We start from the raw sequence: 57671 nt of genomic DNA, 5'->3' as shown, positions 1-57671 counted from the left end.
CCGAAGACAAGATGGCGACTGAGGAGATCGAAAAAATGCTCAGGCTCGTGGGTGAAAATCCCGACGAGCTTTTGCTGAAATCCGATCATAATGCAGTCACTGCGCGACGAATGCTTCAGCGATTAATGGACGAGGAGCGAGGCGGCGATCCCGAAGCTGCGCTGCCGGCAAAGCCCAGTCCCGCCGACAGCTGATGGCTATTTTAAACCACGTTCGCTTGGGTTAAGCATGCGCCGACGATGAGATTGACGGGATGATGACACTTGGCAAAACAATCGACGGCAACATCGGCGCGTCGCGGCCATAAAGTAAATCTCGAGCGTCGCGCTGAAATCGCTGCGGAAAAACGCAGGAGAACTCGTGCAAGCATATTGGTAGCCGCGTTCAATCTCATCGGAAGAGAAGACGGAAAATATTATCGGGTCGAAGATTTCTGTAATGCTGCCTCGGTAGCACGTGGAACATTCTATAATTATTTTAACAGCATCGCGGACCTGTATTCCATCCTTGCTGACGAATTGAGCGCGGACTTCAATGACGCGGTCCACGAGGTGATCGATCAACCGCTTTCGGCGGCCACGCGGACGGCACTCGCAATCCGCTATCATATCAAGGCAGCGATGGATAATCCCAGCTGGGGCTGGGCCATCGTCCATACGAGCCTCGGTAGCGAGGTCCTGGGGCCTGTCGTGTCGATGCAGGCGAAGCAAACCATCGTTGAGGGGATAGCCGCAGGCGAATTCTCGATACGCGACGCGGAGCTTGGCAAGGCACTTCTGCTTGGGGCCGCACTTGGAAACACGCTCGACGTCCTCCATGGGCGTGCGACACCCGATTGTCCGGAAAGGCTGGCGCAAAGCATTTTGCTGGCGCTCGGCGTTTCCAGTGAAGATGCCGCCGCCATCGTCGGTCAGCCGCTACCGGAACTGAGGCCGCGCAATGATAGTGCGAGTGCCAGCCCAGTTAATTTTTGGGCAGTGCTGCCAGCCAGCAAGAGCGACTAATTCGCGTCGCCCTCCCCTCACAGCATTGTGTGCGTTGACGTAGACCGTCAGGACAGCTAGCAGTCAAAACGACATAAGGTCATTATGACTTAAAGGCTATCGGGCGGAAGCGGCGGGGCGATTTCCCATGCCGCGGATCGCTTCATCCGCGAGTCAGTGACGGTAGCAACTTTCAGGAGGTGGATATGGCGACTCTAGCGCAGACTATCGTCGGCAACGCGGCGGCAGAGGTCTACTTTGCATGCGTTCCTCATGTGCCGTTTATCAAGATTCAGGAAAAAAACCTTATTCCGGAATTCTGGCAGGCATATGATCAGCGTATCGAGGAATTTCGGGATTTTGATCCTGAACTGGTCATCCTGATTGGCTCGGATCACTATGATGGCCTCCACCTGAAGCTCATGCCATCCGTCCTGATCGGCATGGCGGCCGAGGCACTGAATGACACCGGCGGCTATCCAGGCAAAATCAACGTGGCAAGCGACACAGCGCTCGCGTGCGCCGAGTATCTCGTCAATCATGATTTCGACATCGCGACATCATACGCGATGACGGTCGACCATGGTTTCAGCAATTCTCTTTACAATTTCGTCGGCTCACTTGACGCAATACCTGTGCTCCCCATCCACATCAACGCGCTGTGCCATCCGCGTCCGACAATGCGTCGTTGCCGCCAATTGGGTGAAGCTATCGGAACATTTGCGCATACGCTCGGCAAACGCGTGGCCATCATCGGTTCTGGCGGCCTGAGCCACGAAACGAAAACCATTTTCCCCCAATTTGACGCCGCCCCGAATGATGAAGTGCGCGACTTTATCGTGCACGGCGGGACGAGAGGTGCGATCACAATGGAAAGCTGGCTTTCGAATATTCACGAAGGCATGCTGCACATTAAAGGGCCCATTGCTGACGGCAGCCTCAAAACGGACAAGATCAATCCGGCATGGGACCAGGCTTTCATGCGTGCTGTGGTCGCCGACGATTTGACCCCCCTGGATGATTGGACGGACGAGAGCATCATCTCTCAAGCGGGATGCGGAGCCGGCGAGATCAGGCAGTGGGTCGTGGCGGCCGCCGCTGCTCGCCAACTCGGCATGGTTTCGGCCTCTATCGACTATTATGAAGCAGACACCCCCATTGGCGTAGGCGCCGGCATTATTCACGGCCGGAGCGCCTGACGAGATGGAGACGCTGTCCGCTTCGGGTAAGCATGGGGAGGAGCGCGCTGATCGGCATGATCTGCCCCCACCGAGTGGACCGATTGGTTTGTTAGTGCATTAAGCTCATCGCCGCCATATCCGGACGGAGGTGGAGCGAAGCGGAACCGGAGGCCGATATGGCGGTGTCGCCGTTTCTGGTGCCGGTGGCCGATAGCCAAGACTGCTGTGCGGGCGGACGGTGTTGTAATGCCGCCGCCAGGCTTCGATCAGCACCCTGGCCTCGGCGAGGCTGTAGAAGATTTCACCATTGAGCAGTTCGTCGCGCAGCGACCCATTGAAGCTTTCATTATAGCCATTCTCCCATGGCGATCCCGGCGCGATGTAGAGCGTCTTCACGCCGATCTGCCGCAGCCATTGCTGGACGGCATTGGCGATAAATTCGGCGCCATTATCTGACCGTATATGTGCAGGCGGGCCGCGCGAGATGAACAGGTCCGCCAAGGCCGCCAGCACATCCTCATGTTTGAGCTGTCGCGCAACGATAAGCGCCAGACATTCCCTGCTGGCCTCGTCGATGATCGTCAGGATGCGGAACTTGCGGCCGTCATGCGTGCGCCCCTCGACGAAGTCATAGGCCCACACATGCCCAGGATACTCAGGCCGCAGGCGGATGCATGATCCGTCGTTGAGCCATAGACGCCCGCGTTTGGGCTGGCGCTGCGGCACCTTGAGCCCTTCGCGCCGCCATATCCGCTCGACCCGTTTATGGTTCACCGTCCACCCCGCATGGCACAGCAACGCCGTGACCCGGCGGTAGCCGTAACGACCATATTGCTTTGCCAAGGCGATGATGTCCTCCGTCAGCGCCTGTTCGTCATCCGCCCCACGCGGCACTTTACGCTGTGTCGATCGATGCTGCCCTAGAACCCGGCATATCCGTCGCTCGGATAGCCGGACTGGCAGATCCCGTCGTATATGATCGATGCAGCGCCGTCGCCGCGCGGGGCTCAGAAGTTTCCCCGTGCAGCTTCCTGCAATATCAGCTTGTCCAGCGTCAGGTCCGAGATCGCCCGGCGCAGCCGTTGGTTTTCCTTCTCCAGATCCTTCATCCGCCGTGCCTGGTCGGTCTTCAGCCCGCCATATTCCTTGCGCCAGCGATAATAGGTCTGCTCACTGACCCCGATCCGACGGCAGGCTTCGGCGGTCGAAGCCCCCTGCGCCAGCACGATCTCAATTTCACGCAGCTTGCCGATGATCTCTTCCGGCTTGTGCTTCTTGCTCGGCATTCAATGTCCCTTTCGCGGTCCAGACTATCATAGTCTCTGGGCCACTCAGCGGGGGGCAGATCAGGCACTCCTTCAGGTTGGCAGGGACGGTCACATTCCGCGAAACGGATGCGTCCGGGAACTACCATTATAGCAACGCACTGATCTGGGGTGAGAATGCGGAACATGCCCTTCTTCGCGCCATTGGAGCAGCGCATCTTATCGAGCGATTGCCCAGGCGTGCTGTTGCAGCGGAGTTCCACCGCCCGCTGAAGGCCGGCGATCGCTATGAGGTCGATCTGACGATTGAACGGATCGGCAGGAGTTCGATAAGCTACAGATGGCGCGTTTTGCAAGCCGGCGACCTGATGGCCAATGGCTCCGCAACGGTCGTTCACGTTGACCATGGTGGCAAGTCTTCACCTATTCCCGACGACATCCGTGCACGAGTAATGCAGATGATCGTGTCATCCGGCAGCTAAAGCCGGACAAAATCCGCGTTCAGGGCCGCGGCGACCAATCGATCAGTCGATAGCCGTCACTTGGGGCCGGCATCGTCGACTGACCGGGGACCAAAGGCTTGCCATGCCGGCAACTGACTAGCCCACTTCGCCGTCATATCATTGAAATGTCGATGCGTCGGCGCCCATCCTGATCCCGCATGCACGCTCGATGCCTTCACCCCACGCGCGCGTCATCAATATCGGCTGGGTTTAGCTTTGGAACATCAGCGTTTTCGTTCCCAAGGCGCAACGGAAACGATTGCAGACTGAAGAATACTATATCCTCCTGATCCATCGTGATTTTCTTTGACCTCTCCGCCTTATCATCAGGTCGTCTCGGCGGGGTTGATCGCATCTGCTCCTAAACTCTTGAAAGTCGCCTGAAATTGAACGACAGTCGGGATGACTAAACGTCATGCCGAAATTTTCCGAGCAATGGTTGGTCGAATTAGGGAGAGGCGACAATGGCTGGATATGGAAAACTGTCACGATCCGATGGCGGGATCGCCCTGCTGCCCGATCATGCACCCGCCGGCTCGCATATCTAGATGGTGGCCAGGGATCTTCTCGATGATCGTGCCGTTTTGCTGGCCGACGCTCACCGGCTTGTTACTCTGGTGCAGCGATTTTGGCTGGCGGCAGACGATCTGGACGCGGAAGCTGGTGCGGCCCTGTTCTTGCAGGATGGCACATTCTCCATAGCCGGCCAAGAATTTGCCGGGCACGAAGCCATACTCTCCTTTCTCAAGGAACGTCGGGTGCGGGCAGCCGATGCCAACCGTTCGACGATCCACCACGCCAGCTATCCGGTCATCGCCATCACTGGCGCGGCACGGGCGGAATTGAAATTCGCGGTTCTGGTTTTTTCGGGCAGCGGACCGCTTCCCTTACCGGCCTCGGCACCCTCGTCCATTGGCCGTTGCCTTGCAGAATGTCGCTGCGATCCTGACGGCAACTGGTGGCTGCACACTCTCCAGATTGACCCCTTCATGGAGGTTCCGCCGCCCTTAGCGAGCGAACCTGCAGACGGGGTGGCGCAATGACGTCTGGTTCTGACGACCTTCCGCTTCTCCTGTTTCACGGCTGCGGCGGCACGCCGGCTGCCACGTTCGAACGCACAGGATGGCCACAAACATTTTCCACACGCCGCGTGGATTTGATTAACTTGCCGGGGCATGGCCCGGGGTCGCATTCCCACAGCCCGTCGGCCTATGCCGACCTTGCAGGGAGCGTCGCGACAAGGCTCCCGGATGTTTTCGATGCAGTCGGCTTCTCCCTGGGAAGCAAGGTGCTGCTAGATTTGGCCATACGCTTCCCGGGACGGATCAGACGGTTGGTTCTGGGCGGCGTGGGAGACAATGTCTTCGCGCGCGAAAGCGTGGCGGACGCGGCAGCCGATGCGCTGGAAGGCAGATATTCGGGTGATGTACCGGCTCCTGTAAGCAAATTCATCAGCACCTTTGACGTCAAGTCGAACGATCGATCGGCGGTCGCCGCTGTTCTTCGCCGTCCGCCCAACCCGTTGTTCAAGCCGGACGATTTCAAGAACATCATCGCATCGGTGCTTCTTGTAAATGGGACCGAAGATCCAATCGCCAGTAATGCCGAACAACTCGTGTCCAGCCTGCGGCCTGCCCAGGTCATTTGGCTGAAAGGGGTCGGACATTTTGATCTGCCCGCCACGCCAGGGTTCCGTGAAGCGGCGGCCGAATTTCTGCAAGCTCAAGTGCCACAGGATGATCAGGAGAAAATAGCGTGAAACTGGCGACGTTTGTAGCAAACGGAAACAAAATATTGGGTGTGCAAGCCGCCAATGGTCGCCTGCTTGATATTCGTTCTGTGTTCCCATCAGCCCCCCGCGATATGGCTTCCCTTATCGAGGCTGGTCCGGAAGTTCTCACTATGGTGCAGAACAAGATTGCAAAAGCGGAGGGCACCTACGCACCCGAAGACGTATCCTGGCTCCCCCCGATCGACCGCCCAAGCAAGATGGCCTTCCTCGCACTTAACAACCGCTCATTGGATGCAGTCAAAATAAGGGCGCCAACCGATCACCCCGCCTTCTTCCTCAAACCGTTTACTGCCCTGACCGGTCACGGCTCCGCAGTGAGACTGCGTCAGACCGACGGGTTGACCCATCCCGAACCCGAACTTGGTGTCGTCATTGGCAGCAAGATCAGTCGCGCTACGCCAAGCGAAGCACTTGATGCGATTTTCGGCTACTCAATCATCAACGACGTCACCTCTGTCGGGATGAGGGAAGAGGATTCGTTCAGCTTCCGCTTTTTCAAGCCGGATGCGGCAACCGGTGCGAACGAACCCGCAGTGGGCTTCACGACATATCCGGGCAGATACAAAGCGAGCGACACCTTCGCCCCTATGGGACCTTTTATTGTGACGCGCGACGAGGTGCCCAATCCTGCCGACCTCACCATCCGCTGCTGGATGGATGATCGGCTGATCGCGTCTGACCATACGGGAAATTACACCTGGAGTGTCGGCGACGCGCTTTCGCACATCTCCCAGACGATGACTCTCCTGCCAGGCGATGTCGTATCGATGGGTACTGCTGTGGGCGGCGACAATGATGATCCCGATGCGCCGGACATACCGGGCGTCACCCGCGCCAACATGCTCAACTTCAATGGTTCCATTCATATTGAAATTGAACGCTTGGGCCGGCTGTCGGTGAAGGTTGCGATGCAATAATCGCATCTTGATACGTTTTTGAACCAATGACGAAAGACCACCCTCATGTCTCGCTTAATGATCACGGTCGCACCGACTGGCGGAATGGCACAGAAGAGCCAAAACCCAAATTTACCCACACAGCCTGAGGAAATAGCAGAGTCGGTTTTTCTTTCTTACAAAGAGGGTGCATCCATCGCGGCACTCCACGCGCGACGTCCAGACGATCAAGCAACCTGCAATGCTGAAATATATTCGAATATAAACCGGCGTATTCGCGAGAAATGCGATATCGTCATCAATAATTCGACTGGTGGTGGTTCAAGCGGCGACATGCTGATCGAGCGACCCGACGGGCTTTTCGAGTCGAGTTTTGAAGAACGCCTCAAGGGATGTGACGCTGGCGCAGAGATGGCGACATTCGATGGCATGACGTTCTGCGACGTGCACGGCGGCAGAGAAATCGTGGTCATCACGCCACCAAATCGCTGTGAACAGTTGGTCAAGCGGATGATCGAGCGCGGCATCAAGCCGGAGTGGGAAGTGTTCGCTCCAAACCACATTCTTCAGGATGTCACGCGCTTGATCCAAAAAGGGTACGACAAGCCGCCCTATTATATCAACATGGTGCTGGGTGCAGATCGCGGATTCCAAGGCGCGATGCCGTACAGCCACGACATTCTGGCTGCGATGATTGCGGCGCTTCCCCCGCAGTCCATCTTTTGCGTGTCGGCAATCGGATCCGCCCAGCTTCCCGCAACGACCCAGGCGATGCTTCTGGGCGGCCATGTCCGCGTCGGGCTTGAGGACAATAATTACTACGCGAAAGGCGAGCTTGCCACGAATGAGCAACTGGTCGCGCGCACCCGTCGTATCGCAACCGAGCTTGGCTTTGAGATCGCAAGCCCGGGCGAAGCCCGCGAGCTACTGGGGTTGAAAACCAATTGAGCGAACGGCGCGGCCTTGACCTGCATCATATCTGGAGAGTGACATGACTTTTCTACGCAATGCTTGGTATCCGGCCGGGTGGAGCGACGAAATTGCGGAGAAGCCGCTTGGCAGAAGCCTGCTGAACGAGCCGGTGCTGCTGTTCCGCGCAGAAGACGGCGAGCCGGTGGCGATGTCCGATCGCTGCCCGCATCGCTTTGCACCGCTGCATCTTGGGCGCGTGTGCGGCAGTGCGATCGAATGCGGGTATCACGGTCTTGTTTTTGATCGCAACGGCCATTGCATCGCAAATCCGCATGGTGATCGTAGCGTGCCAAAGGTTCAGCTAAAGACTTACCCAGTGGTCGATCGCGGCGGCGTGCTCTGGATCTGGATGGGCGACCCATCGCGGGCATCGGTGGACGACATCATCGACACAGAGTTCATGGTGAGTCCCGACTTCAAGCCGGTTGCCGGCTATCTGCTGGTCGATGCCAATTACCGCCTCATCATCGACAATCTGATGGATCTGACCCACGCATCGTACATCCACAGGGGTGGGCTGTCGTCTGAAGAATATGGTGGCGACAACCTCCACCATCGCTTTCATCAGAATGGCATATCCGTTCATTCGGATTATGATTTTCGGAACGTCCCTCCGTCGCCGCAACTCAAGCCCTTTTTCCCGCGCGACCGCACGGACGTGCGCGCCTATATGCACCTCACTGCACCGTCGTCCTTATATCTCGATTTTAGGATGAGCGAGGTCAACGGCGATCCTGAGCAAGGCGTTCGGCTGCCAAGCCTTCATCTGCTCTGTCCTGCGACGGACAACAGCACTCACTATTTCTATGCGATTGCCCGCAATGTCGCGCTGGATGACCCGGACGCGGACGAGGCAATTCGGCAGACGACGCGCCAAGCCTTCATGGAAGAGGACGAGCCGATGATCCGGGCCTGCAGCTCGATGATGGGAGGCGCCGACTTGCTGGAAATGAAGCCCGTAATCTTGAAGACCGACGTGGCCGCCGTGCGCGCCCGGATGCTGCTCGACAAGCTCATTCGCGCCGAAAACAACATGATCGAAGCAGCTTAAATAACGACCAGCACCTCGCATCCGGACATTCGAAGCCGGCGAGGCATTTTTTGGGGAGAGGAATATTATGATCTATCGCCATGCTGTCCTTGGCAATTTGGTCGCGACTTTGCTTTCGACCACAGCCTGGGCCCAAATACCCGCCGGCAGCCTTCCCCAATCGCAGGGAACCGTCGGCGGGCAAAACCAGCCCTCGTCTATTCCAGACAATGCTCCCGTACCATCCGGTTCCGTTTCCCCCCAAGCCCCTGGCACTGCGCCGGAAAGTCAGGGCCTTGAGGATATTGTCGTGACGGCGCAAAAGCGTTCCGAAAGCCTTCAGGACGTTCCGATCGCCATTAGCGCCGTTACCGCGACGCAACTGTCAAACACCGGCATCAATAACGTCAGTGATATCAAGCTGGTAGTGCCGGCCCTCAACGTTACAAACAGTGCTGGCAGCGTTTCGTTCAGTCTTCGGGGGATCGGCAGTAATGGCATCGGGCCTGGTGTCGAAAACCCGATCGCCTTGTATATTGACGGGGTTTATTATGCATCACCTGCGGCTTCGTTGCTGGCATTGAATAACGTCGCGCAGATCGAAGTCTTGAAGGGTCCGCAAGGTACTCTGTTCGGTCGAAACGCGACGGGCGGACTGCTGCAGATAACCACGCGGGAACCGAGCGAGGTTGCAACCGGCAGCGCCAACGTCAGCTATGGAAACTACGATATCTTCAATGGCGACGCGTATATCAGCGGCCCGATAACAGACACGCTTTTTGCAGATTTCGCAGTAACCGGCACTCACCAGGGTGATGGCTATGGGCGCAACCTGGCGACCGGTGGGGACGTACTCAAGATTGACCGCGACATTGCTCTGCGCTCCAAAATGGTTTTTGCGCCTCGGGACGGAACGAAGTTCACCCTGATCGGCGACTACGCCACTCACCGTGACTCCTTCATCACCAATGTCGTGCGGGGCGGAACAGTGTCGGGTTATTTCCCTGCGGCTGGCCCCGTTCCCGATCTTGGGTATGACGCCTTCAACGATACCGCCCCTGTTACCACGACCAAGGGCGGCGGGGTCAGCCTGCGATATGATCAGGAAATAAACGACCTTAATTTTATGAGCCTGACAGCCTATCGCAAGTCGAAACAGTCGACCTTATTCGATTATGACGGGACGCAGCAGCCGCTTGAATATATTTCGCAAACCCAGGGGGATCATCAGTTCAGCCAGGAATTGCAATTATCCTCCAGGCAGCGTGGCAGATTCACTTGGCTCGTCGGCGCTTATTATTTCAAGGGCGTCTCAGCATACGATCCATTCATACTGACAGCCAATGACCAGGGGGTGCGCGTCACGATCAACAACTCAGTCAGTGCTGAGTCATTCGCCGGCTATGCCCAGGGAACCTACGAAATCTTTGATGATACGAACCTCACTTTGGGTGGTCGGTACACGACCGAGAAGCGCTCGGCATATGATGGACTGACCGACGTCTTCGTCCTGCCTTTAAATTTGGCGCTACCGACGACCGAAGCGCCGGACGCCTCGAAGAGATTTAATAAATTCACCTATCGGGCCAGCCTCGATCATCGGTTCAGCCCCGAGGTTCTGGCCTATCTGTCATACAACAGGGGTTTCAAAAGTGGCGGATTCAATGCGCCCTTGCCGGGGTCGGCCGCGTACCGTCCGGAAACGTTGGATGCTTTCGAAGGCGGGCTGAAACTGGACATTGTGGATCGTCGTGTCCGACTGAATGTCGCTGGCTTTTATTACCGGTATACCGACATTCAGATTCAGCAACTTCTTGCCGGTGCAATCACGATTCTAAACGCGGGTAAGGCGCGGGACTATGGAATAGATGCTGACGTTACCGTCAAGGCAACGGATTCGTTGCGATTGAACGGCGGCTTTAACCTCATCAGCGCGAAGTTCACGAGTTTTCCGAACTGCCTTCGGTCGACGCCAGCGGGCGGGACGCCGAGCGTCGTCGGTTCCTGCGCAGGCAATCAGCTTCCCCTGGCGGCAACGTTCACGATGAATGCAGGCGCGTCGTACAATCGGGATCTGGGATTTGCCATATTCGATGGCGCTATCAATCTCTATCATTCGAGCGGCTTTTACACGGAGTCCGACAATATCACGCGCCAGCGCGCCTATGACATTCTAAACGGCACGCTGAAGTTGACGTTGCCGAACAAAATATCGTTCGGCGTATTCGGCAAAAACCTTCTCAATAAGCGCGTCCTCAACTTCGCATCGACGCTCCCCAATGGGTCTCACTTCGTGAACTATCAGGCGCCGCGAACATATGGCGCAACAGTGGGATTTTCATTTTAAAAACACCAAGAATCGGACTACCTGCGCTCTGAAGGCTAGAGGCCAACTTGAAACGCGAGCAATCCGGCAAACCTTCCTTATTTGAAATTCTCTTTTTGCTTGACCCTCTCCGCCGGTTGGCTGTTGCGATATCCAGTCGCTCAGGTGATCGGCGGAGAGCCATTATCAATCGGCACTGATACCGGTTGGCAAGCGTTCCATCGGTCAGACATGACAAGCGCGCAGAACCGGGGTGGCTCTGCGCGCTTCAGGTCATACTCGGGAAGAAACCGGATCAGCGCGCGGCGAACTGCCGCCCCCGGCTGGATACGGCCCAGCGCTGCGGCGTGGCGCCGGGCGCGGTTTCGCGCACGAAGCACTGACCGCGCTGCGAGCGTATCATGCGGCACGCGGTCATCGCGTCGTCGCGATTGGCAAAGCCGCTCACCGCCAACCGATGATAAAGGCGTCCGCCCACCTTCGCCTGGCTGGTGAGAACGGGAAAGGCGCTGAGCGCGCTGTTGCGTCCGGCCATCGCCGTCCATTTCTCCCGCGCGATCGCGGCGCTGTCATAGGCGCCGAGTTGCACGACCCAATTGCTGGCGTTCGATACCGGCTTAATGAAAGCGGCCTTCTGCACGCGCGGGGCCGGCTGCCGGGCGACGGCTTGCTGTGCCGCAACGACGGTCTTGGCTTTCGCCGGCGCAGTAGTGCGATCCTCCACGATGAAGTCACGCGCGGCCACGCGCTTGATCGGGGCAGCGGCCACTATTGGCTTGGGAACAGGCTGGGTTTCAGGCGCAGCATCGGCAAAGGCGACCGGCGCGACCTCCGGTACCGGCTGAACGACAGCTTCCGGCGCGGCGGCGGCCAGGGCAACGGGATCGGCGGCGGGCCCGGCTGGAGCGACAGGGGCGAGCGCCAACATTGCGGGCTGCCCGGCATCCGCCTGATCCATCGTCACGCCCATCAGCGCGGCGACGCGCTGCGGTGCGAGCGCGGGTGCGGCCAGCTGCGCCCATTCCGTCACGCGCTTGTTGGCGTCTGCGGGGTCAAGGTCCATGTCCACCACCAGTCGGGCATCTTTCCAGCGGCCGGCCAGGGCATAGGCATAGGCCAGGTTCTGCCGCGTGCGCGCGGTCGCCGAAGGATCGTGGATTGCCTGCGACAGGATGCGCACGCCACCGTCCGCGTCCCCCGCCATCGCCATGGCAAGGCCATAGTCAGACGCCGGGATCGTGTCCGCATGCCCAGCCAGCAGGCTGCGCGCGGCATCCGCGCGGCCCTGCGCCACCTGCACCAGCGCCAGACTGACGATCGTGCGAGCGTCGCTGCTGCCCAGAGCCAGAGCGTCAGACAAAGCCGTTTCCGCCGACGCGAAACGCCCGGCCAGAACATAGGCGCGGCCCAGCAATTGACGATAATCGCCATTTTGCGGCGCCAGCTGCACAGCAGCCTCGGCCGCTTTCACCGCATTGCCGGCGTCGCGATCATCCAGCGCCCTGGTCGCTTTCGCGGCCAGCTTGGCCGCATCGCCCTTGGGTTGAGAGATCGACACCCGGGGGTGGAATGCCGCCCCCGTGCAACCGACCATGGTGGTGGCGACGATCAGCGAGGATATCGCCGCCTTTCCGAACGTCGTGCGCTTCATCATCTTATCCACCCTTCGTCATCATGCGCCGCGCGTGCGGCAACTGTTCGGCCAGCCGGTCGATTTCCGGCAGGGTCATCAGAAATTCGTCGAGCGCCTGCGTCAGCATCTGCTGCGCGGACCGTCCGGTCACGGCGCTGGCGAGGCGGAGTTTGAGGTGCCGGTCCGCGTCGAGCCGCAGCGTGAAGGCGGCCTTTCGTCCCTGCGCCACGGCGCGGACCGGGTCCGCGCGCTTGGCCGTTTTCTTGCCCACCGGCCTTACCGCCTCAGGCGCGGCATTGATCCGTTCGGCCAGTTCCTCGCGTTCGGTGACGACCGGCGGCACTGGCGCATCCAGCGTCGCCCCCATCGGAGTGAGGCCGATCGCGATCGGCTGCTCCACGGGCTGGGGCGCGGGTTCGACATCGAACCCCATGTCGTTCCACCCCAGGTCATCCTGCTGCAACGCATTCGCCTGACCATGGCCAAAGCCGAGCATCGGACGGCGCATCGCCGGCTGCGCCGCGCCCTTGCGGGCAAGCAGGCCGGAGGTCAGCGACGCGAGGGGTTTGGGTTCGCCCATATGCCTGTGCCTTCCTTACTGGGTCACGCGACGGCCAAAGCCGCCGCCGGCCGGGCGCGCGGCAACGGTGCCGACGCTGCCATGGGGCACCGAAAAGACCGTGCGCCGAAAATTCTTTTCCAGCCGGTCGGACACATAGGCCCACAGCGTTTCCACCTCTCCGGCGGACCGCCCGCGCGGGTCCACCTCCATGACCGTGCGCCCGTCGATCATCGACGCGGCAAAATCGGTGCGATGATGCAGCGTCACCGGCGCAACCGTACCATGTTGTGACAGGGCGACGGCCGCTTCGGACGTGATCCGCGCCTTGGGCGTGGCGGCATTGACGACAAAGATCAGCGGTTTGCCCGCCCGCTCGCACAGGTCAACCGTCGCGCCCACGGCGCGCAGGTCATGCGGGCTGGGTCGGGTCGGCACGACAATCAGCTCGGCGACGGAAATGACGCTCTGGATCGCCATGGTGATGGCAGGCGGCGTGTCGATGACGGCCAGCTTGAAGCCCTGCTGGCGCAAGATTTCGAGGTCCGCGGCAAGGCGCGCGACCGTGGTCTGGGCAAAGGCGGGAAATTCGGCCTCGCGCTCGTTCCACCAATCGGCAAGCGATCCCTGTGGATCGATGTCGATCAGGACGACCGGGCCGGCGCCCGCACGCTGGGCCTGCACCGCCAGATGCCCGGACAGCGTCGTCTTGCCAGAACCGCCTTTCTGCGATGCCAAAGCCAGAATCCGCACGCACTTCCCCCGAAGAAATTCCCGTTCCGGATGGAAATGCCACGATCGCATCTAAGATTTGGTTAACCGCGCAAAGCCAGTCTGAATGGGCGCTCGCTTGTGCTAACAGCCTCTTAACCTCGTTCGGGCTACAAGCGCCCGACAGTGAATGGGCAGGGATTATGACACGGATGCACATCATGAGGCACGGGATCGGGACCATCGCGCTGGCGGCGATGCTGGGCACTAGCGCGCCGGCGCTGGCCGATGTGAAGGCTGGCGTCGATGCGTGGCAGCAAGGCGACTATACGCGCGCGATCAACGAATGGCGGCCGCTGGCGGAGGCTGGCGATCCCGATGCGCAGTTCAACCTGGGTCAGGCCTATAAGCTTGGGCGGGGCGTTCAGGCTGACCTCAAGGTAGCGCTCGACTGGTATCGCAAAGCGGCGGCGCAGGGCCATTTGCGCGCCGAAGACAATATGGGCCTGCTGATGTTCCAGCAGGGGGACCGCATCAATGCCCTGCCCTATCTGCAACGCGCCGCGATGCGGGGCGAACCGCGCGCGCAATATATTGTCGGCACTGCGCTGTTCAACGGTGACCTGATCGCAAAGGATTGGGTGCGCGCCTATGCGTTGATGAGCCGTGCGTCGGCGTCCGGCCTGACGCAGGCGACGACCAGCCTGACGCAGATGGACAAATATATTCCAGAGGATCAGCGCAGGCAGGGCCTGGCCATGGCGGTCAGCATCGAAAAGGGTAAAGGCGACGTGATGGCAAGCGCGCCTGCAGCGCCGACCCGCCCCGCGCCTTCAGCCGTGCGCGCGGCAGAGATTCCGGCGTCGACGCCTGCCCCTGTCGCCAAGGCAAAACCCGTTCAACAGGCGGCTGCCACGCCGCAGCCCAAGGCTGAGCCGAAACCGCAGCCCAAGGCTGAGCTGAAACCGCAGCCCCGCCCCGCCCCTGCGCCGGCCGCGGCGGGAGACTGGCGCGTCCAACTTGGCGCGTTCGGCCAAGAGGGCAGCGCGCGGGCGCTATGGGGTCGGCTGACGGCCAAGGTTGGCGGCCTGTCCGCCTATCAACCCTATCTGGTCCGCGTCGGCAATGTGACGCGGCTCCAGGCCGGGCCGATCGCCAGCAGCAGCGACGCGGAAAAACTGTGTGGCCGGATCAAGGCTGCGGGTTCGGATTGTTTCGCGACGAAGAAGTAACCTCGCGTCCCGCCGCTTGCTCCAGCATCCAGTCCCGAAACTGCGCGACGGGGGGCCGGGACAAGGCCTCGGGCGGGTAGACCAGATAATAGGCCTGCTCGCTCGACAGCGGGCGGGCGAAGGGGATGACCAACGTTCCCGCTTCCAGTTCCGGGCGGATCAGGAAGCTCGGGATCAGCGCAACCCCGGCCCCGGCCGCCGATGCCTGCGCCAGCATCAGAAAATGCTCGAATGTCGGACCGGGCGACATAGTAGCAGCATCGACGCCAGCCGCCGCCAGCCATCGGGGCCACGCATCTTTGCGGGACGTCTGACTGAGCAAAGGCACTTTGAGCAGGTCGGCGGGCGTCCGTAGCGGATGATCGGCAAGCCAGCCCGGCCCGCACACGGGAACCGCCTCTTCGCGAAACAGCAGGTCCATCTTCACCCCCGGCCAGTCCGTCACGACGCCGAAATGGACAGCTGCATCGAAATCCTCATGCGTAAAATCGAAGGGTTGCGAGCGGGCGGCAAAGTCGATCACCAGCCCCGGATGACGGGCCGTAAGCTGGGGCAGACGCGGCGCCAGCCAGCGCATGCCGAAGCTCGGCAGTGTCGCGATCCGCAGCCCGGTCTGCGGCGCGCGGGCCGCCGCGCGCGCTGTGGCCTGACGGATTCGATCGAGTGCAGGAAGGAGCGCGTCGGCATAGGCGTGCCCGGCGTCGTTCAGCCGCACGCGGCGACCGATCCGGTCGAACAGCGGCGTTTGCAGCATCGCTTCCAGCTGCGCGATCTGGCGGCTGACCGCGCTTTGCGTCAGCCCGATATCCTCTCCCGCCCGCGAAAAACCACCATGGCGGACGGCGGCCTCGAACGCTGTCAAAGCACTCATCGGCGGCAACCATTTGCGCGGGTCATTCATTACCTAAACTCATCAGCACATGACAGGACACCATTTGTCCCTGACATCATATCCTGCGATAATCCGTCTGTCATGCCGGAGCATTTATATGTCGAATGAGAATATGAGCAGTATAGAGCGGCTGGTGATCGGCGCCCTGGGCGAAACCGACGGGCGTCACACGCTCGCCATGCTGGACATTGCCCCTGCCCTGCTGGCGGAAAGCGGTAAGGACGTGTCGCGCGGCGCCTTCGCGATGGCGATGAATGTCGCGCTGTTCCATGACCTGATGGCCCGCGTGCCCAGTGGCGACGTCTATGTCCGCGACTCGCTGGCCGACGGTCGCCGGATCGTCTTCGACCATGGCGCATTGCGGACCATACGCTTCCCCGATGGCCCCACCGGTGAACTACCCGGCGGTGAGGACGCCTTCACCCGCATCTTCCTGCCCTTGGGCTATAAAATGGCGGCCATCTATCCGCTCGACCGGCTGAAGATGACGGGACGCGCCTATCGCCACATCGACCATCCCGATGCGATCCCGCAATTCTTCCTCTCCGAACTTCATGTCGACCGTTTCAACCCGGAATTTGAGCAAGCTGCCCAGCGCGTGTTCGGCACATCACGCGACCCGCTGGACAATGCGGCCAAGGCCGTCCTCGATCGTTTCGCAGCCGGTGAAGCTGTCGCCTTTGATGTCGCATTGGCGGCACTGCCCACCATCGTCGCCGCCTTCAACCGTCAGCATGCGCCCCCAAGCTTCGCCGATTATCAGCTGCTGCTATCGCATTCCAACGAAGCCGCCTGGATCGCGACGGAGGGTAACGCCTTCAACCACGCGACAGACCGCGTACCCGACGTCGCAACCCTGGCCCAGCGGCTGAAGGACGAAGACCGGCCGATGAAGGAGCGACTGGAAATTTCAGCAAGCGGCCGAGTGCGCCAGACGGCCTTCCGTGCCGACAGCGTCATGCGCCCCTTCGCCGATGGAGAAACCCGGCAGGTTTCTGGGTCCTTCTTCGAGTTCATCAGCCGGGACATCGACCCTGAAACGGGGCTGATCGATCTGGCCTTCGACACCGGCAATGCGACCGGCATCTTCGCCATGACAAGCGCGCGGGACAGCGCACAGGAAGGGACGACCCGTTGACCGATATGCTGCAATCCTTCGACCCTGCTTCGCGTGAACTTGTCTGGGAAGGACCAGTGGCGCGCGCTGCCGATTGCGAACGCGCCACTGCCGCAGCCCGCAGCGCCCTGCCAGCTTGGCGGGCACTGCCCGTGGAGGAGCGGATCGCTGTCGTGCGGCGCTATGCCGGCATATTGGGCGATCGGCGATCGGACCTGGCGCAACTCATCTCGCGGGAAACCGGCAAGTTGCTCTGGGAAAGCGACGCCGAAGTCGGGTCGATGATCGCCAAGGTCGAGGTGTCGGTCAAGGCGCATGCCGAGCGGACGGGCGAGCGCGCCGCCGACATGCCCTTTGGCCGCGCGGTCCTGCGGCATCGCGGCCATGGCGTGATGGCCGTGCTTGGCCCCTATAATTTCCCCGGCCACCTGCCCAATGGGCATATCGTTCCCGCGCTGATCGCGGGCAATGCCGTGGTGTTCAAGCCATCGGAAATCACCCCTGCGACGGGCGCGGCCATGGCCGACGCCTGGGCAGCGGCGGGCCTGCCCGATGGGCTGTTGAACGTGGTGCAAGGCGGCCGTGCCACCGGCGAAGCGCTGGTGGCAGGCGATATTGATGGGCTGCTGTTTACCGGGTCGGCCGGCGCGGGCGCGGCGCTGCGGCGGGCCTTGGTCGATCGGCCGCATGTCATCATGGCGCTGGAACTGGGCGGCAACAATCCGCTGGTCGCCTGGGACAGCCCGGAAGAGGCCGCGTCGATCATCGTCAATTCCGCCTTCATCACCACCGGTCAGCGCTGCTCCTGCGCACGCCGCCTGATCGTGCCCGAAGGCGCGGTCGGCGACGCCATCGTGGAGGCAACCGCCGCCCTGGCCGCGCAACTGCCGATTGCGGCGTGGAATGAAGCGGGCGAGGCCTTCATGGGTCCGCTGGTGTCGGATCAGGCCGCGGCCAGCGCCCATCGCGCGGTCAGCGACCTGATCGCCCGTGGTGCCCAGGTCATCGGGCCATTCGAGGGAGTGGATGATCGCAGCGCGGCCTTCGTAACGCCCGCCATGCTGGATATGACCAACGTCGACGCGCCAGACGCGGAGATTTTCGCGCCGGTCCTTTCCATCATGCGCGTGCCTGATTTTGACACCGCGATGGCCACCGCCAACGCAACCAGTTTCGGGCTGTCCGCCGGGCTTATCTCTCAGGACGAAAATCTATGGCGGCGCATGGTGGAAGAAAGCCGTGCCGGCGTCGTCAATCGCAACCGCCCTACGACCGGCGCTGCGGGCAATATGCCCTTTGGCGGCCTGGGCGCATCGGGCAATCACCGCCCCAGCGCCTATTATGCCGCCGACTATTGCGCCTATCCGATCGCCAGTTTCGAGGCCGATGGCGTCAGCGCGGTTCCGGTTAACGGGTTGAACAGCTAAACGGCTTAGGGCAACGGCGTAATCCGCATATTGTTGGAGGGGCCGTTGCCACACGCTGTCGAGTCATCCTGGGTGCTGACACTCGTCTGCGCCGATCGCGTCGGCATCGTTGCCGCTGTCAGCCAATTCCTGGCCGAGCGAGGCGGCTTCATCACCGACAGCCAGCAATATGCCGACCGCGACGCCGACCTGTTTTTCATGCGTGTCGCGTTCGAGGCGACGGACGATCGCATGCGCGACACCCAGGCGTTGCGTGCGGACTTTGCCATGATCGGCACGCGCTTCGCCATGGAGTGGTCTTTGGAAGAAGCCCGGCATAGCCCCCGCATGCTGATCGCCGTGTCGAAGGGATCCCATTGCCTTGCCGACCTGCTGCACCGCTGGCAGGCGGGCATGCTTGCCGTGGACATCATGGGCGTCGTGTCCAACCATCCCGACATGCGGCGCATCACCGAATGGCACGGCATCCCCTATCATGAGCTGCCGCCCAATGGCGACAAGGCCGCGCAGGAGGCGGCGTTGCTGGACATTTTCGATCGCAGCCGATCGGACTATCTGATCCTGGCGCGCTATATGCAGGTTCTGTCAGAACAGCTGGTCGACCGTCTGGCGGGGCGCTGCGTCAATATCCATCACAGCTTCCTGCCCGGATTCAAGGGCGCCCGCCCCTATCACCGGGCGCATGAGCGGGGGGTCAAGCTGATCGGCGCGACCGCGCATTTCGTTACCGCTGATCTCGACGAAGGGCCGATCATCGAACAGGCGGTCGAGCGGGTCGATCATCGCGCGACGCCGGAAGACCTGATCCGCATAGGCCGCGATATCGAGGCGCAGGTTCTGGCCCGGGCGGTATCCTGGATCGCCGACCGGCGCGTGCTGCTCAACGGCGGCAAGACGGTGGTGTTTCGCTAGACGCTGACAGGGGCGCGTCGTCGTACCTGGCTGACCGGGTCACGTCGAAACATCTGCGAAGCGGCTTGTTCGGCTCAAACGATCTGACGCCCGCAGAATGTCACCTGCATCCAGGCGTTCGTCAGCTGACTACGCTGTACAAAAACCAGCCGACGATCAGCAGGCTGGAAATGATGCAGATACGGTCACCAAAAACATCGATACGAGACATGAACGGACATCCTTCACCCAAGAGCGATCTTCGTCGCTTATGAGGAAAGATTACAACAAAACAGCCGTTAACGAAACCGTAAAATTGCGAACCATGCAGGCCAGAATGGCACAAAATATGTGATGGGTAGGGCCGCTATCTACCCGTAACGGCACCTTCTTCGCCTACCGTGCCCTGGTGCCGCAGATAGGCCTTGGTCGCCTCTTCTGCTCCCCGATAAGCCTCCTGCCAGCGCGCGCTCCAATATTTCAGGTCATGCAAATCGATTCGCTCTCCCGAGACGGCGCAGAGCACAAACTGCCCCGGTCGAACGATGGCGAAATCCGCCGCATCATATTCCAGCACAGCCAGGCCGGGCACGTCGCCGATCATCGGGCTCAATCGCCCGTCAGGATGCGGTCGACCAACTGCTTGACGGTCGGAACGAAGCCGTTGGAATAAAAGGGGTCCTGCTTAAATTTGTAAGCGGCATGACCGGCAAACAGCAGATTCTTGTCCAGATCGCCGCCATGAACCGATTCCTGGAGCGACTTTTGAATGCAGAAACTGCGTGGATCAGCCAGGCGACCGGTCGAGTTGGTTTCGCTGTCCATCCAGCTGGAAAAGGCGCATTGGCTGAGACAGCCCATACAGTCGGTCTGATCCTTGCGAATTTCCGCCTTTTCTTCTTCCGTCACGAACACCAGCGTATTGTCCGGCGTCTTGAGCGCGGATGTGAAGCCGGCGCCGAACCATTGGCGCGCCCGCTGAAGATCGCCCAGCGTCACCCAGAAATTCTTGCCCTTCACGCCGACATCAAGCTGATGCGTATGATCGCCGGCCTGTTCGGTGCTGAACGGTATCTGCCGTTCGGACCGCGCTTCGAGCGAGCGGAGGAAAGGGTTGCGGATGGCCGAGCTGTAGAAGCCGGTCGGCGAAAATTTGTGGAGCAGAACGTCGCCCGGCTCCAGTTGTAGCAGCCGGTCCTTCCATTCCTGAGGAATGGGACTTTCCTGCGTCAGCAACGGCCGCGTGCCGAACTGGAACATGATGGAGCCGAGTTCGGGATTGTCGATCCAGTCGTTCCAGTCCTTGAGCGCCCAGACGCCCCCGGCCATGACGATGGGCACGTCGTCCGAAATGCCGCCTTCGCGCATGGTGTCGCGCAGCGCCTTGACGCGCGGATAGGGGTCCTGTGGCGCGCGGGGATCTTCGGCGTTCGACAGGCCATTATGGCCGCCGGCCAACCATGGGTCTTCATAGACCACCGCCGCCAGCCATTCCGACGCCTTGGAATAGGCGCGCTTCCACAGGGCGCGGAAGGCGCGGCCCGACGACACGATGGGGAGATAGGACACGCCATAGGAGGCGGCGATTTCAGACAGCTTATAGGGCATGCCCGCGCCGCAGGTGACACCCGCGACCATCCCACGGGTTTTTTCCAGCACGCCATGCAACACGCGCTGCGCTCCGCCCATTTCCCACAGGACGTTGATATTGATTGCGCCCTTGCCACCGGCAATCTCGAACGCGCGCTTCACCTGCTCGACCGCGCCGTCGATCGCATAGGCGATCAATTCCTCATGCCGGTCGCGCCGGGTGCGGCCATGGTAGATTTGGGGGATGATGTTGCCGAAACTGTCATAGCTGTCGGCGTTGACCGCTGACACCGTGCCGATGCCGCCGGCGGCCGCCCATGCGCCCGAACTGGCGTGGTTGGACACGGCAACACCCTTGCCGCCTTCGACCAGCGGCCAGACTTCGCGGCCGCCATAGACGATGGGCTTCAACCCCTTGAACAACGACATCTCCTGCACATGCGCCCGGTTCATGACCGGGTAAAAGCGACCTTATAGCAGCATCGGCTGCCCATGACGAATTTCGCGCGCCCTAGCGCAAAATCATGGGGCTGGCCAGAGCTTCGCCGTAGAGAGACGCATAAGCATTTACCATGGTTTCCTCGGCGAAATCGCGGGCGGCGCGCGCCTGATTGGCGGCGCCCAGACGGTCACGCAAGTCTGCATCCGCAGCCAATTGCCCCAGAGCGTGGGAAAGAGCTTGTTCGTCGCCTACGACGAAGGGGCGATTTTCGGGCGCGACCATGTTGGCGACGTCGCCCACATCCATCGAAGCGGCAGGCAGGCCAGCGGCCATCGCCTCCACCAGCGAAATCGGAAATTGCTCGCTGTCCGACGACAAGGCGAAAATGTCGAACAGGCCGACAAAGCGCCACGGGCGGTCCAGGAAGCCGGCCATGTGCATGTCTTGCAGCCCATGTGCCTCTGCTTCGGCAAGGATCGCCTCTCGTTCCGGCCCTTCGCCCACGACCACCAGTTGCAGCCGGTCCTTGTGCGCGGCGATCGCGCGGACCAGGCGGGGGATATTCTTGACCGCCCGCAATCCGGCAAGCGTGCCGACCAGCAGTTTTCCGGGCGTCCGCACCAGACCAGGGATCGCATCCTGCATGGGCGGGGCCGTGTAGCGCGCCACGTCTATGCCATTACGGATGAGGTGCAGCCTGTCGGCAGGTTGGCGCCATATCGTGCGGGCAATGCCCTCCAGCACCACGGACGGCACGACCAGAGCATAAGCGCGCTGTAGCGCAACGCGGCGGAACAGGTTGCGCTTGGTCTTCAGCCCTTCTGCCTCATCCGCGTTGAAGCCATCTTCGTGATGGATGAGCGGCGGCAGCCCCTTGGCGGTGCCGCCGCCGAGCCGATGCGCCATCACAGCGTCCATCGCCCCCCAATTATAGGTGAGGACCAGATCAAAGCCTTTGAGGAAAGCCTGGATCTCACGATAGCGGGCAAGGCCCGGCTTGCCTGCGAAGGACGGGGCATCGGGATAGGTGACATCGATAACCGGATCGATCGCGTCGCGCGCCCCCATGGCGGATGGATCGGCGCTCATGATGCTGTGGCGCGCCTTGGCACCCCAAATGTTCATCAGGCGCGTGGCGCGGGCTTCCTTGCCGCCCAGGGAAAAACTGCCATGGACATGGAGGATGTGCGGTCGTTCAGCCACGCAGCACCCGGTCGAGCAACCGGTCGATCGCCGCGATACTGTCCGGTTCGTCCAGCGCCGGCGCATGACCCACATTGGGCACGGTGACGAGTTCAGCGCTTGGGCCGATGTCGCGCGCCATGCGCAGCGCATTGTCCGCACTCAACAAATCGGACCGCTCACCGCGCAGCAACAGCGTGGGGATGCCGGCGAAGGCGGACATGACCGGCCACATATCCACGCCGGCTTCACTGCCCATCGCACGAATGGGTTCGGCGATCTTCATGTCATAATCGAGCACGATCCGTCCCCCGCTATTGAGGCGATAGAGACGCTTGGCCATGGCGATCCACTGCTCCAGGCCATAGCCGGGGTAAACGTCGCCGTTGGAATCCGCGAGCGCGCGAGCGGCATGGACCCAGGTGGGGTGGGACTGGCCGACGCCGACATAGGAACGGATGCGGTCCAGACCGGCGGGGTCGAGCGCCGGGCCGACATCATTGAGCAACGCGCCCGCAAGCCACTCGCGGTGGGTGGCGGCGATCAACATGGTCAGGATGCCGCCCAGCGACGTCCCGATCGCGACAAATCGCGTAATCTCCAGGTCCGCGACCAGGCGGCTGATATCCTGAAGATAGGTCAGCGGCACATAGCTCATCGCGTCCTTGGCATAGGCGCTTTCCGCGCGACCGCGCATGTCGGGGCAGATGAGCCGCCACTGGCCGGCCAGACGCTCGGCCAGTGGCTCAAAATCGCGCGCATTGCGCGTCAGGCCGGGCAGGCAGAGCAAAGGCGGGCGACCATCATCGTCCCCTGCCCTGATATAATCCCGATAATGGAGCCGCAGCCCGTCGGGTGACCACCAATATCCATCCGTATAGCCGGTCAAACTTGATCCTTCCGCCCTGACACCCCCATATCGCCGCATGAGCCAGACGCCGCAAGCCGCCAATTATTGTCCCGCGACCCAAATCGACGCGTTGATGCCCGATATCGCCGATCCGGTGGCCGCCGCCGACTTTCCGCAGACGATCCTGCGCTACCGCAATGACCGGGCGGCAGCGGACGTCGGACTGGACCATCTGTCAGATGATGCCTGGATCGCGCATTTCGGTCGCTTCGCGCCGCTGGAAGACAGCCTGCCGCGGCCGTTGGCGATGCGCTACCATGGCCATCAGTTCCGCCATTATAATCCCGACATCGGCGACGGCCGGGGTTTCCTGTTCGCCCAGTTGCGCGACGGACATGGCAGATTGCTTGATCTTGGCACCAAAGGATCGGGGCAAACCCCCTATAGCCGTTTTGGCGACGGACGGCTGACGCTGAAGGGTGGCGTACGCGAGATTTTGGCGACGGAAATGCTGGAGGCGCTGGGCGTTAATACGTCCCGCACGCTGTCCATCATCGAGACGGGCGAGGCATTGGAGCGCAATGACGAGCCATCGCCGACACGCGGCGCCGTCATGGTGCGCCTCAGCCATTCGCATATCCGCATCGGCACGTTCCAGCGGGCGGCGTATCTGGATGACAAGGCGCTGTTGGAAAGATTGACCGACTATGCGCTGCGGCATCTTTATGACGAAGCGCCGGGCCTTGATCCTGCCGCCCAATTACTGGGCCGGGTTGTCGAGCGGACCGCCGATCTGGCGGCGAGCTACATGGTGGCGGGCTTCGTCCATGGCGTGCTCAATAGCGACAATATCAACGTCACGGGCGAAAGTTTCGACTATGGCCCCTGGCGGTTCACGCCATATTGGGACCCGGCCTTCACCGCCGCCTATTTCGACCATGGCGGCCTATATGCCTTTGGTCGGCAGGCCGAAGCCATCCATTGGGATGTGGCGCAACTGGCCGTGTCGCTCCGGGCGATCACAGAGACAGAGCCGCTTGTCGCGCAACTGGAGCGCTTTCCTGACCTCTATGGCGCTGCGGTCCAGCGGCGTTTCTGCTGGCGGCTGGGCGTGAAGGAAAGCGCCCAGTCCGGAGCGATGATCGAGGCGTCCGTCCGCGGGATGACGCAAACCGGCACGGCGATCGACCAGTTCTTCCATGACTGGCGCGGCGGCATATCGGCGCATCCCGCCCGCTATGATGACGCGGCATGGGGGCCTTTCCAGAGGAGCATCGCCCTGTGCGAGCCGGAACCGGACGCGCGAACTCATGATTATTGGCGGGATGCGCAGCCATGCTCCATGCACATCGATGAGGTTGAAGCTATCTGGAGCGCGATCGACCAGCATGATGACTGGGAACCGCTGCATGAGAAGGTGGCCGCCATCCGTCGCATGGGCGCGGCGCATGGCCAAGTGGCGGTGGCGTGACCATGTCACCCTCTCATTTCATTAACCAATTTCCGGCATAGCCTTCGACAAATGGTCGCGTCGCTTACCTCCCATGAACCCGCCACAGGCGTCCTGCTCTGGCAGGGGCAGACGGGCGATGTCGAAGCGGAAGTCGCTGCGGCGCGCGCGGCCTGGCCCCGATGGGCGGCGCAACCCATCGCCTATCGCATCGAAACGCTGCGTCGCTTCGTCAATGTCGTTCGGTGGGAAGAAGATGCGCTGGCGGACCTGATCGCGCGCGAAACCGGCAAGCCGCTCTGGGATGCCCGGGACGAAGTCGCAGCCCTGATGGGCAAGGTCGACATCAGTGTCGCGGCCTATTCGGAGCGCACGGGGCAACGCCGGCTGGAAGCCAATATGGGCGCCCGCCAGTCCGTGCGGCACAAGCCCCATGGCGTGATGGCGGTATTGGGGCCTTACAACGCCCCAGCGCACCTGCCGGGCGCGCATATCATACCCGCGCTGCTCGCGGGCAATGCTGTCGTGTTCAAACCGTCTGAGCGGACCCCGGCCGTGGGCGAGATGCTGGTGCGACTGCTGCACGAGGCGGGGATTCCCGCAGGCGCGATGCGATTGGTGCAAGGCGGCCCCGACATTGGGAAGGCGCTGACAGCCCATGGCGATGTCGGCGGAATATTATTTACCGGATCGGCACAGACCGGCATTGCCATCAACCGGCAATTTGCCGCGCAACCTGCCAAAATCCTGACTCTCGAAATGGGCGGCAACAACCCCATATTGGTATGGGACACCCCGGAAATCCCGGCTGCCGCCGCCATTGTCGTGCAGTCCGCTTTCCTGACGAGCGGACAACGATGCACGACGGCCAGTCGCCTGATCGTGCGCGACGGCATTGCCGACACGCTGATCGCCGAAGTCAAGAAACTGGCCGATCGGCTGATTGTCGATCAGCCCCATGCGACGCCCACGCCCTATATGGGGCCGGTCATCGACAATCAGATTGCCGACGGCCTGACCGAAAGCTTCTTGTGGCTGATGAGCAATGGCGGTCGCCCAATCAAGCATATGGTGCGCACGCGGCCCGGCCTTCCGTTCCTCAGCCCCGCGATCATCGATGTGACGAACATGAAGGAACGGCCTGACGTCGAACTGTTCGGCCCCTTGTTACAGGTCATTCGCGTGGCGGATTTCGGCGAGGCGATCGCCGAGGCGAACAACAGCCGCTATGGGCTGGCCGCGTCACTGGTCGGCGGATCGCCGGAACAATATAATCAATTCTGGTCCAATGTTCGCGCGGGTTTGATCCACTGGAATCGCCCGACAAATGGCGCTGCGTCCAACGCGCCCTTCGGGGGTATCGGCATTTCCGGCAACCATCGGCCGGGCGCCTATTATGCCGCGGATTATTGCGCCTACCCCGTCGTGTCGGCGGAACTGGAAAAGCCCCGCGCCTCCATCGGCGTGGGCCTTAAGGACATAGACGTCAGCGCGATGGGCGACTGACGCGGTCGCTGGCGCAAAAACATTTCCTAATCCCCTGCATATCCATTCTGAATTGAACTGCGGCGGGGCATTGGCCATCTGCAATGACATGGATGACAATATTCCCGCTACCGTCTTTCTGGTCGGCGCGGGTCCGGGCGATCCGGACCTGCTGACGATCAAGGCCGCGCGTCTGATCGGCGAAGCTGACGTCATCGTGCATGACGGGTTGGTGTCGGACGCCATATTGGCGCTGGCGTCGCCGGATGCGGACTTTATTTCGGTCGCCAAGCAACGCAGCCGCCATTCCATGCCACAGGATGCGATCAACGCCTTGCTCGTCGAACTGGCGCGTGAAGGACGCAGGGTCGTGCGGTTGAAGGGAGGCGATCCCTTCATTTTCGGTCGAGCCGGCGAGGAAGTCGATGCCTGCCGTGCGGCGGGCGTTCCGGTCGAGGTCGTCCCAGGCATCAGCGCAGCCATTGGCAGCGCGGCGCAGGCGCAGCTTCCCCTCACCCATCGCGCCGCATCAAGCGCCGTCACCTTTGTCGCGGGGCAGTGCAAGGGCCTGTCGGACCAGGACTGGTCGGGACTGGCGGGAACCGGGCGCACGCTCGTCATCTATATGGGCGTGGCGACGGCTGCCGATATTGCCGAAAAGCTGATCGCGGATGGCGTTTCGCCTGCCCTGCCCGTGGCCGTGCTGGAAAATGGCACCCGGCCCGCAATGCGGACATTGCGGACTTTATTGGCCGATCTGGGTGCCATGGTGGAGCGGGAAAAGGTCGTCAGCCCGGCGCTGATCGTGGTGGGCGACGTGGCGGCGCATGCGCTGGCGCAGGACATGCTGAACCGCGCCCAAGCACTGACGGTTACAGAACAGGGTCGGACCACCGACGGGAAAAGGGTAGAATGAAGATATTGACGGGTAATGATCTGGTCAGCGGCGACGTCATCTGGTGGGCGGGCGATGGCTGGTCGCGGCAGGTTGGCGACAGCGTCGATGTCGGCCAGTCCGGTGACGACCTTGCCCGGACGGAGGAGGCGGCCCTGCGCGTCGTGGGCGCTTATGTGATCGACGCGACCGTGACCGAAGACGGGGTGCGCCCCGCGCATATCAAGGATCGCATTCGCGCGCTTGGCCCGACGGTGCGGCCTGACCTGACCCTGAAACCGAACGACGCCGATGCCGGCAACTGGGTGATTTGAACCATGTATCGTTACGACAGCTATGACCAGTCCATGGTGGACGCCCGTGTCGAGGAATTTCGCGATCAGGTGCAGCGCCGCCTGTCTGGCGCTCTGACCGAGGACCAGTTCAAACCCCTGCGCCTGATGAACGGCCTCTATCTGCAACTCCACGCCTATATGCTGCGGGTCGCCATCCCCTATGGCACGCTGTCGGCCAGACAGATGCGCAAGCTGGGCGCGATCGCGCGGAAATATGATCGCGGCTATGGCCATTTCACCACGCGTCAGAACCTGCAATATAACTGGATCAAGCTGGCGGATGCGCCCGACATCCTCGCCGAATTGGCGAGCGTCGAAATGCACGCCATACAGACCAGCGGCAATTGCATCCGCAATATTTCTTCGGACCAATATGCAGGCGTGTCGGCGGACGAAGTGACGGACCCCCGTCCCTGGGCCGAATTGCTGCGCCAATGGTCAAGCTTCCACCCTGAATTCACCTATCTGCCGCGCAAGTTCAAGATCGCGGTGATCGCGTCGGATGAGGACCGAGCGGCCATGCGACTGCATGACATCGGGCTGAAGCTGGTCGAGCGCGACGGGCGCATCGGCGCGGAAGTCTATGCCGGCGGCGGCATGGGTCGCACCCCCATGGTCGCGCCGCTGATCCGCGATTTTGTTTCGGAAGACGAGATCGTCTCCTATCTGGAGGCGTGCCTACGCGTCTACAATCGCTATGGCCGCCGCGACAACAAATATAAGGCGCGGATCAAGATCCTGGTCCATGAACTGGGCGTCCAGGAATATAAGCGGCAGGTGGAGGAAGAGTTTGCGCATATGCGCACGCTCGGCCTCAACCCCCCGGTCGAGGAACTGGATCGCATCCGCGCCTTCTTCGCTCCGCCAGCCTATGAAAGCGGCCTGAGCGAAGCCATCGATCGCAGTGATCCGGCCTTCGCCCTGTGGGTCGACCGGCAAGTGGCGGCGCACAAGGCACCCGGCTATGCCATCGTCAATATCAGTCTGAAGCCACTGACCGGCATTCCCGGCGACGCGTCGGCCGATCAGATCGAACTGGTCGCATCGCTGGCCGAAGACTATAGCCTGGATGAAATCCGCGTCACCCATGCGCAGAACCTGGTCTTGCCGCATGTGAAGAAAGCGGACCTGTACGCCATCTGGCAGAAGCTGGACGAGGCGGGCCTTGCCGAGGCCAATCTCGACCTCATCACCGATATCATCGCCTGCCCCGGCCTGGATTATTGCGCGCTCGCCAATGCCCGGTCGATCCCGCTAGCACAGAAAATCGCGCAGCGGTTCGCCAATGCCGAGCGGCAGACGGAACTAGGCGAATTGAAGCTGAAGATTTCAGGCTGCATCAACGCCTGTGGCCATCATCATGCGGGGCATATCGGTATATTGGGCGTCGACCGGAAGGGCGTGGAGAATTTCCAGCTGCTACTGGGTGGTTCGGGTGCCGGCGATGCCTCGCTGGGGCAGATTACCGGACCGGGTTTTTCCGAAGATGGCGTCGTCGATGCGATCGAGAAGGTGACGGACTTTTATCTGGCAGAGCGAACGCAAGGCGAACGCTTCCTCGATACCTATCGCCGCATCGGCATGAAGCCCTTCAAAGAGGCGATCTATGGTTGAATTCCTGTCCTTCCGTGAAGATGACGCCACGCAGGAACCGACCGTCACGGTCGAAGCCTTCACCGGCCAGTCCAACTCCACCGCGGTGCGGATCGAGGCCGGCGAGGATGCGCGCGAATTGCTGCCGCATCTCGACAGGCTCTCGCTGGTGGAAGTGAACTTCCCTGCTTTTGGCGATGGGCGCGGTTATTCCGCCGCCCGCATCCTGCGCGAAGCAGGCTATGCGGGGGAACTGCGTGCGGTAGGCGACGTCCTGGTCGATCAGATCGTCGCCATGCGCCGCTGCGGCTTTGATAGTTTTCATCCCGCCAAAGCGCTGGATGACGCCGCGGTCGAACGCGCGCTTACACGCTACGCCGACGTCTACCAGAAATCGGTCGATGGCCGTGCGCCTATCTGGGCCAAGCGGCATCCGGAGAATCTAGATGGCTGAACCTGCTCGTCATATCGACATTATCGACGCGCGCCCTGCCTTCACGCAGGCCGATGCCGACGCGCTCAATACACGGTTTGAAGGCGTCGATACGCTGTCGATGCTGAAAACGGTGTTTGCCGAAGGTCTTGCCGGCAATGTCGCGGTCGTCTCCTCCTTCGGTACGGAAAGCGCAGTTCTGCTCGACTTGGTGGCCAGGGCGGACCGGACCGTGCCGGTGATCTTCGTCGATACGCTCAAGATGTTTGCGGAAACGCTGAACTATCGCGACACGCTCATCAAGCGGCTGGGCTTTATCGACAGCCGAACAGTCGCGCCGCTGCCCGAGGTCATTGCCGCCAAGGATGAGACCGGCCTGCGCTGGTCCTATGATCCCGACGGCTGCTGCGACATTCGCAAGGTCGAGCCGATGAAGCGCGCCAAGGATGGTCTTGACGCATGGATTTCCGGTCGCAAGGCCTTTCAGTCCGTCACTCGCCAGAACCTGCCCCGGTTTGAGGTCGAGGATGGCCGATTGAAGATCAATCCGCTGGGCGACTGGACCAAGACCGACCTGGAAGCCTATTTTGCCGAGCGCAACCTGCCCCGGCATCCGTTGGAGGCGCAGGGCTATCTGTCGATCGGTTGCGAACCCTGCACGTCCAAGGTGCTGCCGGGCGAAGACCCGCGCGCGGGCCGCTGGCGCGGCTGGGACAAGGTGGAATGCGGCATCCATTCGCCGGTGTCGCCGATCCCGGCGCCCGTGGCCGATCCGGACGATCCGGCAAACATGCCGGTCTTTTGAGGCGGCAGTTAGATGAGCCGCAGGAAAAGGTCGCCATGGGCGGCCTTTTTCTTGGACGAATATTCACTTTACAAATCTATTGCTCTGGCGCTCGCATCGGAATGATTAGGCCGACCCCCGCGACGCCGAGCATCGACTGGATGATGTGACTGAAAGGACCAGCAAGCCCGGCACCGACAATACAGGCCGCACCGAGAATGAGCCTCATCCAATAAGGATGAGCGTTGAGACCTTTCACTCCTGCTTCTCCTCGAGCGCAAATATTGGAAATTCTTTATTTTCCGGCCTTGAGCGATCTGCCCAATTAAAACATGCCCCAATCCCGTTCGCTTCGAGCGTAGTCGAGAAGCGGATAACCTGTCCCACCCATTTCTCGACTACGCGCGAAACGAACGGAGGTTGGTTGATTGACCCTAGCCAACGCGGCTCTATCCCGCCGCCTTGACGATGTCCGCCCATGCCTCTTCGGTAATGACTTCGATGCCAAGCGCGGTCGCCTGCTTCAATTTGCTGCCCGCGCCCGGCCCCGCCACGACCAGATCGGTTTTGGCGCTAACCGATCCGGCCGCCTTTGCGCCCAGCCGCTCGGCCTGCGCCTTGGCCTCGTCGCGGCTCATCGTTTCCAGCTTGCCAGTGAACACCACCGTCTTGCCGGTGACGGCGCTGGCAGTGGTTTCGACGATATAGTCGGCGGGCGAGACTTCGGAGAGAAGGTCGTCCCATGCTTCGACATTATGCGGTTCGTGGAAGAAGTTGCCGAGAGCTTCCACCACGGACGGCCCGACGCCGTTGATAGACGTCAACTCGTTAAGCGCCGTGAGATCCCCATGAAACGTCGCCACGCCAGTTTGTGGGTTATGCGACGCGGGGACATGCGCCGCCGATGCGACTTCCCGCAGGTGCGGCAGAGTGACAAATGCCTTCATCAGATCACGCGCCGTAACGGCTCCGACATGGCGGATACCGAGGCCGAAGAGCAGGCGCGCGGCGTCCGGCTTCCGCTTCGCCTCGATCGCGGCGAGGAGGTTGTTGACGGAGGTTTCCTTCCACCCTTCGCGGGCCAGAAGTTCCTGCCGATGCGCCTTGAGGCGGAAGATGTCGGCGGGTTCCCTGATCCAGCCGAGATCGAGAAATTCCTGGATCGTCTTTTCGCCCAGCCCCTCAATGTCGAGCGCCCCGCGGCTGACGAAGTGGCGGAGGCGCTCGAAACGCTGCGCCGGGCAGATAAGGCCGCCGGTGCAGCGGATGTCGACCTCCCCCTCCTCGCGCACCGCTTCCGATCCGCAGACGGGGCAATGATCGGGATAGACGAAGGGCGGGCGATCCTCGTCCCGCGTCAGATTCTCCACCACCTGCGGAATGACGTCGCCAGCGCGCTGGACGATGATGCGGTCGCCGGGGCGGACACCAAGACGGGCAATCTCGTCGGCATTGTGCAGCGTGACGTTGGAGACGACGACCCCGCCAACCGTGACGGGTGTGAGACGCCCTACCGGAGTAAGCTTGCCGGTGCGGCCGACCTGAATGTCTATCGCCTCAAGCGTGGTCTGCGCACGTTCGGCCGGGAATTTATGCGCGATCGCCCAGCGTGGCGCTTTCGCGACGAAACCCAGCCGCTGCTGCCAGTCGAGGCGGTCGACCTTGTAGACCACGCCATCAATGTCGAACGGCAGGTCGGCACGGCGGCGTTCGATGTCTCGATAATGTGCGAGTATGGCGTCGAGCGTGTCGACACAAACCAGCATATCCGACACCGGCACGCCCCAGCCCGCGATCGCCTGCATGACGCCAAGTTGCGTGTCGGCGGGCAGCGCGCTGTGCGCCCCCCATCCATGGGCGAGGAAGCGCAGCGGGCGGGCGGCGGTCACGGCCGCGTCCTTCTGGCGCAGCGAACCTGCGGCGGCGTTGCGGGGATTGGCGAATTGGCGCGCCTTTTCCGGGTCTTCGGCCTCGGCAAGCAGGCGTTCGTTCAAGGCCACGAAGTCTTCCTTGGCCATATAGACCTCCCCGCGAATCTCGAACAGGTCGGGGATATTGGGGCCGGTAAGGCGCTCGGGGATGTCGGCGATGGTGCGGACATTGGCGGTGACGTCCTCGCCAGTTGTCCCGTCTCCACGTGTCGCGGCCAGCACCAGCTCGCCCTTCTCATAGCGCAGCGAGCAGGACAGGCCGTCGATCTTCGGCTCGGCAGTGACCGCCACCGGCGCATCATCTGACAGCGCCAGAAAGCGGCGAACACGCGCGACGAAGTCAGCAATATCCTCGTCCGAAAACCCGTTGTCGAGGCTCATCATGCGGACGGCGTGTGGCACCTTCTGCAATGTCGACGTCGCGGCCGCACCGACCTGCGCGTTAGGCGAATCCGCGCGGATCAGGTGCGGGAAGGCAGCTTCGAGCACGTTGTTCTCGCGGATCAGCGCATCATAGTCCGCATCGCTAATCTCCGGCGCGTCCAGATCATGATAGAGCCGGTTATGCCGCGCGACCTCCTTGGCGAGGCGCATCAGGCGGTTGGCGGCTTCAGCTTCGGCAAGGGTCGCGGGGTCGTTCATCGGGCTGCCTTAGCGTTAGTCGGGCGCACACGGAAGCACGCGGCGGCGCGGCCCTACATCTTCTCCTTGATGCCCGTTCGGACAAGCCACCAATTGACGGGATAGGCTGTGCAAAATCCAGCGAGCATGGAGAGTTGCATGAGAAACCAGAATTCCGGGCTCGCGACTGGGGCTAACCCACCATAAGCGTGCCGGAACCACAGGAATTGTCCCGCGGCCATGACACCATACATGCCGACCTGCCAACTGGTGATCGAGGCTGCGTCCGCCTTCACCGCTTGTACTATGGCTGTGCCAACGGACAGGTCCCGCATCGGCTTGATCGTGCAATATTGAAATAGCACGCCGATCAGAAAGGCCAGGAGATAATCGAATATCCAGACGGCAAAGAGCTTTTCAGCGAAAAGCGTCCGCCAGCCAAACCATAGAGCAACGCCGGGAAAAGCGAAGGCAACCCATTCAGCGATGATGTCGCCCAGCGTACACCCTGCCCCGCAATGGCTTGCTCCCTTGGCCACAGCCACCGCCATAGGCGTATCGCGTTCCGCATCACCCGCCCGCCGAGCCGCCTTCAGGTAGAAGCAAAGCCAGATCACGCTGCCGAACAGCGCTGTCAGCGGCCACACCCAATTCATGATGGCCATCTTCTGTGGTCGCCGCATGATATCAACGAGAATTAACAACGCGCACAAGATTGCGAGGGTTAACGAAGCGATGGAAAGCCCATGCAGCCAATCTGGAAAGTGCGCTGGCGCCATGCGGTGTCAACGGCGACGAACCCAACTGTTTCCATGGAAATGATCTAGGCCCGCTCCAGCAACCGTTCCGCCTGCGCCCGCGCTTCCGCGGTGATTTCGGCGCCGGAGAGCATGCGGGCGATTTCCTCGCGGCGTTCGGTGTCGTCCAGCGCGCGGACGCCGGTGCGGGTGACGGTGCCCCCATCTTTACTGGCGCTCGACTTGGCGATGAGCATATGACCCGCGCCGCGCGCCGCGACCTGTGGGCTGTGGGTGACGACGAGAATCTGGTTGCTTTGGGCAAGCCGGGAAAGCCGCTCGCCAATAGCATCGGCCACCGCGCCGCCCACGCCCCGGTCAATCTCGTCAAAGATCAGCGTGTCCGCCCCACCCCGCTCGGCCAGCGCGACCTTGAGCGCCAGGATGAAGCGGGAGAGTTCGCCGCCCGATGCGATCTTCGCCAATGGAGCAAAGGGCGCGCCGGGGTTCGTGGAGATTTCAAACTCGACGCGGTCCATGCCCTGGGCGCTCCATTGCCCTTCGTCCAACGGGGCGACCACGGTGCGGAAACGCGCGGCATCGAGCTTTAGCGGCGCCAATTCCCCTGCGACCGCCGCATCAAGGCGCCCTGCCGCCAGCTGGCGCTCCGCAGACAGCGCCTGCGCGGCGGCGCGATAGGTATCCGCTTTGGCGACAACAGCCTTTTCCAGTGCCGCGATATGCTCCTCGCCGCCCTCAATCGCCGCAAGCTTTTCCGCCATGTCGTCGCGCAGGGCGGCGAGATCGTCAGGCTGCACCTGATGCTTGCGGGCAAGGCCGCGCAGATCGAACAGGCGGGTTTCGATGGCATCGAGACGGGCTGGATCAAAACTCAATGCCTCGGCGGCTTCCGCAAGCCGATCCTCCGCCTCCCCCGCCTCCACCACCGCGCGATCGAGGGATTCCAGGACGGCGGCGAGCAGCAGCTCTTCCCCAGCGATCCGATCCAGCCGGCGCGCAGCCTGCCGCAACAAGGCAAGGCCGCCGTCCGACCCAGTCAGGCATTCGCTGATCGTCGCCAGATCGTCGGTCAGGCGCGCGCCCCTCTGCATGGCGGCGCGTTCTTCGGCCAGGGTCGCCTCTTCACCGGCTTGCGGCGCGAAGGCGCGCAGTTCTTCGATCGCGTGGGTCAGATAGTCCCGATCCCGCGCGGCGGAGTCCACCGATTCGCGCGCCTGGCTCAAAGCATTGGCAGCGGCGCGCCAGTCGGCATGCGCTTTCGCCACGGCGGCGGCGTCGCATCGGCCATAGGTGTCGAGCATGGCGCGATGACCGCGCGGATTGAGCAGGCCCCGGTCATCATGCTGGCCATGAATTTCCACCAGCGACGCACTCAGGTCACGCAACAGAGCGGCCGAGCAGGGCTGGTCATTGATGAACGCCCGGCTGCCGCCGTCGGCCTTCACCATGCGGCGAATGAGCAGCGGTTCGCCCGGCTCCATATCGATGCCGTTTTCCGCTAATAGAGCGGCGGCCGGATGATCGGGCGCGGGCGGGTTGAAGGCCGCGATGACGCTTGCCTGATGCTCGCCCGCACGGACAAGCCCGCTATCGGCGCGCGCGCCAAGGGCCAGGCCGAGCGAGTCGAGCAGGATCGACTTGCCCGCGCCGGTTTCGCCGGTCAGCACGGAAAGGCCAGCGCCAAACTCCAGGTCCAGCGCCTCGATCAGCACGACGTTGCGGATCGCTAGGCTTGTCAGCATGACGTGGTCCTACCCGTCAATGCACAAAAGGGGAACAGGGAAAGCGGCAGCTCAGGCCGCGCCGCCATGTTCCTGCATCAGCTTGTAGCTGCGCTCATACCATTTGGTGCCCGGATAATTGCGGCCGAGCACGGCGGCGGCCTTTTGCGCTTCGGTCGGGATGCCCAGCGACAGATAGGATTCGACCAGGCGCTCCAGTGCTTCGGGCGTATGGGTCGTGGTCTGATATTTGTCGATGACCGTGCGGAACCGCAGCGTGGCGGCAAGCCACTGGCCGCGCCGCTGATAGAAGCGACCAACCTCCATTTCCTTGCCGGCAAGGTGGTCGTTGACCAGATCGACCTTCAAACGCGCATCGGCGGCATAACGGGTCTGGGGATAGCGACGGATCAGTTCACCGAGCGAATCAAGCGCCTGCTGCGTGATCTTCTGGTCGCGGGTGACGTCGGCGATCTGCTCATAATAGCAGATGGCGATCAGATAATAAGCGTAGGGTGCATCCTTGTTGCCGGTGTGGATAGACAGGAAGCGCTGCGCCGCCGAAATGGATTCGGCATAGTCGCGGTTCATATAATAGCTGAACGCCGACATGAGCTGCGCGCGACGCGCCCAGGGCGAATAGGGATGCTGACGCTCCACCTCGTCGAACAGCGCGGCCGCCAGCTTATACTGGCCGCGATCAAGACGATCCTTGCCGCTATTATATAATGTCGACACGTCGCGAGCGACATAGAGCGTGTCCGCCTTGTTCTTCGATGTCGAACAGCCAGTCAGGACGGGCGAGGCGATCAGGACCAGAGCGGTGGCCGCGCCGATGCGCGTCAGGGTTTTCGTCAGCATGGGGCGGGTCATAGCCGAGCGACGCGCCGCCGCCAAGCGCCAGAATGGTGCGTCCTGTTCAACAGGTCGCAGCCAGTGGCAGGTCCAAGCGCGCGATGGTGCCGCCCGTTGCGGCGGGCTGTAGCGCGAAGCGGCCGCCAAGCTGCATCGCCAGCGCGTTGGCGATGCGCAGACCCAATGACTGCCCCGCATTCGCGTCGAAATTTGGCGGAACACCCTTGCCATTGTCCATGATGCGTAGCGTGAGTTCGCCATCTGCGCTCTCCAACGTCACACGGATAGTGCCGGGCCGGTCAGGCAGACCATGTTCGATCGCATTGCTGACCGATTCCGCCACGACCAAAGCCAGGGGCACCGTGACGTCCGATGCCAGGACCAAGGCTTCCGGTGCAGACACCTGAATATTGACGTCGCTGCGGCCCGATGCGTCCAGAATGTCGGCGGTCAGAGTATGAAGAAAGGCGTTCATATCCTGCCCGCGCCCCGATGGATCATAAAGGGCGCGACTGATCCGGCCGATCAGGGCCAGCCGGGCCGAGGCATCGTCCAGCGCACGACGGGCCACGTCATGATCGACATGCCGCCGCTGGAGCGACAGCATCGCCGCGACCACCTGAAGATTATTGGACACGCGATGTTGCAACTCGCGAAACAGCAGCTCGCGATTTTCCGCCAGCGCGCGGCTGCGTTCACGCTCCACCGCGAGGTTGAAATTGGCGCGTTGCATGAAATGGATGAGGATGATGTCCACCGTAACGACGCCGGTATAGAATAGCATCGCGGTCGCCACCGCGGGATTCAGGGTGAAACTGTGGATCGGGTTGATGAAAAAATACCAGGAGGCAAAACCCCCAATCGTGGCCCCGAAAATTCCCGACCGAACACCGAACAGGAAGGAGGACAGGATGACAGCCGGGAAGAAGGTAACGAACGGATAGCCCTGCGGCAGCAAGGGTTCCGCCGCAAAACGCAGCATCAGCCCCGCCGCGCAGAAGAGGAAGGTCAGCAGATAGGCATATACCGGTCGATCGAGGACGAGCGGCAGGCGTTCGACAAAGCGCTCGTTGCTCCGCTGCATGATGATCCCCGTTTGGCTTGCCGGCACAATATCCAATCCTTACGGAAGCGCATTGATTGAGATCAGTCAATCGCTTCCTTCACCAAAAAAGGCGTCCGAAACCGGACGCCTTCTTCGGTTGCAAAGCTGCCCTTTTGTCAGGGACCGCTTGTCAGTCCTGGGTTAAGAAGTCGGGCAGGCCAGCGCTGGAACCGTCATCATCGCCCTTGCCGCCGCCTTCGCCGCGGGGTCCACGATCCCGGCGCGGGCCACGGTCGCCGCGACCACCACGGTCACCACCGCGATCGCGACGGTTGCGGTCACCGCGCCCCTCACCCCTGTCGCCACGCGGCTCGCGCGGCTCACGGGCGGGACGGGTGTCTTCCAGCTCCTCGCCGGTTTCCTGATCGACAACGCGCATCGACAGGCGAACCTTGCCACGCGGGTCGATTTCGAGAACCTTGACCTTCACTTCCTGGCCTTCCGACACGACGTCGGTGGGCTTTTCCACGCGTTCATTCTTCATTTCGGACACGTGGACGAGGCCGTCCTTGCCACCCATGAAGTTCACGAACGCGCCGAAATCGACGATGTTGACGACCTTGCCGGTGTAGATTTTGCCGACTTCGGCTTCCTCGACGATGCCGAGGATCCACTTCTTGGCGGCTTCGATCTGGGCCGTGTCGGACGAGGAAATCTTGATGACGCCTTCGTCGTCGATATCGACCTTCGCACCGGTTTCCGCGACGATCTCGCGGATGACCTTGCCGCCCGTGCCGATGACGTCGCGGATCTTCGACTTGTCGATCTGGATCGTCTCGATGCGCGGGGCATGAGCCGACAGCTCGGTGCGGGTCGAGGACAGCGCCTTGCTCATTTCACCCAGGATATGGGCGCGGCCTTCCTTCGCCTGACGCAGCGCGACTTCAAAGATCTCCTGCGTGATGCCGGCGACCTTGATGTCCATCTGCATGGTGGTGATGCCGTTTTCCGTGCCGGCGACCTTGAAGTCCATGTCGCCCAGATGATCCTCATCACCCAGGATGTCGCTGATGACGGCATAATCCTTGCCTTCCAGGATCAGGCCCATGGCGATGCCCGACACCGGACGTTTCAAGGGAACGCCCGCGTCCATCATCGAGAGCGAACCGCCGCAGACCGTTGCCATCGACGATGAACCATTGGACTCGGTGATGTCGGAGAGAACGCGGATCGTGTAGGGGAACTCGTCCTTGCTGGGCAGCACGGGGTGCAGCGCGCGCCAGGCGAGCTTGCCATGACCCACTTCACGACGGCCCGGCGCGCCGAAGCGGCCGACTTCACCGACCGAATAGGGCGGGAAGTTATAGTGCAGCATGAAGTTTTCATAATGCAGGCCGGTGAGGCCGTCGATCATCTGCTCGGCGTCCTTGGTGCCCAGCGTGGTCGTGCAGATCGCCTGCGTTTCGCCGCGGGTGAACAGCGCCGAACCATGAGTGCGCGGCAGGAAGCCGACCATCGCCTCGATCGGGCGGATCTGCGTGGTGGTACGGCCGTCGATGCGCTTGCCATCCTTGAGGATGGCGGTGCGGACGATTTCGGCTTCCAGCTTCTTGGTAAGCTTGATGCCCGCCATCACGGTCTGGGCGTCGAGGCCGTCTTCCGCGAACGAGGCCTTCGCTTTCGCGCGTGCTTCGTTGAGCGCGTTCGAGCGGGCCGACTTGTCGGTCAGCTTGTAGGCGGCGGCAATGTCCTTGCCGATCAGCTTCGTCAGCTTCTTCTTGAGGTCGCCAAGGTCATCCTGCGGGGCCATGTCCCACGGGTCCTTCGCAGCCTGTTCGGCAAGGTCGATGATCGCGTTGACGACCTTCTTGGACGCGTCATGCGCAAACATGACGGCGCCCAGCATGACGTCTTCCGACAATTCCTTGGCTTCGGATTCGACCATCATCACTGCGTTGCCGGTGGCGGCGACGACCAGGTCGAGTTCGCCTTCCTTCACCTCTTCCAGCGACGGGTTCAGCCGATATTCGCCATCCTTGTAGCCGACGCGCGCGGCGCCGATCGGCCCCATGAAGGGCACACCCGACAGCGTTAGCGCGGCCGAGGCGGCGATCATCGCAACGATGTCGGGTTCGCTTTCGCCGTCAAAGCTCAGCACCTGAGCGATGACGTTGATCTCGTTGTAGAAACCTTCGGGGAAGAGCGGGCGGATCGGGCGGTCGATCAAGCGGGAAACCAGCGTTTCCTTTTCCGTCGCGCCGCGTTCGCGCTTGAAGAAGCCGCCGGGGATGCGGCCGGCAGCGGAATATTTTTCCTGATAATGGACGGTGAGCGGGAAGAAGTCCTGCCCGTCCTTCACCGACTTGGCGGCGGTCACGGCGCACAGCACCACCGTCTCGCCATAGGTCGCCAGCACGGCGGCGTCGGCCTGACGCGCAATGCGACCGGTTTCGAGAGTCAGGGTCTTGCCTGCCAGCTCGATCGAAACTTTCTTTACATCAAACATGCTTTTTCCTTCGCCCGCCATGGCCCTATTGCCCGGCGGGGCCTCATCTGCGGGCTAACCGGCCCGCTGCGGTGTCGGAGCATCGTGTGGCTCCGTGTTCGGGGATCGCACCGGATTGCGCGATCTCCCTCTTGCATGCCCCCGCCACAGGAAGGGGCGAAATCCCGGAATCGGAAACGGCCCCGCGGGGGGCCGTTCCTTTGTATAGCAGACTTACTTGCGCAGGCCCAGCTTTGCGATGAGGTCGCTGTAGCGGCCTTCATCCTTCTTCTTGAGATAATCCAGCAGCGAACGACGCTTGTTGACCAGCATCAGCAGGCCGCGACGGCTGTGGTTATCCTTGTGATGACCCTTGAAATGCTCGGTCAGGTTCGAAATGCGTTCCGACAGGATCGCAACCTGGACTTCGGGCGAACCGGTGTCGCCTTCGGCGCGGGCATGTTCCTTGATCAGCGCTTCCTTGCGCTCTGCAGTGATCGACATCGGGCTTCCTTTCGTATCTAGAGATTGAAGCCGCGCACCACCCGGATGTCCGGGCCACTGGACTCCACCAGCGCGATGGGCGTTTCGCCGAGTATCGCCAGCAGGAGACCGGTGTGCGGTTTCCCGATCAGCATCTTCCCCTGGCGGAGAGCCAATGCTTCATCGGGACTGACGGAAAGGGCCGGGATGTCGTCCAGCCCCGCCGTCAACGGCAGCATATACTGGCCGATGCCGTGCCCCGTAGCAGCGTCATTCAAAATGTCCAGCGAAATTGCCGAATCCAGCGTGAACGGCCCGGCCTTTACCCGGCGCAGCATGGTGACATGGCCGACCGTGCCGAGCGCCAGCGCGATATCGCGGGCGAGAGAACGGATATAAGTACCTTTGGAAACATGGGCGCGAAACGTGAATTTGTCCAGATACTCCGCACCTCCGCGTCTCCGCGCGAACCCGTTTTTTTCGCGCGGAGGCGCGGAGGCGCGGAGAGAATATATAGTGACACTTCGCGTCTTCATCTCCACCGCCTCCCCTTTGCGGGCGAGATCATAAGCGCGCTGGCCGTCGATCAGGATGGCGCTGTAGGCGGGCGGGATCTGTTCGATCGGGCCGGTGAAACGGGGCAGGATCGCCTCCACCTCCGACCATGTCGGGCGATGGTCGCTCTCCGCAATCACCTTCCCTTCCAGGTCGAGCGTATCGGTCTGGACGCCGAAAGCGACAGTGAAATCGTAGATCTTGTCGCTGTCGAGCATGCGCCCGGCGAGCTTGGTCGCTTCGCCAATCGCGATCGGCAGAACGCCTGTCGCCAGCGGATCGAGCGTTCCGCCATGGCCGACCTTCCATTTGCCCGCCCCACTTTGGCGCAGGACGCGCTTGACCGCGCTGACCGCCTGAGTGGAGCCAAGGCCATGGGGTTTATCGAGAATGATCCAGCCGTGCATGGCGGCCGCCCTTATCCGCCTGATATTGTCCTGTCAGCCTTTAATCCGCTAACGCCTATGGCATGACGATAGACCTGATCTGCCTCGATGCCGACGATACGCTCTGGCATAATATGCGCCACTTCAACGCGACCGAAGACGCGCTGCTCGACATGCTGCGCCCCTTTGCGCAGGCGCAGGTCACGCGCGAGCGGCTGATCGCGTGCGAGACCCGCAACCTCCCGCTCTATGGCTATGGTGCGAAGGGCTTTACGCTTTCGATGATCGAAACCGCCGTGGACCTTGCCGGTGACGCGGTGACTGGCGCGATGATCGAAGGGATATTGGCCGCTGGCCGAGCGCTGCTGGCGCATCCGGTCGAGCTGTTCGACGGGGTCGAAGATACGCTGCGCGCGCTGGCGGCTAAGGCGCCCCTGGTGCTGGTTACAAAGGGCGACCTTTTGCATCAGGAAAGCAAGCTCGCGGCGTCGGGTCTGGGCGACCTGTTTTCAGGCATAGAGGTTGTCAGCGACAAGAAAGCGGACACATTCCGGGCGTTATTTGACCGGCATGGCATCACCGCGGATCGGGCCGTGATGGCTGGCGATTCGATGCGGTCCGATATTCTTCCTGCGCTCGAGGCGGGAGCATGGGCGGCCTTCATTCCGCAAGATGGCGCCTGGTCGCATGAAACAGCGGCCGCGCCCGACACGCACCCGCGTTTCGTGCAATTGAAGCGGCTTGGCCAGCTACCCGATTGGATCGCTACGCTGCGCTGACAGTCAGCCGTTGAGAGCGGCCAGGAAATGCCGGCGACACAGCGCGACATAACGGTCATTGCCGCCAATGTCGGTCTGATCCCCGTGCTGGATCGCCCTGCCCTGCGTATCGACGCGCAGGTTCATTGTCGCCTTGCGCCCGCAGTCGCACACGGTCTTGATCTCCGTAAGCGTATCGGCAAGGCCAAGAAGATGCGCGCTCCCATCGAACAGGTCGCCGCGAAAATCCGTGCGCAGGCCATAACAGAGCACTGGAATGCCCAAGGCGTCGGCGACCGCCGCTAGCTGCCATACCTGATCGCGGGTCAGAAATTGCGCTTCGTCCACCAGAACGCAGGACAGCGGCGTCGCTTCATGCTGGCGCGCGACCGCCGCATAAAGATCGACCCCCGGTTCGAACAGGTGCGCCTGCGCCTCCAATCCGATGCGCGATGCGATACGACCGCTGCCATAACGGGTGTCGACAGCGGCGGTCCACAGCATCGTCGCCATACCGCGCTCGCGATAGTTGAAGTCGGATTGCAACAGGGTGGTCGATTTCCCCGCATTCATCGAACTATAGTAGAAATAGAGCTTCGCCATGGCCGCGGGTTTAGCGGATCGTGGGCGCGACGCCAGCCAGGAAGCGGACCAACGCGTCGGCCAGCGCGATGCGCTTATCGGAAAAGCTGTGATCGGTGGGCCAGACCATCAGCCGCGCCGACGGATTGGCGCCTTGGGCGTCAGCGGCAGCCTTGCGCGCCATGTCGCCGATACCGTGTTCCGCGCCGATGATGCTGAGCGGCCGGCGGCCATAGCCCGCCAAGCGGCGGCCCAGATCGAACTTGCCGGCATTCGCCTTGATCTCGCCGGTCAGGCTTTCATAGCTTGCACCGGCAAGAGGCGGCAGGTCGCTTTCCACTTCGGCCTTCCAGGCGGCTTCGCCATCGGGAGTCGCGAGCGTCGCGACCGTTTGCGCCGGGTCCCATGGGTCGATCAGGAACAGGCCCGCGACATGCGGCTCTGCTGCCGCCGCATCCGCCGCCATGAAACCGCCCATGCTGTGTCCGGCCACCACGATCGCGCTGGTATCAATGCGATAGCGTGCGACGTTGGCTGGCTGTTGCAGGAATTGAAGCGCGGTAAAGGCATCTTCCGACGCATTGTTGAAGGAAAATGCGCCAGGACTGCCCCAACTGCCGCGATAATGGAGCGTCAGCACGTTCCAGCCTGCCCGGCGCGCCGCCTGCGCCAGATCGAGATTCTGCTCGTTGCCCGGAAATCCGTGCAGCAGCAATAAGGTCGGGTGCAGCCCGCCGCCCTGCGCGGTATACATCACCGCATTCATCGCCCCGTCCTGTGCGGGAATGACAAAGGCGCTCATGCCGGCCGGATGGGTCGCGTCAGGCTTGGGATCGGTCGTGACAGCGGGGTGAATGGCGGCATCGCGCGCCTGCGCATGACCCATGCCAGCCACCATGATTGCAGCTGCCGTTGCCAAGGCCATCATCTTCATACGCCACCCCCTGTTCCTGCCTGACAGAACGACAGTAGCGACAGGAAGCCGTCACGTCGAAGCTATTCCGCGTCCTCCTGCGGCGCATCCAGATCGCGCGCGACCTTGGGATCGCGCAGCAGCTTGTCGATATGGCTGCCCTCGTCGAAACTTTCGTCCGCCAGGAATTTGAGCCTAGCGGCATATTTGAGGCGGATGCGATGCGCGACTTCGCGCTGGAGATAGGCGGTGTTGGTTCGCAATGCCTTGAGCACTGCGTCCTCATCCTGACCCAGCAGCGACTTGATGAATACGGTTGCATGGCGCAGGTCCGGCGACATGCGCACTTCGGTTACGCTGACGACATGGCTGGCGAGCACGTCATCATGCACGTCGCCGCGTTGCAGGATTTCGGACAGGACATGGCGCACTTGCTCGCCGACGCGAAGCAAGCGAACCGACGGTCCTTCGTTCTGCTGTTGCACCATGATCTAAAAAAACCTCCTCCCTCCCGGCGGAGGGAGGGGCTTTTCCTACAGTTACAGCGTGCGCTGGCGTTCCTCGACTTCGAACAACTCGAGCATGTCGCCCGCCTTGATGTCGTTGGTGTCCTGCAGCACCGCGCCGCATTCCATGCCGGCGCGCACTTCGGAGACATCGTCCTTGAAGCGACGCAGCGAGGCGATGTTGGTGCGCGACACGATGACATCGTCGCGGGTAAGGCGCGCGGCCAGACCCTTGCGGATGATGCCGTCGAGGACGAGCAGACCAGCGGCCTTGTCCTTCTTGCCCGCTGGGAACACCTGAAGCACCTCGGCACGGCCGACGACCGTTTCGATGCGTTCGGGCGCCAGCTGGCCCGCCATTTCACCACGGACTTCCTCAAGAAGGTCGTAGATCACGTCATAATAGCGGAGCGAGATTTTCTCGCGCTCGGCCAATTGACGCGCCTTGGCGTTGGGACGGACGTTGAAGCCGATCAGCGGCGCGCGGCTGGCAGCGGCCAGTGTCACGTCGCTTTCGGTGATCGCGCCGACGCCCGAATGGAGGATGCGGACCTTGATCTCGTCCGTCGAAATCCTGTTGAGCGACGAGACGATTGCTTCGACCGAGCCCTGCACGTCGCCCTTCACCACCACCGGATATTCGATGACCTGGGTGTTGAGCGCAGAGAACATATGTTCAAAGCTGGTCGGCGCGGCGGTCGTGCGCTTCTTCGTCGCCTGTTCCTGACGATAGGCGGCCACTTCGCGGGCGCGGGCTTCATTTTCGACGACCGTCATCTGATCGCCCGCCATCGGAACGCCCGACAGGCCCAGCACCTCGACCGGGGTAGAGGGTCCAGCGGACTTCACCTGCTGGCCCTGATCGTTGATCATGGCGCGCACCTTGCCGCTTTCGGCGCCGACGACGAAGGTGTCGCCGACCTTGAGCGTGCCGCGACGGACAAGGATGGTGGCGACGGCGCCGCGTCCCTTGTCCAGTTGCGCCTCGACCACCGTACCTTCGGCGTCGCGATCAGGATTGGCGGACAGTTCGAGCAATTCGGCCTGAAGGAGAATCTTGTCGATCAGGGTGTCCAGACCGGTCTTCTTGAGCGCGGAGACTTCGACGTCCTGCGTCTCACCGCCCATATCCTCGACGATCACCTCATGCTCCAGAAGGCGCTCGCGCACCTTCTGCGGGTTGGCGTCGGGCTTGTCGGTCTTGTTGATCGCCACGATCATCGGCACGCCGGCCGCCTTGGTGTGGTTGATCGCTTCGATCGTCTGCGGCATCAGCCCGTCGTCGGCCGCCACCACCAGGATGACGATGTCGGTGACATTGGCACCGCGTGCACGCATTTCCGAGAAAGCCTCGTGACCCGGCGTGTCGAGGAAGGTGATGAGATCGCCGCCCTTCGTCTTGATCTGATAGGCGCCGATATGCTGCGTGATCCCGCCGCTTTCGCCCTGCACGACACTGGTGCCCCGCAGCGCGTCGAGCAGCGAGGTCTTGCCGTGATCGACATGGCCCATGATCGTGACGACCGGGGGACGGATTTTCAGCGTTTCAGGCGCATCTTCTTCGCCCTGCATGCCGATTTCGACGTCGGCGTCAGACACGCGCTGGATGCGGTGGCCGAATTCCTCGACCAGCAGTTCCGCCGTATCCTGATCGATCGGCTGATTGAGCGTGACGGCAGTGCCCATCTTGAACAGGGCCTTCACCAGGTCCGCACCCTTTTCGGCCATGCGGTTGGCGAGTTCCTGCACCGTGATGCTTTCGGGCACGACGACGTCGCGCGACTGCTTCTCGCGCGGCTGACTGCCGCCCGAATAATGGGCGCGGCGTTCTTTCTCGCGCGCGCGCTTCAGCGCGGCAAGGCTGCGGGCGCGGGCACTGTCGTCATCGGCGAGTGCGCGGGTGACGGTCAGCTTGCCCGACTGGCGACGATTATCGTCGCCCCGCTTGGCGCGCTCGGGCTTGGCCGGCTCGGGTCGCTTGGCCGGCGTAACCGGCGTGAAGCGACGCGGCGGAGGCATGGCCGACGCCGGAGCAGCGGGGGCCGCCGGCGCTGCTTCGGGCGCAGCCTCGGCCGCAGGCGCGGAAGCCTCCGCCTGGGACTCTTCGGCAGCGGGCTGAGGCGCAGGCTGTGACGCTTCCTCCGCCTCGCGCTGCGATTCCGCTTCGGCGGCGAGGCGATTTTCCTCGGCCCGACGCTTTTCTTCCTCGCTGGCGGCCTGGCGCGCGGCATCCTCACGGCGGCGCGCATCCTCCAGCGCGGCCATGCGGGCCTCCTCCGCCTCACGCAGCAGCTTTTCTTGCAATTCCTTGCGCGACAGCATGGAATTTTGCGCAACCGGGCGGGGCGGCGGTGGCGGCGCGGGCCGTTGCGGGGCGGGCGCGGGAGCGGCGGGCTTGGGATTCGCTTCGGGCGCAGCCGCAGGCGCCGCACCGGTCGTCTCACCGGGCTTGCCCATGGGGACGCGGCGCCGCTTCACTTCAACCACGACCGTATTCTTGCGGCCATGGCTGAACTGCTGCTGCACCTGACCGGATTCGACGGTCCGCTTGATGCCCAGCGGCTTGCGGCCCAGAACCGGCTTGTCTTCCTTGCTGTCACTCATATGTTCGAACTTAACCCTTCACTTCCGCTCCGGCCGGATAGGCCCGCCGGCGCCTTCAATCCTGATGCCCAATCCCGATGCCTAGCCGACGCCCGGCGCGTCGGTGGAGGCAGGCTCCCCATGCGCGGGCGCTTCGGTAGCGCAACCCAGATAGCTTTCCAAGCGGCCGATAGCGCCGCGAAGACGCGCCGCCGCACGCGAGTCGGTAATCGCGATGTGGACGACATTGTCGCGCCCCATTGCCATAGATAGTGCGTCGCGGTCCACAGGCAAGGTGATGCCCGCAAGATCCGTGCCTTCCGCATCCTGGCCGACGCGCAGCGCCTGGTCCAGTTTGCGATTGCCATCGGCCGCCGCATCGGACGCATGCAACAGCAATCTCACATCGCCCTTGCGACAGGCGACGTCGATCTTTTCCGACCCCGTTAGCAGCATGGACGCGCGCGCCTCCAGCCCCAGCCGATCCAGCAGCGCCTTGCGCAATCCCTGCTCGATGAGGTCGGGCAGCGTATCGGGTATCTGCAATTCCCCGGTCTTGAAAGCGCGCGCGAGCGCCGCCTTCAGCTTGCCCTTGGCCAAGGCGGATTCCAGTTCGGGTCGGCTGACGCCGATCCACGCGCCGCGCCCCGGCGCCTTGGCGCGCAGATCGGGCAAAATCTGTCCTTCCGGCCCGACGGCCAGACGGATGAGCATGGCGGGATCGGCGCGATCGCCGGTCAATATGCATTTGCGTTCGGTCATGCGCGCTCCTCCGCCAGAACGGAAAGCAGGGCAAGTCCAACGCTATGAAATGCGCTTATTCTCTCATCGGGGAGTGTCCGCAACATGGGCGTCCTCCCTGGATAGAGGAGCCGCGCGGTCGGCGATCAACTGACCGCCGGCCGCGTAATTTTCAGGAGACACTTCCGAAATGACGATCTGAACGGCAGCCGCCGGCTTCCCCAGCCGCTCGACGAGCGACTGAGTAACGTCGGCAGCGATCGCGGCTTTCTGCTCGCGAGTGGCGCTACCGGCAAGGCGGATGTCGACAAAGGGCATGGGGGTTTCAGGCTTCCTCTTCGAACCAATGGGCGCGAGCGGCCATGATGATCTCATTGCCCTGCTCTTCATTGAGACCATAGGCCGACAGGATGCCGCCCTTGTCCTCGCTCGTGTCCGACTTGCGGCGACGCTGATCGACACGCTTCTTCGCGATCAGTTCGTCGGTGGCGAGATCGGCAAGGTCGTCCAACGTCTTGATGCCAGCCTTCCCCAGCGTGACGAGCATCGCTTCGGTAAGGTGGGGCATGTCCGCCAGCGCGTCCTCGACGCCCAGCGCCTGACGCTCTTTGCGCGCAGCCGCTTCGCGACGGTCCAGCGCTTCCTGCGCGCGGCTTTGCAGCTCGGCGGCAAGATCCTCGTCAAAGCCTTCGATCGAAGCCAGTTCCTCGACGCTGACATAGGCGACTTCTTCCAGCTCGCCAAAGCCTTCGGCCACCAGAAGCTGCGAGAGGGTTTCGTCGACGTCCAGCTCGTTCTGGAACATTTCAGAACGGGAGACGAATTCCTTCTGACGCTTTTCGCTGGCGTCGGCCTCGGTCATGATGTCGATCGCCTTGCCGGTCAGCTGGCTGGCGAGACGGACATTCTGGCCGCGACGACCGATGGCGAGCGACAGCTGATCGTCGGGAACAACGACCTCAATACGCTCTTCTTCCTCGTCGATGACGACGCGGGCGACCTGCGCGGGCTGAAGCGCGTTGACGACGAAGGTCGCGGTGTCTTCCGACCAGGGAATGATGTCGATCTTTTCGCCCTGCATTTCCTGCACGACGGCCTGCACGCGGCTACCCTTCATGCCGACGCAGGCGCCGACGGGGTCGATGCTGCTGTCGCGGCTGATGACGCCGATCTTGGCGCGGCTGCCCGGATCACGCGCCGCGGCCATGATGGTGATGACGCCATCGTAGATTTCGGGAACTTCCTGCGCGAACAGCTTCTTCATGAATTCAGGATGCGCGCGGCTGAGGAAAATCTGCGGCCCACGATTTTCGCGGCGGACATTGAGCACGACCGAACGGATGCGGTCGCCGACGCGGACGACTTCGCGCGGGATCTGCTGATCACGGCGGATCACGCCTTCGGCGCGGCCCAGATTGACGACGACATGGCCGAATTCGACGGACTTGACGACGCCGGTGATGATCTCACCCACGCGGTCCTTATATTCTTCATATTGGCGCTCGCGCTCGGCGTCGCGGACCTTCTGGAAGATCACCTGCTTGGCCGACTGCGCGTCGATGCGGCCCAGGTCGATCGCGGGCAGCGGGTCGACGATGAAGTCGCCGATCACCGCGTCCTTCTTGAGCTTCTGCGCCTGCTTCAAGTCGACCTGCTTGAAATAGTCCTCGACCGTTTCAACCACTTCGACGACGCGCCAGAGGCGCAGGTCGCCGCTATCCGGATCCAGCTTGGCGCGAATGTCGTTTTCCGCGCCATAACGGGCACGCGCGGCGCGCTGGATCGCATCCTCCATCGCCTCGATGACGATGGCCTTGTCGATCATCTTTTCGCTCGCCACCGAGTTGGCGATGGCGATCAGTTCGGCCTTGTTGGCGGAAATGGCGTTGGCCATGACTTTATGAACCCTTATTCTTCGGTTTCAAATTCGTCCGCCCCATCGGAGGAGAGCGGCATACTAGCAGCAATCAATGCGTCGGTCAGCAGCAGCTTGGCTTCGTCGACCAGCGCGAAAGGGATTCGGACGGCGCCGGACTTGGCGTCGGTGAAGAGTATCTCCTCCCCGTCCACGCCGTTGACCACACCGCGGAAGCTCTTGCGGCCCGACACGATTTCGCGCGCGGCGATCTTCGCCTCATGCCCGGCCCACTCCTGGAAATCGTGGAGGCGCGTCAACGGCCGGTCGATGCCGGGCGAACTAACTTCCAGACGGTAGGCCTCCTCGATCGGGTCGGCTTCATCCAGCACATCCGAGAGGCGACGGGAAATGGTGGCGCAATCCTCGATGACCAACTGTTTGGTCCTGGGATTTTCCGCCATGATCTGCAGCGTATAATCGTCGCCCGACCCGAACAGCTTGATGCGCACAAGGTCAAAGCCCAGGGCCCTTACCTCGGGTTCGATCAAAGCAGTCAATGCGGCGATGTCCGCCATGCGATCTCCAGAAACTATCATGCGCGCTTCCGCGTCGCCGCGAGCATCCGCCCGCGACCCCGACATGTTTGACGATGTAAGGAAGCATTGCTGATATAGGCGGAGCGTCGAATATCTGCAACATTATTCGTGATGGCTCATTCTAGCAGCCATATCGATCGCCCTGTCGACATTGGAGACAATGATGCGCCGCCTTCCGCTTGCCGCCCTGCCCTTCGTCCTGATCGCCTGCTCGGCCGACAATGCAACGGGCCAAAATTCCACCAATTCGGCCGACAAGCCGTTCAAGACATCGATCATCGCCGATTTCGATTCGCCCTGGGCCATGACCTTCCTGCCGGACGGCCGCGCGCTGGTCACGGAAAAGGCGGGAGACATGATCCTGTTCGATCCAAAGAACGGGACGAAAATCCCGGTGTCCGGAATTCCCGCCGTCGACAGCGCCGGGCAAGGCGGGCTGATGGACGTGGTTCTGTCGCCCGAATTCGGGCAGGACAAGACGGTCTATTTCAGTTTTTCCGAAGCCCGCAACGGCGCCAAGGGCGTCGCGCTCGCCAGAGGACAGTTTAATCAGGCGAGCGACGGGACGACGGCGCTGGATGACGTAACGGTGATTTTCCGCGCCAGCCCCTATGTCGAGGGCAATGGCCATTATTCGGGGCGGATCGCCTTTTCACCCGATGGCCGATATCTGTTCTTCACCAATGGCGAACGACAGAAATTTGACCCGGCGCAGGACCCCAAGGCGACGCTCGGCAAGGTGCTGCGCCTCAATCCCGACGGCACGCCGGCGGCCGGCAACCCCCTCGCCGCGCAGGGATTTGATCCTGCCATCTGGTCCTATGGCCACCGCAATCTGTTGGGGATCGCGTTCGACAAGGACGGGCGGCTCTGGGAACAGGAAATGGGGCCGAAGGGCGGCGACGAGGTGAACCTGATCAAGCCGGGCCTCAACTATGGCTATCCCAAAGTGTCGAATGGCGACCATTATGATGGCAGGCCGATCACCGATCATGCGCCCGGCGATGGCTTCGAAGCGCCGAAGGTCAGCTGGAACCCGGTCATTTCGCCGGCCGGATTGCTTTACTATTCGGCTGATATGTTCCCGCAATGGAAGAACAGCCTGTTCATAGGCGGCCTGTCCAGCGAGAGCCTGGTCAGGGTCAAGCTGGACGGCGAAAAGGCGTCGAAGGCGGACCAATGGGACATGGGTGCCCGCATCCGCGAAGTCGAACAGGGACCGGACGGCGCGCTCTGGCTGTTGGAGGATGGCGGCCAAGGATCGCAAGGGCGCATGCTGAAACTGACGCCGACAGGCTAAACAGTCACCCCAGCCGCGGCTGGGGTGACGTTTCGTATCAGACCAAGCGGCTCTGCTTGACCGCCGCTTCGATGAAGCTGGCGAAGAGCGGGTGCGGGTCGAAGGGCTTGGACTTGAGTTCCGGATGGAATTGCACACCGACGAACCAGGGATGATCGGGTCGCTCCACGATTTCGGGCAGCGCGCCGTCCGGCGACATGCCCGAGAAAATCAGGCCGCCCTTTTCCAGCCGCTCGCGATAGCCCGCATTGACTTCGTAGCGATGGCGATGCCGTTCGCTGATGTCATCGACGCCGTAAATGCCTGCGACCACGCTGTTGCCGGTCAGCTTGGCGGGATAGGCGCCCAGCCGCATCGTGCCGCCCAGATCGGTCTCGGCGGTGCGCTTCTGCAAACCTTCCGCGCTCATCCATTCGGTGATGAGGCCGACGACCGGTTCTGACGTTTCGCCAAATTCGGTGGTGGACGCGTCCGGAATGCCGGCCGTGTTCCGCGCCCCTTCAATGCAGGCCATCTGCATGCCAAGGCAAATGCCGAAGAAGGGCACATTGCGTTCACGCGCGAACTTGACCGATGCGATCTTGCCTTCCGATCCGCGCACGCCAAAGCCGCCGGGCACGAGAATGCCGTGCATGGGTTCCAGACTGGCCGCAAGGTCGTCGCCCTTCTCGAACAGTTCCGCGTCGATCCACTTCACGTTGACCTTCACCCGGTTGGCAAGGCCGCCATGGTTGAGCGCCTCATAGAGCGATTTGTAGGCGTCGAGCAGGCCGACATATTTGCCGACAACGCCAATCGTCACTTCCCCTTCGGGATTGAGCTGGCGGTCCATGATATCGACCCAACGGTCGAGCTTTGGCGGCGGCGCATCCTGGATGCCAAAGGCGCGCAGGACTTCGCGGTCCAGCCCTTCGGCATGATATTGTTCGGGCACCGCATAGATGCTTTTGGCATCGCGCGCGGGGATGACCGCTTCGGGGCGGACATTGCAGAAAAGCGCGATCTTCTTGCGCTCGCTGTCGGGCAGCGGATGCTCGCAGCGGCACAGCAAAATATCGGGTTGGATGCCGAGCGAGGTGAGGTCGCGGACGCTGCGCTGCGTCGGCTTCGTCTTCAGTTCGCCGGCCGCGGCGATATAGGGCACCAGCGTCACATGGACGAAGATCGACTGGCCACGATCCAGGTCGTTATGCAGCTGGCGAATCGCTTCCATGAAGGGCAGCGATTCGATGTCGCCGACGGTGCCGCCAATTTCGCACAGCACAAAGTCCAGATCATCGGTATCGGCCGTCGCGAACGCCTTGATCTCATCCGTGACATGCGGGATCACCTGCACCGTCGCGCCCAGATAATCGCCGCGCCGTTCGCGCTGGATGATCGTCTGATAGACGCGCCCCTGCGTCACATTGTCCGACTGGCGCGCGGACACGCCGGTGAACCGCTCATAATGGCCAAGGTCGAGATCCGTCTCCGCCCCGTCGTCGGTGACATAGACTTCGCCATGCTGGTAGGGGCTCATCGTGCCCGGATCGACGTTGAGATAGGGGTCGAATTTCCGGATTCGCACACGGAAACCTCGCGCTTGCAGAAGGGCTGCGAGCGAAGCAGCCATCAGGCCCTTGCCAAGCGAGGAAACCACGCCGCCGGTGATGAAAATATACCGCGTCATGGGAGGAGAGGCTTAGCCTTTCGAAACAACAAAGGGCAAGCGCGCGAATCCACGCGCGCTCAAAAAAAAGATCGGAAGATCGGCGGAAGGTTTAGTTGGCGAGCGGAACCGCGTCGTTGGACGCGGGCGCGGACGCCGCATTGGCGGCAGCACCGGCCAGCGGATCGGTGGTCGCCGGCGCGCTCTGCGTTGCGGGGGCCTGCTTCACCAGCGAGGTATCAATGTCGCTGGGGGCGTGACGCACCGATGCGATCACCGCCATGACGATCGACAACAGCACGAAGATGCTGGCGAGGATCGTGGTCGAGCGCGTCAGGAAATCCGCCGCGCCGCGTGCCGACATGAAACCCGCGGGACTGCCGCCGACGCCCAGGCCACCGCCTTCCGATTTCTGCATCAGGATGACGGTAACCAGCAAGGCGGCGATGATCGCCTGCACGACGAGGAGGAAGGTGAACATGCGACAGGTGTCCGGGACAAGAAAATTGCGTTGGCGGGCACATAGCGACGAAGGCGCACGGGGGCAACCTGTGAGGGAATCTGCTTACCATCCTCTTGTTTCGAGCGCAGGCGGGAAACGCTGGTAACGCGCTTCCCGCTTCTCGATTTTGCCCGAAGCAAACGGACCTTATCAGGTCAGGCGGCCGCTTTCATCCGCTGGTCGGCCGCTTCGATGATCGGCGCGAACTTGGCCGCCGACAAGCTTGCGCCGCCGACCAGGCCGCCATCCACATCCGCCAGCGCCATCAGGTCGGCCGCATTGTCGCCATTCATCGACCCGCCATAAAGAATGCGCATCTTGTCAGCCTCCGCGCCGATCCGGCTCGCCAGCGCCTTGCGCAAGGCGGCATGCATGGTCGCGACCGCTTCCATGGTCGGGATGCGGCCGGTGCCGATCGCCCAGATCGGCTCATAGGCGACCGCGAGCCAGTCCGCCGCCGCGCCTTCGGGCAGGGAGGCGAGCAGCTGATCCGCGACCACCTGTTCGGCGCGACCGGCATCGCGAACGGCTAGCGTTTCGCCGACGCACAGAATGACGTTGATGCCCGCCTTGTGCGCAGCCACCGATTTGGCCGCGATGTCCGCATTGGTTTCGCCCCGCGCCTCACGCCGCTCACTATGGCCTGTGATGACCCATGTCGCGCCGGCTTCGGCCAGCATGTCGGCGGACAGCGAGCCGGTATAGGCCCCGCTGATATCCATGTGGCAATTTTGCGCACCGATGAAGGCCGCGCCGCGCCGTTCCGACCCCGCCATGATGAGCGTCGCCGGCAGGCATAGCCCCACCTCCACATCAGGATGCGCCGCCGCGACACGGCCGATCGCTTCCACTTCATCCAGATGCGCGCGCATCCCGTTCATCTTCCAGTTGCCGACAACCAGCTTGCGCCTGTTCATCCGCCAAGTCCCCTATGTTTATTGCTGCACGCAGCGCCCCCGCACGTCATCGCCGCATCGCGATGCGGCGCCTCCAAGACATGCGCGGGTGCCAGGCAAATGCGATGGACGGGCATCGCGCATTTGTCCAGCCCAAGCCTTGCCGCCGCGCCGTTCCGCCCTTAAAGCGGGCCGCCATACCGCCTGTAGTTCGGACATTTTCATGCTTTCTGTCTTTCGCCGCATCATCCATTCCAAGTTCGGCGCGATCTTCGCGATCCTGTTCCTGGGCGTCATCGCCGCCGCCTTCATCCTGGGCGATGTGACCAGTGGCCAATTTGGCGGCGCCAGCCTGTCGGGCGGCGGAACAGCGGCCAAGGCCAAGGGATACAAGCTGGCCACCGCCGAATTGCAGGATCGTGTTCAGCGCGTGTTCGAAAATGCGCGCCGCTCGAACCCCGAGCTGCAGATCGGCGAATTTTTCGCGCAAGGCGGCGGCGCGCAGGTGTTCGACCAGCTGGTGCAATCGCTGACGCTGCGCGCCTATGCCGATGATCAGGGCATTCATATTTCCAAGCGCCTGGTCGACGCCCAGATTGCGCAGATCCCTGCGTTCCAGGATGCGGCTGGCAATTTCAGCAATGATAATTTCCGCGCCCTGCTGGCGCGCGAGCGGCTGAGCGAACAGGCGTTGCGCGACGATATCAGCCGCGAAATCCTGCAACGCCAGTTGCTGGCGCCCATCGGCATCGGCGCGCGCCCGTCGGAAAATCTGGTGCTGCCCTATGCCTCGCTGCTGCTCGAAGCGCGGCAGGGCCAGGTTGCCGCCATTCCGGCCGTCGCGTTCCTGGACGACAAGGACCCGACCGACGCGCAGCTGGCTGACTTTTACAAGAAGAACAGCGACCGCTTCACCATCCCCGAACAGCGCCGCATTCGCTATGCCGTGATTGACGCAGACCGTTTCGCGCGGGCCTCGACGCCAAGCGACGCGGAGATCAGCGCCTATTATAATCAGAACAAGGCAAACTATGCGGCGAGCGAGAATCGAAGCGTCGAACAGCTTGTGCTGCCGACAGAGGCGGGCGCGAAGGCGATCGCCGCGCAGGTGAAGGGGGGCAAGTCCCTGCCGCAAGCGGCCCAGGGCGCCGGCCTGTCGGTATCCTCGCTGGACGCGCAAAGCCGCGCCCAGTTGACCAGCGCGACGAGCAAGGCCGTGGCCGACGCGGTCTTTGCCGCCAAGCAGGGCGAACTGGTCGGGCCGGTGCGTGGTCCGCTTGGCTGGCTGTTGCTGCGCGTAACCGCCGTGCAGGACAAGCCTGCCCGGCCGCTAACCGCCGTGCGTGACGAGATCGTCAAGGTGCTGCGCGTGCAGAAAGAAAAGCAGCTGCTCAATGATTTCACCGCCAAGCTGGAGGATCAGATCGCAGATGGCGGCACCTTCGATGAAGTGGCGAAGGATAATGGCCTGACGCTTGAAACCACCCCGCCGCTGCTGGCGACCGGCAAGCAGGTTAAGGACATGGCCTATGTCGCCCCTGCGGATGTTCAGCCGCTGCTGGCCCCGGCGTTCGCAATGAGCGCGGATGATGACGCACAGCTGGTGCCGATCACGCCCGACAAGCGCTATGCGCTGATCGCACCCGGGCAGATCATTGCTGCTGCCCCGCCTCCGCTGGCCGAGGTCAAGCCGCTGGTGCAGGCGCAATATAAGCTCAATGCCGGCAACCAGAAGGCCAAGGCGCTGGCGGAACAAATCCGCGCCAAGGTGGCGAAAGGCACGAAGCTGGCGGACGCGATCAGCCAGGCGGGCGTCAAGCTGCCCGCGCCGCAGACGCTGGGCGGCCGCCGCGCCGACATCATGCGCGCCGAGCAGCGCCCGCCGGCGGAAGTGTCGATCCTGTTCGCCATGGCGGAAAACAGCGTCAAGACGCTGCCGATCAGCGAAGGGCGCGGCTATTTCGTGGTTCAGTTGACAAAGATCGAGCGCGGCGACGCCAAGGACAATCCCCAGTTGCTGGCGCAGGTGCGCGACCAGATGGGCGAGGTGATTGGCCAGGAATATGGCGAACAGTTCGAACGCGCGGTCGAAAAGGAACTGGGCGTGACGCGGAACCCCAAGGCCGTGGAGCAGGTGCGCGCTGCACTGGCTGCAAACAATAGTGGCGGCCAGTGAACATGGCGGATGGGGGGAATGACGGCATTGCCGCTGCATGCGCGGCCTTATCGCGCGGTGAGTCGGCGCTGATCTGGCGGCGGCAGATTGCGGACACCGACACGCCCATTTCCGCCGCGCTCAAATTGTTCGAACCCGATCGCGGCGACTATCTACTGGAATCGGTCGAAGGCGGCGCCGTGCGCGGACGACATAGCCTGATCGGCCTTGCCCCTGACCTGGTTTTCAGGGCCAATGGCCAACAGGCCGAAATCAATCGGCAATGGGCGACAGATCGTGATGCGTTCGTACCGCAAAAGGACAGCGCGCTCGACGCGCTACGCGCCCTTGTCGCCGAATGCCGGGCTGAAATGGACCCCGCGCTGCCGCCAGCGCTGGCCTGCCTGGTCGGATATTTCGGTTATGAGACGGTGGGACTGGTCGAAAAACTGCCCCGTCCGGCTCCCAACCCGATCGGTGTGCCCGACATGTTGTTCGTGCGGCCAACCATAATCCTGGTGTTCGACCGGCTGGCAGACGCCCTCTACATCGTCGCGCCCGTTTGGAAGGGCAGCTTCACTGACGTCGATCGCGCCATCTCCGGCGCGCTGGAACGGATCGACGCGACAGCCGCGCGCCTCGCGGCCCCCATCCCTGCCGGCTCGTCCGCAACCGAGATCGCCGATATTGCCGTTACCCCCGCATTGTCCCCCGAACGTTATGCGCAGATGGTGGAGACGGCGAAGGACTATATCGTCGCGGGAGACATATTTCAGGTCGTGCTGGCGCAACGCTTTACCAGCCCGTTCACTTTGCCGCCGATCGCCCTGTATCGCGCGTTGCGGCGGATCAATCCGTCTCCCTTCCTCTATTATCTCGACCTCCCCGGATTTGCACTGATCGGGTCCAGCCCCGAAATATTGGTGCGCGCGCGCGACCGCGAAGTGACGATCCGTCCGATCGCCGGGACGCGCCCCCGCGGCAAAAACGCGGTCGAGGACGCGGCCAATCGAGAAAGCCTGCTTGCCGACCCCAAGGAGCGGGCCGAGCATCTGATGCTGCTCGACCTGGGCCGAAACGACGTCGGGCGCGTGGCGGCCGCCGGGTCGGTCACTGTGACGGAAAGCTACAGCGTCGAATTTTACAGCCATGTCATGCACATTGTGTCCAACGTCGTCGGGCAACTTGCCGATGACAAGGACGCCATTGATGCGCTGTTCGCCGGATTTCCCGCTGGCACGGTATCGGGCGCGCCCAAGGTGCGCGCCTGCGAGATCATCGCCGAACTGGAACCTGAAACGCGCGGCGCATACGCCGGCGGCGTCGGCTATTTCGGGCCAGACG

52 protein-coding genes and 1 pseudogene (2 of these 53 running past the window's edge) are annotated in these 57671 nt (G+C 62.2%); 25 read left to right on the top strand and 28 right to left on the bottom strand.

The features are described 5' to 3' along the window. From RLDS_RS44820 to RLDS_RS0128450, 3 genes are all read left to right on the top strand, one after another. Positions 1–194 carry the end of a hypothetical protein gene (locus RLDS_RS44820; RefSeq protein WP_236616874.1) on the top strand. It extends 541 nt beyond the left edge of the window, so only the last 194 of its 735 coding nucleotides appear in the window; the start codon falls outside the window, past its left edge; the stop codon is at positions 192–194. 69 nt (positions 195–263) lie between these two features. Beyond that, a complete protein-coding gene (locus RLDS_RS0128455) occupies positions 264–1004 on the top strand; it encodes a TetR/AcrR family transcriptional regulator (RefSeq protein ID WP_152528074.1) in 741 nt (246 codons plus the stop codon). A 185-nt stretch (positions 1005–1189) separates the two neighbouring features. Beyond that, positions 1190–2182 (top strand): DODA-type extradiol aromatic ring-opening family dioxygenase, encoded by a 993-nt coding sequence (locus RLDS_RS0128450; protein WP_021226976.1) that lies wholly within the window; start codon positions 1190–1192, stop codon positions 2180–2182. A gap of 91 nt (positions 2183–2273) precedes the next feature. Here the strand turns inward: RLDS_RS0128450 and RLDS_RS44815 are convergent. Beyond that, positions 2274–3450: pseudogene (locus tag RLDS_RS44815) on the bottom strand (IS3 family transposase). 77 nt (positions 3451–3527) lie between these two features. Here RLDS_RS44815 and RLDS_RS44805 point away from each other — a divergent pair. From RLDS_RS44805 to RLDS_RS44795, 7 genes are all read left to right on the top strand, one after another. Then, the gene (locus tag RLDS_RS44805) at positions 3528–3911 is read left to right on the top strand and encodes an acyl-CoA thioesterase (RefSeq protein WP_021226975.1); all 384 of its coding nucleotides are present in this window, start codon (positions 3528–3530) and stop codon (positions 3909–3911) included. Positions 3912–4480: 569 nt separating this feature from the next. Continuing rightward, positions 4481–4975, top strand: a complete 495-nt coding sequence (locus RLDS_RS55400) for a nuclear transport factor 2 family protein (protein WP_031298502.1) — start codon at positions 4481–4483, stop codon at positions 4973–4975. Further along, complete coding sequence (locus RLDS_RS0128430) at positions 4972–5691, top strand: alpha/beta fold hydrolase (RefSeq protein ID WP_084514873.1); 720 nt, start codon at positions 4972–4974, stop codon at positions 5689–5691. Before RLDS_RS55400 ends, RLDS_RS0128430 begins: the two co-directional genes overlap by 4 nt. Continuing rightward, complete coding sequence (locus RLDS_RS0128425) at positions 5688–6641, top strand: fumarylacetoacetate hydrolase family protein (protein ID WP_152528073.1); 954 nt, start codon at positions 5688–5690, stop codon at positions 6639–6641. Before RLDS_RS0128430 ends, RLDS_RS0128425 begins: the two co-directional genes overlap by 4 nt. A gap of 45 nt (positions 6642–6686) precedes the next feature. Then, positions 6687–7568: a BKACE family enzyme gene (locus tag RLDS_RS0128420; RefSeq protein WP_031298497.1), complete on the top strand. Its 882-nt coding sequence runs from the start codon at positions 6687–6689 to the stop codon at positions 7566–7568. Positions 7569–7611: 43 nt separating this feature from the next. Then, positions 7612–8643, top strand: a complete 1032-nt coding sequence (locus RLDS_RS44800; protein WP_021226968.1) for a Rieske 2Fe-2S domain-containing protein — start codon at positions 7612–7614, stop codon at positions 8641–8643. 67 nt (positions 8644–8710) lie between these two features. Then, positions 8711–10969 carry a TonB-dependent receptor gene (locus tag RLDS_RS44795; protein WP_021226967.1) on the top strand — a complete coding sequence of 753 codons (2259 nt, stop codon included), beginning with the start codon at positions 8711–8713 and terminating at the stop codon, positions 10967–10969. A gap of 274 nt (positions 10970–11243) precedes the next feature. Here RLDS_RS44795 and RLDS_RS44790 read toward each other — a convergent pair whose 3' ends face one another. The 3 genes from RLDS_RS44790 to RLDS_RS44780 are packed head-to-tail and all read right to left on the bottom strand — an operon-like array spanning position 11244 to position 13893. Next, entirely contained in the window at positions 11244–12599 is a 1356-nt protein-coding gene (locus RLDS_RS44790) for an SPOR domain-containing protein (protein ID WP_031298493.1), read from the bottom strand. A gap of 4 nt (positions 12600–12603) precedes the next feature. After that, a complete protein-coding gene (locus RLDS_RS44785) occupies positions 12604–13161 on the bottom strand; it encodes a hypothetical protein (RefSeq protein ID WP_021226965.1) in 558 nt (185 codons plus the stop codon). 15 nt (positions 13162–13176) lie between these two features. Continuing rightward, positions 13177–13893, bottom strand: coding sequence for a ParA family protein (locus RLDS_RS44780; RefSeq protein ID WP_031298492.1), 717 nt, complete (start codon positions 13891–13893; stop codon positions 13177–13179). A 170-nt stretch (positions 13894–14063) separates the two neighbouring features. Here RLDS_RS44780 and RLDS_RS44775 point away from each other — a divergent pair, with 170 nt between their 5' ends. Next, positions 14064–15083, top strand: a complete 1020-nt coding sequence (locus RLDS_RS44775; protein ID WP_084514869.1) for an SPOR domain-containing protein — start codon at positions 14064–14066, stop codon at positions 15081–15083. Here the strand turns inward: RLDS_RS44775 and gcvA are convergent. After that, a complete protein-coding gene (gene gcvA, locus RLDS_RS44770; protein WP_021226962.1) occupies positions 15043–15984 on the bottom strand; it encodes a transcriptional regulator GcvA in 942 nt (313 codons plus the stop codon). The two genes, RLDS_RS44775 and gcvA, sit on opposite strands and share 41 nt — an antisense overlap. Before the next feature lie 88 nt (positions 15985–16072). On the opposite strand from gcvA, the gene RLDS_RS44765 reads away from it, so the two are divergent. The 3 genes from RLDS_RS44765 to purU all read left to right on the top strand — a co-directional run bounded on the left by RLDS_RS44765 (position 16073) and on the right by purU (position 19431). Further along, on the top strand, positions 16073–17113 hold the full coding sequence (locus RLDS_RS44765; protein ID WP_031298488.1) for a 2-oxoadipate dioxygenase/decarboxylase family protein: 1041 nt from the start codon (positions 16073–16075) through the stop codon (positions 17111–17113). 5 nt (positions 17114–17118) lie between these two features. Beyond that, a complete protein-coding gene (gene astD / locus RLDS_RS44760; RefSeq protein ID WP_031298487.1) occupies positions 17119–18519 on the top strand; it encodes a succinylglutamate-semialdehyde dehydrogenase in 1401 nt (466 codons plus the stop codon). A gap of 72 nt (positions 18520–18591) precedes the next feature. Further along, positions 18592–19431 carry a formyltetrahydrofolate deformylase gene (gene purU / locus RLDS_RS44755; protein WP_021226959.1) on the top strand — a complete coding sequence of 280 codons (840 nt, stop codon included), beginning with the start codon at positions 18592–18594 and terminating at the stop codon, positions 19429–19431. Positions 19432–19777: 346 nt separating this feature from the next. Here the strand turns inward: purU and RLDS_RS44750 are convergent, their stop codons facing one another. From RLDS_RS44750 to RLDS_RS44735, 4 genes are all read right to left on the bottom strand, one after another. Continuing rightward, on the bottom strand, positions 19778–20014 hold the full coding sequence (locus RLDS_RS44750) for a DUF2093 domain-containing protein (RefSeq protein WP_021226957.1): 237 nt from the start codon (positions 20012–20014) through the stop codon (positions 19778–19780). Between the two features lie 5 nt (positions 20015–20019). Beyond that, positions 20020–21423 (bottom strand): NAD(P)H-dependent flavin oxidoreductase, encoded by a 1404-nt coding sequence (locus RLDS_RS44745; RefSeq protein WP_031298484.1) that lies wholly within the window; start codon positions 21421–21423, stop codon positions 20020–20022. Positions 21424–21511: 88 nt separating this feature from the next. Beyond that, on the bottom strand, positions 21512–22645 hold the full coding sequence (locus RLDS_RS44740; protein WP_021226955.1) for a glycosyltransferase family 4 protein: 1134 nt from the start codon (positions 22643–22645) through the stop codon (positions 21512–21514). Then, positions 22638–23513, bottom strand: a complete 876-nt coding sequence (locus tag RLDS_RS44735) for an alpha/beta fold hydrolase (RefSeq protein ID WP_021226954.1) — start codon at positions 23511–23513, stop codon at positions 22638–22640. The genes RLDS_RS44740 and RLDS_RS44735 overlap by 8 nt, the downstream gene beginning before the upstream one ends. A gap of 37 nt (positions 23514–23550) precedes the next feature. Between RLDS_RS44735 and RLDS_RS44730 the strand changes: the two genes are divergently transcribed. The 7 genes from RLDS_RS44730 (at position 23551) to RLDS_RS44700 (ending at position 30470) form a co-directional block, all read left to right on the top strand. Continuing rightward, a complete protein-coding gene (locus tag RLDS_RS44730) occupies positions 23551–24945 on the top strand; it encodes a protein adenylyltransferase SelO (protein WP_021226953.1) in 1395 nt (464 codons plus the stop codon). Positions 24946–24996: 51 nt separating this feature from the next. Then, the gene (astD, locus tag RLDS_RS44725; protein WP_021226952.1) at positions 24997–26430 is read left to right on the top strand and encodes a succinylglutamate-semialdehyde dehydrogenase; all 1434 of its coding nucleotides are present in this window, start codon (positions 24997–24999) and stop codon (positions 26428–26430) included. Positions 26431–26518: 88 nt separating this feature from the next. Further along, entirely contained in the window at positions 26519–27325 is an 807-nt protein-coding gene (gene cobA, locus RLDS_RS44720; protein WP_031298482.1) for a uroporphyrinogen-III C-methyltransferase, read from the top strand. Further along, positions 27322–27618, top strand: a complete 297-nt coding sequence (locus RLDS_RS44715; protein ID WP_021226950.1) for a DUF2849 domain-containing protein — start codon at positions 27322–27324, stop codon at positions 27616–27618. The genes cobA and RLDS_RS44715 overlap by 4 nt, the downstream gene beginning before the upstream one ends. 3 nt (positions 27619–27621) lie before the next feature. After that, positions 27622–29253, top strand: coding sequence for a nitrite/sulfite reductase (locus tag RLDS_RS44710; protein ID WP_021226949.1), 1632 nt, complete (start codon positions 27622–27624; stop codon positions 29251–29253). Then, positions 29246–29686, top strand: a complete 441-nt coding sequence (locus tag RLDS_RS44705; RefSeq protein ID WP_021226948.1) for a DUF934 domain-containing protein — start codon at positions 29246–29248, stop codon at positions 29684–29686. The genes RLDS_RS44710 and RLDS_RS44705 overlap by 8 nt, the downstream gene beginning before the upstream one ends. Further along, a complete protein-coding gene (locus tag RLDS_RS44700) occupies positions 29679–30470 on the top strand; it encodes a phosphoadenylyl-sulfate reductase (protein ID WP_021226947.1) in 792 nt (263 codons plus the stop codon). The genes RLDS_RS44705 and RLDS_RS44700 overlap by 8 nt, the downstream gene beginning before the upstream one ends. Before the next feature lie 428 nt (positions 30471–30898). Here RLDS_RS44700 and ligA read toward each other — a convergent pair whose 3' ends face one another. The 8 genes from ligA to truB all read right to left on the bottom strand — a co-directional run bounded on the left by ligA (position 30899) and on the right by truB (position 41310). Beyond that, positions 30899–33022, bottom strand: a complete 2124-nt coding sequence (ligA, locus tag RLDS_RS44695; RefSeq protein WP_021226945.1) for an NAD-dependent DNA ligase LigA — start codon at positions 33020–33022, stop codon at positions 30899–30901. Positions 33023–33075: 53 nt separating this feature from the next. Beyond that, positions 33076–33780 carry a DUF4396 domain-containing protein gene (locus tag RLDS_RS44690; protein WP_031298480.1) on the bottom strand — a complete coding sequence of 235 codons (705 nt, stop codon included), beginning with the start codon at positions 33778–33780 and terminating at the stop codon, positions 33076–33078. 44 nt (positions 33781–33824) lie between these two features. After that, the gene (gene recN, locus RLDS_RS44685; RefSeq protein ID WP_021226943.1) at positions 33825–35501 is read right to left on the bottom strand and encodes a DNA repair protein RecN; all 1677 of its coding nucleotides are present in this window, start codon (positions 35499–35501) and stop codon (positions 33825–33827) included. Positions 35502–35552: 51 nt separating this feature from the next. Beyond that, complete coding sequence (locus RLDS_RS44680) at positions 35553–36341, bottom strand: outer membrane protein assembly factor BamD (protein WP_021226942.1); 789 nt, start codon at positions 36339–36341, stop codon at positions 35553–35555. A gap of 58 nt (positions 36342–36399) precedes the next feature. Beyond that, on the bottom strand, positions 36400–37419 hold the full coding sequence (locus tag RLDS_RS44675; RefSeq protein ID WP_031298476.1) for a sensor histidine kinase: 1020 nt from the start codon (positions 37417–37419) through the stop codon (positions 36400–36402). Positions 37420–37570: 151 nt separating this feature from the next. Further along, complete coding sequence (pnp, locus tag RLDS_RS44670; RefSeq protein ID WP_021226940.1) at positions 37571–39886, bottom strand: polyribonucleotide nucleotidyltransferase; 2316 nt, start codon at positions 39884–39886, stop codon at positions 37571–37573. Between the two features lie 213 nt (positions 39887–40099). Next, positions 40100–40369: a 30S ribosomal protein S15 gene (rpsO, locus tag RLDS_RS44665; protein ID WP_009822385.1), complete on the bottom strand. Its 270-nt coding sequence runs from the start codon at positions 40367–40369 to the stop codon at positions 40100–40102. Between the two features lie 17 nt (positions 40370–40386). Beyond that, a complete protein-coding gene (truB, locus tag RLDS_RS44660) occupies positions 40387–41310 on the bottom strand; it encodes a tRNA pseudouridine(55) synthase TruB (RefSeq protein WP_021226939.1) in 924 nt (307 codons plus the stop codon). Positions 41311–41372: 62 nt separating this feature from the next. Between truB and RLDS_RS44655 the strand changes: the two genes are divergently transcribed. Continuing rightward, positions 41373–42068: an HAD family hydrolase gene (locus tag RLDS_RS44655; protein WP_021226938.1), complete on the top strand. Its 696-nt coding sequence runs from the start codon at positions 41373–41375 to the stop codon at positions 42066–42068. A 3-nt stretch (positions 42069–42071) separates the two neighbouring features. Here the strand turns inward: RLDS_RS44655 and RLDS_RS44650 are convergent, their stop codons facing one another. The 8 genes from RLDS_RS44650 to rimP all read right to left on the bottom strand — a co-directional run bounded on the left by RLDS_RS44650 (position 42072) and on the right by rimP (position 49805). Next, the gene (locus RLDS_RS44650; protein ID WP_021226937.1) at positions 42072–42650 is read right to left on the bottom strand and encodes a thymidine kinase; all 579 of its coding nucleotides are present in this window, start codon (positions 42648–42650) and stop codon (positions 42072–42074) included. A gap of 10 nt (positions 42651–42660) precedes the next feature. Continuing rightward, positions 42661–43563: an alpha/beta hydrolase family protein gene (locus RLDS_RS44645; protein WP_021226936.1), complete on the bottom strand. Its 903-nt coding sequence runs from the start codon at positions 43561–43563 to the stop codon at positions 42661–42663. Positions 43564–43625: 62 nt separating this feature from the next. Continuing rightward, complete coding sequence (gene rbfA, locus RLDS_RS44640; protein WP_021226935.1) at positions 43626–44030, bottom strand: 30S ribosome-binding factor RbfA; 405 nt, start codon at positions 44028–44030, stop codon at positions 43626–43628. 51 nt (positions 44031–44081) lie between these two features. Further along, positions 44082–46652 (bottom strand): translation initiation factor IF-2, encoded by a 2571-nt coding sequence (gene infB / locus RLDS_RS44635; RefSeq protein ID WP_021226934.1) that lies wholly within the window; start codon positions 46650–46652, stop codon positions 44082–44084. An 81-nt stretch (positions 46653–46733) separates the two neighbouring features. After that, on the bottom strand, positions 46734–47393 hold the full coding sequence (locus tag RLDS_RS44630; RefSeq protein ID WP_021226933.1) for a DUF448 domain-containing protein: 660 nt from the start codon (positions 47391–47393) through the stop codon (positions 46734–46736). A gap of 63 nt (positions 47394–47456) precedes the next feature. Next, positions 47457–47690, bottom strand: a complete 234-nt coding sequence (locus RLDS_RS44625; RefSeq protein WP_021226932.1) for a tautomerase family protein — start codon at positions 47688–47690, stop codon at positions 47457–47459. Between the two features lie 7 nt (positions 47691–47697). Beyond that, positions 47698–49266 (bottom strand): transcription termination factor NusA, encoded by a 1569-nt coding sequence (nusA, locus tag RLDS_RS44620; RefSeq protein ID WP_021226931.1) that lies wholly within the window; start codon positions 49264–49266, stop codon positions 47698–47700. Positions 49267–49280: 14 nt separating this feature from the next. Beyond that, positions 49281–49805: a ribosome maturation protein RimP gene (gene rimP, locus RLDS_RS44615; protein WP_021226930.1), complete on the bottom strand. Its 525-nt coding sequence runs from the start codon at positions 49803–49805 to the stop codon at positions 49281–49283. Positions 49806–49989: 184 nt separating this feature from the next. On the opposite strand from rimP, the gene RLDS_RS44610 reads away from it, so the two are divergent. After that, positions 49990–51126 carry a PQQ-dependent sugar dehydrogenase gene (locus RLDS_RS44610; RefSeq protein ID WP_021226929.1) on the top strand — a complete coding sequence of 379 codons (1137 nt, stop codon included), beginning with the start codon at positions 49990–49992 and terminating at the stop codon, positions 51124–51126. A 37-nt stretch (positions 51127–51163) separates the two neighbouring features. On the opposite strand, the gene RLDS_RS44605 is transcribed toward RLDS_RS44610, so the two are convergent. The 3 genes from RLDS_RS44605 to tpiA form a co-directional block, all read right to left on the bottom strand. After that, on the bottom strand, positions 51164–52795 hold the full coding sequence (locus RLDS_RS44605; RefSeq protein WP_021226928.1) for a CTP synthase: 1632 nt from the start codon (positions 52793–52795) through the stop codon (positions 51164–51166). Between the two features lie 91 nt (positions 52796–52886). Beyond that, positions 52887–53255 (bottom strand): preprotein translocase subunit SecG, encoded by a 369-nt coding sequence (secG, locus tag RLDS_RS44600; RefSeq protein ID WP_021226927.1) that lies wholly within the window; start codon positions 53253–53255, stop codon positions 52887–52889. A gap of 176 nt (positions 53256–53431) precedes the next feature. Next, the gene (tpiA, locus tag RLDS_RS44595) at positions 53432–54193 is read right to left on the bottom strand and encodes a triose-phosphate isomerase (RefSeq protein ID WP_021226926.1); all 762 of its coding nucleotides are present in this window, start codon (positions 54191–54193) and stop codon (positions 53432–53434) included. A gap of 202 nt (positions 54194–54395) precedes the next feature. On the opposite strand from tpiA, the gene RLDS_RS44590 reads away from it, so the two are divergent. Continuing rightward, positions 54396–56348 carry a peptidyl-prolyl cis-trans isomerase gene (locus tag RLDS_RS44590; protein ID WP_021226925.1) on the top strand — a complete coding sequence of 651 codons (1953 nt, stop codon included), beginning with the start codon at positions 54396–54398 and terminating at the stop codon, positions 56346–56348. A 2-nt stretch (positions 56349–56350) separates the two neighbouring features. Then, on the top strand, positions 56351–57671 hold the 5' portion of the coding sequence (gene trpE, locus RLDS_RS44585) for an anthranilate synthase component I (protein ID WP_021226924.1). The gene runs 197 nt beyond the window's last position; only the first 1321 of its 1518 coding nucleotides appear in the window; the start codon lies at positions 56351–56353; the stop codon falls past the right edge of the window.

The organism is Sphingobium lactosutens DS20 (assembly GCF_000445105.1).
Taxonomy (GTDB): domain Bacteria; phylum Pseudomonadota; class Alphaproteobacteria; order Sphingomonadales; family Sphingomonadaceae; genus Sphingobium; species Sphingobium lactosutens.
The sequence above is the reverse complement of the archived record's forward strand: the minus strand, read 5'-3'. Positions and strand labels throughout refer to the sequence as shown.

Excerpts from the sequence above, each read along its gene's own strand:
- RLDS_RS0128450 (WP_021226976.1), top strand. The coding sequence starts at position 1,190 with ATGGCGACTCTAGCGCAGACTATCGTCGGCAACGCGGCGGCAGAGGTC.
- RLDS_RS55400 (WP_031298502.1), top strand. The coding sequence starts at position 4,481 with ATGGTGGCCAGGGATCTTCTCGATGATCGTGCCGTTTTGCTGGCCGAC.
- RLDS_RS0128430 (WP_084514873.1), top strand. The coding sequence starts at position 4,972 with ATGACGTCTGGTTCTGACGACCTTCCGCTTCTCCTGTTTCACGGCTGC.
- RLDS_RS0128420 (WP_031298497.1), top strand. The coding sequence starts at position 6,687 with ATGTCTCGCTTAATGATCACGGTCGCACCGACTGGCGGAATGGCACAG.
- RLDS_RS44800 (WP_021226968.1), top strand. The coding sequence starts at position 7,612 with ATGACTTTTCTACGCAATGCTTGGTATCCGGCCGGGTGGAGCGACGAA.
- RLDS_RS44795 (WP_021226967.1), top strand. The coding sequence starts at position 8,711 with ATGATCTATCGCCATGCTGTCCTTGGCAATTTGGTCGCGACTTTGCTT.
- RLDS_RS44790 (WP_031298493.1), bottom strand. The coding sequence starts at position 12,599 with ATGAAGCGCACGACGTTCGGAAAGGCGGCGATATCCTCGCTGATCGTC.
- RLDS_RS44785 (WP_021226965.1), bottom strand. The coding sequence starts at position 13,161 with ATGGGCGAACCCAAACCCCTCGCGTCGCTGACCTCCGGCCTGCTTGCC.
- RLDS_RS44775 (WP_084514869.1), top strand. The coding sequence starts at position 14,064 with ATGCACATCATGAGGCACGGGATCGGGACCATCGCGCTGGCGGCGATG.
- gcvA (WP_021226962.1), bottom strand. The coding sequence starts at position 15,984 with ATGAATGACCCGCGCAAATGGTTGCCGCCGATGAGTGCTTTGACAGCG.
- RLDS_RS44765 (WP_031298488.1), top strand. The coding sequence starts at position 16,073 with ATGTCGAATGAGAATATGAGCAGTATAGAGCGGCTGGTGATCGGCGCC.
- astD (WP_031298487.1), top strand. The coding sequence starts at position 17,119 with ATGCTGCAATCCTTCGACCCTGCTTCGCGTGAACTTGTCTGGGAAGGA.
- RLDS_RS44750 (WP_021226957.1), bottom strand. The coding sequence starts at position 20,014 with ATGATCGGCGACGTGCCCGGCCTGGCTGTGCTGGAATATGATGCGGCG.
- RLDS_RS44730 (WP_021226953.1), top strand. The coding sequence starts at position 23,551 with ATGAGCCAGACGCCGCAAGCCGCCAATTATTGTCCCGCGACCCAAATC.
- astD (WP_021226952.1), top strand. The coding sequence starts at position 24,997 with ATGGTCGCGTCGCTTACCTCCCATGAACCCGCCACAGGCGTCCTGCTC.
- cobA (WP_031298482.1), top strand. The coding sequence starts at position 26,519 with ATGGATGACAATATTCCCGCTACCGTCTTTCTGGTCGGCGCGGGTCCG.
- RLDS_RS44715 (WP_021226950.1), top strand. The coding sequence starts at position 27,322 with ATGAAGATATTGACGGGTAATGATCTGGTCAGCGGCGACGTCATCTGG.
- RLDS_RS44710 (WP_021226949.1), top strand. The coding sequence starts at position 27,622 with ATGTATCGTTACGACAGCTATGACCAGTCCATGGTGGACGCCCGTGTC.
- RLDS_RS44705 (WP_021226948.1), top strand. The coding sequence starts at position 29,246 with ATGGTTGAATTCCTGTCCTTCCGTGAAGATGACGCCACGCAGGAACCG.
- RLDS_RS44700 (WP_021226947.1), top strand. The coding sequence starts at position 29,679 with ATGGCTGAACCTGCTCGTCATATCGACATTATCGACGCGCGCCCTGCC.
- ligA (WP_021226945.1), bottom strand. The coding sequence starts at position 33,022 with ATGAACGACCCCGCGACCCTTGCCGAAGCTGAAGCCGCCAACCGCCTG.
- RLDS_RS44690 (WP_031298480.1), bottom strand. The coding sequence starts at position 33,780 with ATGGCGCCAGCGCACTTTCCAGATTGGCTGCATGGGCTTTCCATCGCT.
- recN (WP_021226943.1), bottom strand. The coding sequence starts at position 35,501 with ATGCTGACAAGCCTAGCGATCCGCAACGTCGTGCTGATCGAGGCGCTG.
- RLDS_RS44680 (WP_021226942.1), bottom strand. The coding sequence starts at position 36,341 with ATGCTGACGAAAACCCTGACGCGCATCGGCGCGGCCACCGCTCTGGTC.
- RLDS_RS44675 (WP_031298476.1), bottom strand. The coding sequence starts at position 37,419 with ATGCAGCGGAGCAACGAGCGCTTTGTCGAACGCCTGCCGCTCGTCCTC.
- pnp (WP_021226940.1), bottom strand. The coding sequence starts at position 39,886 with ATGTTTGATGTAAAGAAAGTTTCGATCGAGCTGGCAGGCAAGACCCTG.
- rpsO (WP_009822385.1), bottom strand. The coding sequence starts at position 40,369 with ATGTCGATCACTGCAGAGCGCAAGGAAGCGCTGATCAAGGAACATGCC.
- truB (WP_021226939.1), bottom strand. The coding sequence starts at position 41,310 with ATGCACGGCTGGATCATTCTCGATAAACCCCATGGCCTTGGCTCCACT.
- RLDS_RS44655 (WP_021226938.1), top strand. The coding sequence starts at position 41,373 with ATGACGATAGACCTGATCTGCCTCGATGCCGACGATACGCTCTGGCAT.
- RLDS_RS44650 (WP_021226937.1), bottom strand. The coding sequence starts at position 42,650 with ATGGCGAAGCTCTATTTCTACTATAGTTCGATGAATGCGGGGAAATCG.
- RLDS_RS44645 (WP_021226936.1), bottom strand. The coding sequence starts at position 43,563 with ATGAAGATGATGGCCTTGGCAACGGCAGCTGCAATCATGGTGGCTGGC.
- rbfA (WP_021226935.1), bottom strand. The coding sequence starts at position 44,030 with ATGGTGCAACAGCAGAACGAAGGACCGTCGGTTCGCTTGCTTCGCGTC.
- infB (WP_021226934.1), bottom strand. The coding sequence starts at position 46,652 with ATGAGTGACAGCAAGGAAGACAAGCCGGTTCTGGGCCGCAAGCCGCTG.
- RLDS_RS44630 (WP_021226933.1), bottom strand. The coding sequence starts at position 47,393 with ATGACCGAACGCAAATGCATATTGACCGGCGATCGCGCCGATCCCGCC.
- RLDS_RS44625 (WP_021226932.1), bottom strand. The coding sequence starts at position 47,690 with ATGCCCTTTGTCGACATCCGCCTTGCCGGTAGCGCCACTCGCGAGCAG.
- nusA (WP_021226931.1), bottom strand. The coding sequence starts at position 49,266 with ATGGCCAACGCCATTTCCGCCAACAAGGCCGAACTGATCGCCATCGCC.
- rimP (WP_021226930.1), bottom strand. The coding sequence starts at position 49,805 with ATGGCGGACATCGCCGCATTGACTGCTTTGATCGAACCCGAGGTAAGG.
- RLDS_RS44610 (WP_021226929.1), top strand. The coding sequence starts at position 49,990 with ATGCGCCGCCTTCCGCTTGCCGCCCTGCCCTTCGTCCTGATCGCCTGC.
- RLDS_RS44605 (WP_021226928.1), bottom strand. The coding sequence starts at position 52,795 with ATGACGCGGTATATTTTCATCACCGGCGGCGTGGTTTCCTCGCTTGGC.
- secG (WP_021226927.1), bottom strand. The coding sequence starts at position 53,255 with ATGTTCACCTTCCTCCTCGTCGTGCAGGCGATCATCGCCGCCTTGCTG.
- tpiA (WP_021226926.1), bottom strand. The coding sequence starts at position 54,193 with ATGAACAGGCGCAAGCTGGTTGTCGGCAACTGGAAGATGAACGGGATG.
- RLDS_RS44590 (WP_021226925.1), top strand. The coding sequence starts at position 54,396 with ATGCTTTCTGTCTTTCGCCGCATCATCCATTCCAAGTTCGGCGCGATC.